This window comes from Halorussus caseinilyticus (assembly GCF_029338395.1).
Taxonomy (GTDB): Archaea; Halobacteriota; Halobacteria; order Halobacteriales; family Haladaptataceae; genus Halorussus; species Halorussus caseinilyticus.
In genome coordinates this window covers 2454934-2508806 of the sequence record NZ_CP119809.1, presented here as the reverse complement: position 1 = coordinate 2508806, position 53873 = coordinate 2454934, and the positions used below count along the sequence as shown (strand labels likewise).

Annotated in this window: 61 protein-coding genes and 1 pseudogene (1 of these 62 running past the window's edge); 29 read left to right on the top strand and 33 right to left on the bottom strand. The window is 65.1% G+C overall.

Translation table 11 applies throughout. The features are described from left to right. Positions 1 to 29: 29 nt before the first annotated feature. From P2T60_RS12695 to P2T60_RS12685, 3 genes are all read right to left on the bottom strand, one after another. A complete protein-coding gene (locus P2T60_RS12695; protein ID WP_276279621.1) occupies positions 30 to 230 on the bottom strand; it encodes a DUF7835 family putative zinc beta-ribbon protein in 201 nt (66 codons plus the stop codon). A 206-nt stretch (positions 231 to 436) separates the two neighbouring features. Continuing rightward, positions 437 to 2038 carry a TrkH family potassium uptake protein gene (locus P2T60_RS12690; RefSeq protein WP_276279620.1) on the bottom strand — a complete coding sequence of 534 codons (1602 nt, stop codon included), beginning with the start codon at positions 2036 to 2038 and terminating at the stop codon, positions 437 to 439. Further along, complete coding sequence (locus tag P2T60_RS12685) at positions 2035 to 2715, bottom strand: potassium channel family protein (protein WP_276279619.1); 681 nt, start codon at positions 2713 to 2715, stop codon at positions 2035 to 2037. The genes P2T60_RS12690 and P2T60_RS12685 overlap by 4 nt, the downstream gene beginning before the upstream one ends. Before the next feature lie 186 nt (positions 2716 to 2901). Between P2T60_RS12685 and P2T60_RS12680 the strand changes: the two genes are divergently transcribed. The 3 genes from P2T60_RS12680 to P2T60_RS12670 all read left to right on the top strand — a co-directional run bounded on the left by P2T60_RS12680 (position 2902) and on the right by P2T60_RS12670 (position 4619). Continuing rightward, positions 2902 to 3438: an HIT family protein gene (locus P2T60_RS12680; RefSeq protein WP_276279618.1), complete on the top strand. Its 537-nt coding sequence runs from the start codon at positions 2902 to 2904 to the stop codon at positions 3436 to 3438. 41 nt (positions 3439 to 3479) lie between these two features. After that, positions 3480 to 4406, top strand: coding sequence for a cation diffusion facilitator family transporter (locus P2T60_RS12675; protein ID WP_276279617.1), 927 nt, complete (start codon positions 3480 to 3482; stop codon positions 4404 to 4406). Between the two features lie 78 nt (positions 4407 to 4484). After that, positions 4485 to 4619 (top strand): DUF7503 family protein, encoded by a 135-nt coding sequence (locus tag P2T60_RS12670; RefSeq protein WP_276279616.1) that lies wholly within the window; start codon positions 4485 to 4487, stop codon positions 4617 to 4619. Positions 4620 to 4673: 54 nt separating this feature from the next. Here the strand turns inward: P2T60_RS12670 and P2T60_RS12665 are convergent, their stop codons facing one another. Then, positions 4674 to 5924, bottom strand: coding sequence for a tRNA (N(6)-L-threonylcarbamoyladenosine(37)-C(2))-methylthiotransferase (locus P2T60_RS12665; RefSeq protein WP_276279615.1), 1251 nt, complete (start codon positions 5922 to 5924; stop codon positions 4674 to 4676). A gap of 92 nt (positions 5925 to 6016) precedes the next feature. On the opposite strand from P2T60_RS12665, the gene P2T60_RS12660 reads away from it, so the two are divergent. Further along, complete coding sequence (locus P2T60_RS12660; protein ID WP_276279614.1) at positions 6017 to 7021, top strand: sodium:calcium antiporter; 1005 nt, start codon at positions 6017 to 6019, stop codon at positions 7019 to 7021. A 440-nt stretch (positions 7022 to 7461) separates the two neighbouring features. Continuing rightward, complete coding sequence (locus P2T60_RS12655; protein ID WP_276279613.1) at positions 7462 to 8232, top strand: mechanosensitive ion channel family protein; 771 nt, start codon at positions 7462 to 7464, stop codon at positions 8230 to 8232. 50 nt (positions 8233 to 8282) lie between these two features. Here P2T60_RS12655 and deoC read toward each other — a convergent pair whose 3' ends face one another. The 3 genes from deoC to tmk form a co-directional block, all read right to left on the bottom strand. Continuing rightward, positions 8283 to 8924, bottom strand: a complete 642-nt coding sequence (gene deoC / locus P2T60_RS12650; RefSeq protein WP_276279612.1) for a deoxyribose-phosphate aldolase — start codon at positions 8922 to 8924, stop codon at positions 8283 to 8285. A 688-nt stretch (positions 8925 to 9612) separates the two neighbouring features. After that, on the bottom strand, positions 9613 to 10173 hold the full coding sequence (locus P2T60_RS12645; RefSeq protein WP_276279611.1) for a hypothetical protein: 561 nt from the start codon (positions 10171 to 10173) through the stop codon (positions 9613 to 9615). Between the two features lie 31 nt (positions 10174 to 10204). Beyond that, positions 10205 to 10831, bottom strand: a complete 627-nt coding sequence (gene tmk / locus P2T60_RS12640) for a dTMP kinase (protein ID WP_276279610.1) — start codon at positions 10829 to 10831, stop codon at positions 10205 to 10207. 152 nt (positions 10832 to 10983) lie between these two features. Between tmk and P2T60_RS12635 the strand changes: the two genes are divergently transcribed. The 7 genes and pseudogenes from P2T60_RS12635 (at position 10984) to cofG (ending at position 18263) form a co-directional block, all read left to right on the top strand. Further along, complete coding sequence (locus tag P2T60_RS12635) at positions 10984 to 11871, top strand: complex I NDUFA9 subunit family protein (RefSeq protein ID WP_276279609.1); 888 nt, start codon at positions 10984 to 10986, stop codon at positions 11869 to 11871. 268 nt (positions 11872 to 12139) lie between these two features. Then, positions 12140 to 13318 (top strand): tubulin/FtsZ family protein, encoded by a 1179-nt coding sequence (locus P2T60_RS12630; protein WP_276279608.1) that lies wholly within the window; start codon positions 12140 to 12142, stop codon positions 13316 to 13318. After that, positions 13296 to 14087, top strand: a complete 792-nt coding sequence (locus tag P2T60_RS12625) for a hypothetical protein (RefSeq protein ID WP_276279607.1) — start codon at positions 13296 to 13298, stop codon at positions 14085 to 14087. Before P2T60_RS12630 ends, P2T60_RS12625 begins: the two co-directional genes overlap by 23 nt. 337 nt (positions 14088 to 14424) lie before the next feature. Then, a pseudogene (gene cofC, locus P2T60_RS12620) lies at positions 14425 to 15127 on the top strand (2-phospho-L-lactate guanylyltransferase). A 62-nt stretch (positions 15128 to 15189) separates the two neighbouring features. Beyond that, entirely contained in the window at positions 15190 to 16473 is a 1284-nt protein-coding gene (locus tag P2T60_RS12615; protein ID WP_276279606.1) for an ATP-binding protein, read from the top strand. Between the two features lie 5 nt (positions 16474 to 16478). After that, positions 16479 to 17087, top strand: coding sequence for a hypothetical protein (locus tag P2T60_RS12610; RefSeq protein ID WP_276279605.1), 609 nt, complete (start codon positions 16479 to 16481; stop codon positions 17085 to 17087). A gap of 54 nt (positions 17088 to 17141) precedes the next feature. Beyond that, the gene (gene cofG, locus P2T60_RS12605; protein ID WP_276279604.1) at positions 17142 to 18263 is read left to right on the top strand and encodes a 7,8-didemethyl-8-hydroxy-5-deazariboflavin synthase subunit CofG; all 1122 of its coding nucleotides are present in this window, start codon (positions 17142 to 17144) and stop codon (positions 18261 to 18263) included. 30 nt (positions 18264 to 18293) lie between these two features. On the opposite strand, the gene P2T60_RS12600 is transcribed toward cofG, so the two are convergent. From P2T60_RS12600 to cofH, 5 genes are all read right to left on the bottom strand, one after another. After that, positions 18294 to 19415 carry a hybrid sensor histidine kinase/response regulator gene (locus P2T60_RS12600; protein WP_276279603.1) on the bottom strand — a complete coding sequence of 374 codons (1122 nt, stop codon included), beginning with the start codon at positions 19413 to 19415 and terminating at the stop codon, positions 18294 to 18296. Then, positions 19408 to 19860: a response regulator gene (locus tag P2T60_RS12595; RefSeq protein ID WP_276279602.1), complete on the bottom strand. Its 453-nt coding sequence runs from the start codon at positions 19858 to 19860 to the stop codon at positions 19408 to 19410. Before P2T60_RS12595 ends, P2T60_RS12600 begins: the two co-directional genes overlap by 8 nt. After that, complete coding sequence (locus tag P2T60_RS12590) at positions 19853 to 21304, bottom strand: sensor histidine kinase (protein ID WP_276279601.1); 1452 nt, start codon at positions 21302 to 21304, stop codon at positions 19853 to 19855. Before P2T60_RS12590 ends, P2T60_RS12595 begins: the two co-directional genes overlap by 8 nt. A gap of 101 nt (positions 21305 to 21405) precedes the next feature. Continuing rightward, positions 21406 to 21960, bottom strand: a complete 555-nt coding sequence (locus P2T60_RS12585) for a metal-dependent hydrolase (protein WP_276279600.1) — start codon at positions 21958 to 21960, stop codon at positions 21406 to 21408. A 27-nt stretch (positions 21961 to 21987) separates the two neighbouring features. Beyond that, positions 21988 to 23376, bottom strand: a complete 1389-nt coding sequence (gene cofH, locus P2T60_RS12580) for a 7,8-didemethyl-8-hydroxy-5-deazariboflavin synthase subunit CofH (RefSeq protein WP_276279599.1) — start codon at positions 23374 to 23376, stop codon at positions 21988 to 21990. A 62-nt stretch (positions 23377 to 23438) separates the two neighbouring features. On the opposite strand from cofH, the gene P2T60_RS12575 reads away from it, so the two are divergent. Then, positions 23439 to 23807, top strand: a complete 369-nt coding sequence (locus P2T60_RS12575; RefSeq protein ID WP_276279598.1) for a hypothetical protein — start codon at positions 23439 to 23441, stop codon at positions 23805 to 23807. 398 nt (positions 23808 to 24205) lie between these two features. Beyond that, the gene (locus tag P2T60_RS12570) at positions 24206 to 25231 is read left to right on the top strand and encodes a phosphoribosylaminoimidazolesuccinocarboxamide synthase (RefSeq protein ID WP_276279597.1); all 1026 of its coding nucleotides are present in this window, start codon (positions 24206 to 24208) and stop codon (positions 25229 to 25231) included. A gap of 194 nt (positions 25232 to 25425) precedes the next feature. Here P2T60_RS12570 and P2T60_RS12565 read toward each other — a convergent pair whose 3' ends face one another. Next, the gene (locus tag P2T60_RS12565) at positions 25426 to 26391 is read right to left on the bottom strand and encodes a formyltetrahydrofolate deformylase (protein WP_276279596.1); all 966 of its coding nucleotides are present in this window, start codon (positions 26389 to 26391) and stop codon (positions 25426 to 25428) included. A gap of 154 nt (positions 26392 to 26545) precedes the next feature. Here P2T60_RS12565 and purS point away from each other — a divergent pair, with 154 nt between their 5' ends. Both purS and purQ read left to right on the top strand, forming a co-directional pair. Continuing rightward, on the top strand, positions 26546 to 26797 hold the full coding sequence (gene purS / locus P2T60_RS12560; RefSeq protein WP_276282204.1) for a phosphoribosylformylglycinamidine synthase subunit PurS: 252 nt from the start codon (positions 26546 to 26548) through the stop codon (positions 26795 to 26797). Further along, positions 26794 to 27471 (top strand): phosphoribosylformylglycinamidine synthase I, encoded by a 678-nt coding sequence (purQ, locus tag P2T60_RS12555; RefSeq protein WP_276279594.1) that lies wholly within the window; start codon positions 26794 to 26796, stop codon positions 27469 to 27471. Before purS ends, purQ begins: the two co-directional genes overlap by 4 nt. A gap of 1 nt (position 27472) precedes the next feature. Here the strand turns inward: purQ and P2T60_RS12550 are convergent, their stop codons facing one another. The 4 genes from P2T60_RS12550 to P2T60_RS12535 all read right to left on the bottom strand — a co-directional run bounded on the left by P2T60_RS12550 (position 27473) and on the right by P2T60_RS12535 (position 30087). Next, a complete protein-coding gene (locus P2T60_RS12550; protein WP_276279593.1) occupies positions 27473 to 27598 on the bottom strand; it encodes a hypothetical protein in 126 nt (41 codons plus the stop codon). Further along, the gene (locus tag P2T60_RS12545) at positions 27595 to 27720 is read right to left on the bottom strand and encodes a hypothetical protein (RefSeq protein WP_276279592.1); all 126 of its coding nucleotides are present in this window, start codon (positions 27718 to 27720) and stop codon (positions 27595 to 27597) included. The genes P2T60_RS12550 and P2T60_RS12545 overlap by 4 nt, the downstream gene beginning before the upstream one ends. A gap of 293 nt (positions 27721 to 28013) precedes the next feature. Continuing rightward, a complete protein-coding gene (locus P2T60_RS12540; RefSeq protein ID WP_276279591.1) occupies positions 28014 to 29099 on the bottom strand; it encodes an archaeosine biosynthesis radical SAM protein RaSEA in 1086 nt (361 codons plus the stop codon). Between the two features lie 508 nt (positions 29100 to 29607). Next, positions 29608 to 30087 (bottom strand): VanZ family protein, encoded by a 480-nt coding sequence (locus tag P2T60_RS12535; protein WP_276279590.1) that lies wholly within the window; start codon positions 30085 to 30087, stop codon positions 29608 to 29610. A 160-nt stretch (positions 30088 to 30247) separates the two neighbouring features. Between P2T60_RS12535 and P2T60_RS12530 the strand changes: the two genes are divergently transcribed. Further along, the gene (locus P2T60_RS12530) at positions 30248 to 32179 is read left to right on the top strand and encodes an aldehyde ferredoxin oxidoreductase family protein (protein WP_276279589.1); all 1932 of its coding nucleotides are present in this window, start codon (positions 30248 to 30250) and stop codon (positions 32177 to 32179) included. A 104-nt stretch (positions 32180 to 32283) separates the two neighbouring features. Here the strand turns inward: P2T60_RS12530 and P2T60_RS12525 are convergent, their stop codons facing one another. Together P2T60_RS12525 and P2T60_RS12520 are read right to left on the bottom strand one after the other, a co-directional pair. Then, positions 32284 to 32529 (bottom strand): hypothetical protein, encoded by a 246-nt coding sequence (locus P2T60_RS12525; RefSeq protein ID WP_276279588.1) that lies wholly within the window; start codon positions 32527 to 32529, stop codon positions 32284 to 32286. A gap of 34 nt (positions 32530 to 32563) precedes the next feature. Next, positions 32564 to 32734, bottom strand: coding sequence for a hypothetical protein (locus P2T60_RS12520; RefSeq protein ID WP_276279587.1), 171 nt, complete (start codon positions 32732 to 32734; stop codon positions 32564 to 32566). Between the two features lie 563 nt (positions 32735 to 33297). Between P2T60_RS12520 and P2T60_RS12515 the strand changes: the two genes are divergently transcribed. Then, positions 33298 to 33954, top strand: coding sequence for a hypothetical protein (locus P2T60_RS12515; protein ID WP_276279586.1), 657 nt, complete (start codon positions 33298 to 33300; stop codon positions 33952 to 33954). A gap of 14 nt (positions 33955 to 33968) precedes the next feature. Here the strand turns inward: P2T60_RS12515 and P2T60_RS12510 are convergent, their stop codons facing one another. Then, a complete protein-coding gene (locus P2T60_RS12510; protein WP_276279585.1) occupies positions 33969 to 34265 on the bottom strand; it encodes a hypothetical protein in 297 nt (98 codons plus the stop codon). 183 nt (positions 34266 to 34448) lie between these two features. Here P2T60_RS12510 and P2T60_RS12505 point away from each other — a divergent pair, with 183 nt between their 5' ends. After that, positions 34449 to 34937 (top strand): GNAT family N-acetyltransferase, encoded by a 489-nt coding sequence (locus P2T60_RS12505; protein ID WP_276279584.1) that lies wholly within the window; start codon positions 34449 to 34451, stop codon positions 34935 to 34937. 185 nt (positions 34938 to 35122) lie between these two features. After that, complete coding sequence (locus P2T60_RS12500; RefSeq protein WP_276279583.1) at positions 35123 to 36403, top strand: trans-sulfuration enzyme family protein; 1281 nt, start codon at positions 35123 to 35125, stop codon at positions 36401 to 36403. Between the two features lie 29 nt (positions 36404 to 36432). Here P2T60_RS12500 and P2T60_RS12495 read toward each other — a convergent pair whose 3' ends face one another. Genes P2T60_RS12495 through P2T60_RS12480 form a run of 4 tightly spaced genes read right to left on the bottom strand, consistent with a single transcriptional unit; the run spans position 36433 to position 37791 of the window. Further along, positions 36433 to 36792: a DUF8048 family protein gene (locus P2T60_RS12495; RefSeq protein ID WP_276279582.1), complete on the bottom strand. Its 360-nt coding sequence runs from the start codon at positions 36790 to 36792 to the stop codon at positions 36433 to 36435. 25 nt (positions 36793 to 36817) lie between these two features. Then, a complete protein-coding gene (locus P2T60_RS12490; protein ID WP_276279581.1) occupies positions 36818 to 37102 on the bottom strand; it encodes a MoaD-like domain-containing protein in 285 nt (94 codons plus the stop codon). After that, positions 37103 to 37408, bottom strand: coding sequence for a ubiquitin-like small modifier protein 1 (locus P2T60_RS12485; RefSeq protein ID WP_382210443.1), 306 nt, complete (start codon positions 37406 to 37408; stop codon positions 37103 to 37105). Then, on the bottom strand, positions 37408 to 37791 hold the full coding sequence (locus P2T60_RS12480) for a DUF7971 family protein (RefSeq protein ID WP_276279579.1): 384 nt from the start codon (positions 37789 to 37791) through the stop codon (positions 37408 to 37410). Before P2T60_RS12480 ends, P2T60_RS12485 begins: the two co-directional genes overlap by 1 nt. Before the next feature lie 161 nt (positions 37792 to 37952). Here P2T60_RS12480 and P2T60_RS12475 point away from each other — a divergent pair, with 161 nt between their 5' ends. From P2T60_RS12475 to P2T60_RS12460, 4 genes are read left to right on the top strand one after another with little or no spacing between them, the layout of a single operon-like run. Beyond that, entirely contained in the window at positions 37953 to 39068 is a 1116-nt protein-coding gene (locus tag P2T60_RS12475) for a hypothetical protein (protein WP_276279578.1), read from the top strand. Next, positions 39065 to 39193, top strand: coding sequence for a hypothetical protein (locus tag P2T60_RS12470; RefSeq protein ID WP_276279577.1), 129 nt, complete (start codon positions 39065 to 39067; stop codon positions 39191 to 39193). The genes P2T60_RS12475 and P2T60_RS12470 overlap by 4 nt, the downstream gene beginning before the upstream one ends. A 28-nt stretch (positions 39194 to 39221) precedes the next feature. Beyond that, on the top strand, positions 39222 to 40532 hold the full coding sequence (locus P2T60_RS12465) for a DUF92 domain-containing protein (protein ID WP_276279576.1): 1311 nt from the start codon (positions 39222 to 39224) through the stop codon (positions 40530 to 40532). Next, on the top strand, positions 40529 to 40948 hold the full coding sequence (locus P2T60_RS12460; protein ID WP_276279575.1) for a GNAT family N-acetyltransferase: 420 nt from the start codon (positions 40529 to 40531) through the stop codon (positions 40946 to 40948). Before P2T60_RS12465 ends, P2T60_RS12460 begins: the two co-directional genes overlap by 4 nt. Before the next feature lie 71 nt (positions 40949 to 41019). Here P2T60_RS12460 and dnaG read toward each other — a convergent pair whose 3' ends face one another. Together dnaG and P2T60_RS12450 are read right to left on the bottom strand one after the other, a co-directional pair. Beyond that, the gene (gene dnaG / locus P2T60_RS12455) at positions 41020 to 42537 is read right to left on the bottom strand and encodes a DNA primase DnaG (protein WP_276279574.1); all 1518 of its coding nucleotides are present in this window, start codon (positions 42535 to 42537) and stop codon (positions 41020 to 41022) included. A gap of 233 nt (positions 42538 to 42770) precedes the next feature. Next, positions 42771 to 43019: a hypothetical protein gene (locus P2T60_RS12450; protein WP_276279573.1), complete on the bottom strand. Its 249-nt coding sequence runs from the start codon at positions 43017 to 43019 to the stop codon at positions 42771 to 42773. Between the two features lie 157 nt (positions 43020 to 43176). Between P2T60_RS12450 and P2T60_RS12445 the strand changes: the two genes are divergently transcribed. After that, positions 43177 to 43746, top strand: coding sequence for a hypothetical protein (locus P2T60_RS12445; RefSeq protein WP_276279572.1), 570 nt, complete (start codon positions 43177 to 43179; stop codon positions 43744 to 43746). Positions 43747 to 43797: 51 nt separating this feature from the next. On the opposite strand, the gene P2T60_RS12440 is transcribed toward P2T60_RS12445, so the two are convergent. Beyond that, positions 43798 to 44436 (bottom strand): DUF7979 domain-containing protein, encoded by a 639-nt coding sequence (locus P2T60_RS12440; RefSeq protein ID WP_276279571.1) that lies wholly within the window; start codon positions 44434 to 44436, stop codon positions 43798 to 43800. Positions 44437 to 44475: 39 nt separating this feature from the next. On the opposite strand from P2T60_RS12440, the gene P2T60_RS12435 reads away from it, so the two are divergent. After that, entirely contained in the window at positions 44476 to 44877 is a 402-nt protein-coding gene (locus P2T60_RS12435) for a hypothetical protein (protein WP_276279570.1), read from the top strand. On the opposite strand, the gene P2T60_RS12430 is transcribed toward P2T60_RS12435, so the two are convergent. Next, the gene (locus P2T60_RS12430; RefSeq protein ID WP_276279569.1) at positions 44874 to 45596 is read right to left on the bottom strand and encodes a sugar phosphate isomerase/epimerase family protein; all 723 of its coding nucleotides are present in this window, start codon (positions 45594 to 45596) and stop codon (positions 44874 to 44876) included. The genes P2T60_RS12435 and P2T60_RS12430 overlap by 4 nt on opposite strands. A gap of 409 nt (positions 45597 to 46005) precedes the next feature. Between P2T60_RS12430 and P2T60_RS12425 the strand changes: the two genes are divergently transcribed. Continuing rightward, positions 46006 to 47430: a hypothetical protein gene (locus tag P2T60_RS12425; protein WP_276279568.1), complete on the top strand. Its 1425-nt coding sequence runs from the start codon at positions 46006 to 46008 to the stop codon at positions 47428 to 47430. A 2-nt stretch (positions 47431 to 47432) separates the two neighbouring features. Here P2T60_RS12425 and P2T60_RS12420 read toward each other — a convergent pair whose 3' ends face one another. Next, on the bottom strand, positions 47433 to 48701 hold the full coding sequence (locus P2T60_RS12420; RefSeq protein ID WP_276279567.1) for an AI-2E family transporter: 1269 nt from the start codon (positions 48699 to 48701) through the stop codon (positions 47433 to 47435). 149 nt (positions 48702 to 48850) lie between these two features. Then, positions 48851 to 50284, bottom strand: a complete 1434-nt coding sequence (locus P2T60_RS12415) for an MFS transporter (protein WP_276279566.1) — start codon at positions 50282 to 50284, stop codon at positions 48851 to 48853. 198 nt (positions 50285 to 50482) lie between these two features. On the opposite strand from P2T60_RS12415, the gene P2T60_RS12410 reads away from it, so the two are divergent. Then, complete coding sequence (locus P2T60_RS12410) at positions 50483 to 50857, top strand: 30S ribosomal protein S8e (RefSeq protein ID WP_276279565.1); 375 nt, start codon at positions 50483 to 50485, stop codon at positions 50855 to 50857. A gap of 3 nt (positions 50858 to 50860) precedes the next feature. Here the strand turns inward: P2T60_RS12410 and P2T60_RS12405 are convergent, their stop codons facing one another. The 3 genes from P2T60_RS12405 to P2T60_RS12395 form a co-directional block, all read right to left on the bottom strand. After that, positions 50861 to 51460 (bottom strand): hypothetical protein, encoded by a 600-nt coding sequence (locus P2T60_RS12405; protein WP_276279564.1) that lies wholly within the window; start codon positions 51458 to 51460, stop codon positions 50861 to 50863. 187 nt (positions 51461 to 51647) lie between these two features. Further along, positions 51648 to 52361: a DNA repair and recombination protein RadB gene (radB, locus tag P2T60_RS12400; protein ID WP_276279563.1), complete on the bottom strand. Its 714-nt coding sequence runs from the start codon at positions 52359 to 52361 to the stop codon at positions 51648 to 51650. Between the two features lie 109 nt (positions 52362 to 52470). After that, positions 52471 to 52920, bottom strand: coding sequence for a DUF2240 family protein (locus P2T60_RS12395; protein ID WP_276279562.1), 450 nt, complete (start codon positions 52918 to 52920; stop codon positions 52471 to 52473). A gap of 352 nt (positions 52921 to 53272) precedes the next feature. Here P2T60_RS12395 and P2T60_RS12390 point away from each other — a divergent pair, with 352 nt between their 5' ends. Then, positions 53273 to 53873, top strand: partial view of an HFX_2341 family transcriptional regulator gene (locus P2T60_RS12390; protein WP_276279561.1) — the 5' portion only. It continues 335 nt past the right edge of the window; 601 of the gene's 936 nt are visible here — the first part of the coding sequence; it begins with the start codon at positions 53273 to 53275; its stop codon lies off the right edge, out of view.

The following is a 53873-nucleotide window of genomic DNA, read 5'->3' as shown; positions in this document are numbered from 1 at the left end:
CCACCCCGCTACGCGGGGAGGTGGCGGCGTTACGCGTTGTTCATCCGCTGGCTAGATTCCTCGCCACAGATTTGACATTCCGTGACGCGGTACGGTTCCCGTGAGAACTCCGCGTTCTCTCGCTTTTGGCTTTCGGTCCGAATCTGGACGGAGACATCGTGTGGCGTCTCGCGCTGGCATTCGTCGCACGATTCGGTTATCGCTTGGAAGCTTTGGTTTTGTGTTGCCATCGTGACCTTCCTCTCACTCTCTCCTTGCGCTGATAGGAGCATAAAAACCCCAATCCGTTGGGGGGCGTTCGAACCGTTCATTCCGACGCCGTATTGCGATTCACCCGCTACGTGGGACGAGAATGGATGAAACAGTTTATAGACTCGTTAGCGGGAGTAATGAAACAAAAACTGGGTGCAACGGCCGGAGCTTTTATATACTTGTTTCAGGGGTCGAGACCGTAGAGGGCCGACCGGAGGAAGACCAGAATCGGGATGATTTCGAGTCGGCCTATCCACATGTTCAGCAGAAACATCGACTCGGCGACCACCGGCATCTCGGGTCCGGTGATGCCCGACGACAGACCGACGTTGCCCTGCGCGCTCGCCACCTCGAAGAGGGCGTCGGCGTAGGTGAACGACGGTCCCGCGACGTTCACGAGGACGAGACTGCTCACGAAGAGGATGATTAGCCAGAGCATGCTGACGATGGCCGCCTCGCTGAACTCCCGTTCCATTCCCTCGCGGTCGAGGAGTCGGTCGCCGATTTCGACGTTCACGACGGCCGACGAGGGGAGGAAAACCCGCGAGAACTGCCACGTGATGCCCTTCCCGATGGTGTAGCCCCGGATTATCTTGATGCCCCCGACGGTCGAACCCGCCGCCCCGCCGAGCGTCATGGCGAAACTGACGATGAGTTTCCCGCCCGCGCTCCACCGACCGATGGGCGCGGACTGGAATCCCGTGCAGGTGAGCGCGCTGACGAACTGGAACGTCGAGTCCCGGAAGGCGTCACCCCGCCCGAGGAAGGCGTCACCGAACTGCGGCGTCACCAAATTCTGGGCCGTGAGGGCGACGGCACCGAGACCGAAGAGGACGAACAGCCACTTCGTCTGCACGTCCTCGAAGAGCGCACGGGGGTCTCTCTCGGTCAGCATCAGGTAGTGGATGGGGAACGCGATTGCTCCGAGCGTCATGATTGGGAGCAGGACCGTCTCGACCAGCGTCGAGTCGTAGGAGGTGATGGAGTTGTCGGTGACGCTGAACCCGCCGGTCGAGAGACCCGTCATCGCGTGGTTGAGCGCGTGCCAGAACGCCGTCCCCGGCGAGAGCGGTTCGCTCAGGTAGATGGCGACGAACAGCGCCGCCACCGCGAAGGCGGTGTAGCCGACGAATATCTTCCAGACGGTCTGGACCGTGTGGACGATGCTCGGGTGGATGCGCTCCTCTCGGGTCTCGGCCTGATAGAGGGTGTAACTCCCGCTTCCGGGCCGAGCGAGGATGGCCGTCGTGAGGACGATGACGCCGACGCCGCCGACCCACTGGATGAGCGAGCGCCACCACTGAATCGCGTGGGGAAGCGAGGGTTCGTGGACCGCCATCGTGAGACCGCTCCCGGTCCACCCCGACATGCTCTCGAAGAAGGCGTGGAGCGGGTTCCGGAAGTACCGGAGACTCGACTGGCCGTACTCCGCTCCCGCCGGGACGAACGTCGCCATCACGTCCGGCGGGACGAGGTAGGCCGCGAAGACGAACGGGAGTGACCCGAACGCCGCCGTCGCAAACCACCCGCCTGCGGCGATGACCATCCCGTGTTTCATCTGGGGGTTCGGTGCCTCGGCGAACAGTTTCCGCGTGACCGCGCCGACCAGCGCGGTCACGCCGCCCGCGAGCAGGAACGCCAGCGCGACGTACAACTCGCGGAACACCCCCGCGACCGCGACGCTGAGCGCCATCAGTCCGGCCTGCATCAACACCAGCGCACCCACGTCTCGGAGGATAGTGGCGAGGTCCGCCGGGACGCCGCGGACGGTACGCCGTCGCGTCATGCCTCGTGGTCCTCGCGGTGGCCGAAGATGTCCGTTACGTCGGGTGTCGCGCCCGACTCCGAGAACACCGTCACGAGGTCGCCCACCCGGAGTTCGGTGTCGCCCCGCGGCGTGATGATGTCCTCGCCGCGTTCGATGGCGACCACGAGGACGCCGCCCCGAAACAGTCCCTCCTCGGCCGCCTGCGAGAGGGTCTTCCCGGCCACCGAAGCGCCCTCGGTGACGGTTATCTCGAACACTTCGGCCCGGTCGCCCACTCGCATGTAGTCTTTGATGGAGGGGCGTTTGACCGCCCGGTAGAGGTAGTCGGCGATGAGTCGCTGGGGGTTCTCCATGACGTTGACCCCGATTTGGCGGAAGAGGTTCATGTGTTCGGGGTTGTGGACGACCGAGACGATGGAGGGAATCTCCAGTTCCTTCCCGAGCAGACTCACCATGACGTTCGTCGCGTCGTGTTGGGTCGTGGCGATGAGGGCGTCTGCTCTGTCACCACCGGCCTCTTCCAAGGTGTCGAGAATCGTCGCGTCGTCGTTCAACACCAGCGCGTCGAACTTCGAGGCGGCGGCTTCGGCCCTCGCGGGGTCTTTCTCCACGACCACCACGTCGTTCTCGTTCTGGGTCGCGATTTCGATGAGTTGCGAGCCAATATCGCCCGCACCGACGATGACGAGATACATTCGTGTAACTCCTGAAAGGGCGAACGCTTGAAAAGATGTCTGTCTCTTCGCGTCGTCTCGCGCGGAGAAATCGGTCTCCGAGACCTCTCGGCCGGACGTTCCCGGCGTACCGAGGTCGGCGGGCGATTCGCCCACCGACCGAGACGAACCGGGGAACGCAAAACCCTCTCTCCCCAACCAGAGGGCATGGAGCAAATCTTCGCACCGTGGCGCATCGAGTGGGTCGAACGAGACGGCGACGAAGACGAAATAGAGGGGTGCGTCTTCTGCGAACTCCCCGACCGGGACGACGACCGGGAGAACCTCGTGGTGGCCCGGAGCGACCACGCGTTCGTGCTGTTCAACAACTACCCCTACAACCCCGGCCACGCGATGGTCATCCCCCGCGAACACACCGGCGACTACCGGGACCTCTCGGAGGGGACCCTCCTCGACCACGCCCGCCTCAAACAGCGGACCTTCGACGCCCTCGAAACCGCGCTCTCGCCCGACGGCTTCAACGCCGGTCTCAACCTCGGACAGGGCGCTGGCGGGTCGATAGACGACCACCTCCACACCCACGTCGTCCCGCGGTGGGAGGGCGACACCAACTTCATGCCGGTCGTCTCCGACACGAAGGTCGTCGTGGAGGCGATAGACGAGACCTACGACCGGGTGCGCGAGGCCTTCGCCGAACAGGAGGGCACTGACGGGTCGGGCGACGGGGCGGTTCGCATCGAGTAGAGAACGACACTACCTTGCTTCGGGAGTACGAAAGGCGACCGATGAGCCAACGGACCGTCCGTCGCGTGGGTGCCGTCATCTTGGCGGCCAACGTGCTGTTGGTCGTCGCCAAGGGCGGCGTCTGGTGGGCGACCGGCAGTCTCGCGGTCGGGTCAGAAGCGGTCAACAGCCTCGCCGACTCCGCCTACAGCGTGGTCATCCTCGCGGGTCTCTACCTGACGACCCGTCCGCCGGACTTCAGCCACCCCCACGGCCACGAACGCATCGAACCGTTCGTCTCGCTGTTCATCGCCGTGGGCGTGTTCGCGGCGGGCGGGGCGGTCCTCTGGCGAGCGACCACTTCCGTCCTCTCGGGCGAGTTCGGGGCCGGGGGAACTTCTCTCGCCGCGGTGGGCGTGCTTGTCGGAACCGCCGCCGTCAAGTTCGGCCTGTATCGGTACTGTCTGCGCGCCGCCGAGCAGACGAGTTCCCCGGCGCTGACGGCGACGGCGCTGGACAACCGCAACGACATCTTGACCGCGGGGGCGGCGCTGGTCGGCGTCCTCGGGTCCGGTCTCGGACTGCCGGTGTTAGACCCTCTCGCGGCGGGCGTCGTCTCGGTCGGTATCCTCTACACCGGGTACGAAATCGTCCAAGATAACGTGGACTACCTCGTCGGGAGCGCACCGCCCGAGGTCCTCCGTGCCGAAATCGTCCGGCGGGCGCTGACCCACCCCGACGTTGAGGGTGCCCACGACGTAATCGCCCACTACGTCGGGCCGGAAATCGACGTGAGCCTCCACATCGAAGTCGAGGGCGACCGCACTCTCTTCGAGGCCCACGACATCGAGACCGACATCGTGCAGTCCATCCGCGAGTTGGACGAGGTAGACGACGTGTTCGTCCACGTGGACCCGAAGGAACTCGGCGAGTGGAAAGACGACGAGACGATAGACGAACTGGTGGACGAGGAACCGGCCCGGAAGTGACCGTCCGACCCCGCCCCACGGTTACTTATCTAAATTTTAGAAAGATATAACAAACTAGACCGGTGAATTTCTGACGTAATGTCCGAAAAATCAGCCCTTCGGCAGTGGATTTCGAATCGCCCGCGAGCCGTCACCGCCCTGTGGTCGCTGATTCTGCTCTGGACGACGGTCGCCCCGGCGCTCGCTTCGGGCGGCGCGACCAGCGGTCCCTAACTTCGACGCTTCCCCTTTTTCGCGCACTCGCAGTCGGCCTGCCCGACTACGTTCTCAGACTGGTTCCCCGAAGGCGTACACCGTGCTGTGGCCGGTAATCTCTACGTCCACGAAGTCGCCGACTTCGACGCCACGGTCGGGCGCGTTCTGGACAATCACCTGTCGGTAGGCCTCGTCGTAGCACTTCACGGAGTCGCCGGTGCCCTCCTCGACGACGAGGACTTCGTGAGTCTCGCCCACCATCGAGTCGTAGGCGTCGGCCACCACGTCCATCTTCAGGTCGGTCATCGCCTTCGAGCGGTCCTTCTTGACCTGTCCGCCGAGTCCCTTCATGTCGGCGGCGTCGGTGCCGGGTCGTTTCGAGAACCGGGTGACGTTGATTTTCTCCGGGCGAGTCTCGCCCAACAGCGCCATGCTCCGGGCGTGGTCCTCCTCGGTCTCGGTCGGGAAACCGACGATGAAGTCGGTCGAGAGCGTCCAGTAGTCCAGATACTCGTCGAACGTCTCCACGATTTCGACGTACTCGGAGACCTGATGCTGGCGGCGCATGTCGCCCAACACGTCGTCGGACCCCGACTGGACCGGCGCGTGGATGAAGTTGTACAACTTCTCGTTCTCGGCGAACACCTCGGCCAACTCCTCGCGGATGCCGTGGACGCCCTTCGGGTTCGCCATCCCGACCCGAACCCGGAAGTCGCCCTCGATGTCGCAGATGCGGTCGAGCAGTTCGTGGAGTTTGCGCTCGCCGTCGTCCCACCCGTAGACGCCGGTGTCTTGGCCGGTAATCCGTATCTCCTTCGCGCCCGCGTGGACCAGCGCGCGGGCCTTCTCGACGTTTTCTTCGACGGGCGGCGAGTCTATCTTGCCGGTCGCCTGCTTGGTGATGCAGTACGAACAGTCGGACATGCACCCGCGGGCGATGGGGAGGATGCCGATAACGCCGTCCAACACCGGGTCGGCGTCGGGCGTCGTCGTCGGACACTCGCCGTTCGTGACCGCTTCGGGCACCTCCTCCCAGTGGAGTACGTCGGCGTCCACCTCGGCCTGTTGGAACTGCTCGCCCTGTGCGAGGGCCATACAGCCAGTCACGATGAGGTCTGCGGTCTCGGCTTCGAGTTCCTCGGCCCGCCGGAGCATGTTGCGTTCGGTCTTCTCGACCACCGTGCAGGTGTTGAGGATAGCCACGTCCGCCTCGTCGGGTCCCTCGACGCGGTGGTGGCCCGCGTCCCGTAGCCGCCGCTCTATCTGGCGGCTCTCGCCCCGGTTCGACGTGCAACCGTAGGTTTCGATGTGATACCGGGCCATTCGCTGGCAGTTCGTTTCGGCTACGCGGGCAAAAGCGCGACGAATCTTCCCGACCCCCAACCGACTTGTCCCCCCGCGTTCAGGTCTTTGCTGTGTCGCTCGCGCTGTCGCTCGTCGTCGCGGCCGTCTCGACTGCAATCATCTGGAAGGGGAGCATCTGGCTCGAAGACGCCGCCGAGAAATTGGCGGCCTACTACGGCCTGCCCGCCATCGTGCAGGGGGCGGTGGTCGCCGCCGTCGGGTCCAGTTTCCCGGAGTTGTCGAGTACCGTTATCGCCACCGTCGTTCACGGCGACTTCGAACTCGGAGCGGCGGCCATCGTCGGGTCGGCGGTGTTCAACATCCTCGTCATCCCGGCCGTCTCGACGCTGGCCGGTACCGAGAACCTCGAAGCCGACCGAGCGGTCGTGTTCAAGGAGACCCAGTTTTACATGGTCGCGGTAGCGGCCACGCTGGTCGTCTTCTCGTTCGCGGTCATCTACTTCCCCGCGTCCGCCGGGTCGCTGACCGGGACGCTGACCCGGCCGCTCGCCCTGCTTCTGGTCGCGCTCTACGGACTCTACATCTTCATCCAGTATCTCGACACGCGCGACTTGCGCGAGGCGCGAACCACCGACGCAAACCCGGCGCGACTCTGGGGGACGCTGGCGGTGAGCCTCGTCGTCATCGTCGTGGGCGTCGAGGGACTCGTGGGGGCCGTCCTCGACTTCGAGGAGATACTGGGCATCCCGAGTTTCTTCTGGGGGCTGACCGTCGTCGCAATCGTCACCAGCCTCCCCGATACGTTCGTCAGCGTGCGCTCCTCGCAGAAGGGCGAGGGCGTGACGAGTCTCGCCAACGTCCTCGGGAGCAACGTCTTCGACCTGCTCGTGGCGCTCCCCGCGGGCGTGTTGGTCGCGGGCGCGACCACGGTGAACTTCGGGGTGGCCGTCCCGATGATGGCCGCTCTCGTCGCGGCGACGGTGCTGTTTTTCGCGCTGGCTCGGACCGACCTCGAACTCACGAGCGGGGAAGCCTACGCGCTGTTGGCCTCGTACGGGATTTTCGTCGGGTGGCTCCTGCTGGAGACTGCGGGCGTGACCGGTCTGGTGGGGTAGTCCCGACCGATTCTCTTCGGACTCGGCGGCGAGTAGAAAACGCCCGTTTCATCTCCTTCGCTCGGGACACGTTCGCCGCCGAGTCGTCGGGTCGCCGACGCTGGCCGACGTAACCCCGACAGCTTCCGGAAATCCGAGGAATGAGTCCGAGTCGATGGCGCTCGGTCGGCCGCTGGCCCGTTGACCGGTTCGGCGGACGGCGCGCTCGCTCTGTCGGGTTTTTTCCGCTGAGCTATCAGTTACGTGTCCGTTTCGTCCCGTTTCATCCCCTGTTTCTCCCCGCTCGCGCGACCGTTCTAGATTCCTACACGGCCGCGTATTTTGCATGTTCGGGCTCTGAAAACCGAGCCGACGCGGTGAGACGCCCCGGCCGGTATGCGGCCAAGAACAAACTACGACCACCACCTGCTATCTTCTGCCGGTCTACCCGGCGAGAAACCATGAACGCACCATACGTACTACTGCAAGCGGACGGCGGAGAACTGTTCGGAAACCTTCCGGAGTGGCTCGGTAACGCCCTCTCGGAAATCGTGGCCGCGCTTCCGCGACTCGTCGGCGCTATTATCATCCTGCTCATCGGGTGGGTTGTCGGCAAGGCCCTCGGGCGAGTCGTCTCCGGCGTGGCCGACAAAGCGGGACTCGACCGGAGCGCGCGCGACACCCCGCTCGGTCGGATGATGGGCGACTCACGGGACGCCCTGTCGAACTTCCTCGGGTCGGTGACCGCGTGGTTCGTCTACGCGCTGGCAATCCTCGCGGCCGCGAACACGCTCGCTATCCCTATCCTCTCGGAGTGGATAGCGACGGCGGTGTCGTATTTCCCGGCGTTCATCGCCGGACTGGTGGTCATCATCGGCGGGTTCATCGTCGCCGACTTCATCGGTGACGCCATCACCCGGACCCGCGCGGCGGCCCAATCGGCGTACACCCAGTACTTCGCCACGGGCGTCCGGATGTTCCTCTACTTCACCGCGGTCGTCATCGGTCTCGACACGATGGGTATCGACGTGGAACTGCTGTACATCTTCGCGCAGGCGCTGGCGTGGGGTCTCGCGGCGGGTCTCGCGCTTGCCATCGGCGTCGGATTCGGGTGGGGGAGCAAAGACTACATCGCCAACAACATGAACCGCTGGGCGGGCACCGCCCGGAGTAGCGCGTCGAGCATGTCGTCGCAGGAACAGAGCCAAGGGTCGCCGGGCGACGACGACTGAGAACGTCGCTCTCGCGCCGACCGTCCCCGCTTCCGGGTCGTACCGACGACTCAGTAGTTCCGTCGGAAGTCCTCGACGATTTCGACGCCCGAACTCGCGCCGATGCGCTCGGCCCCGGCGTCGAGCATCGCCTTCGCCTGCTCGTAGTTACCGACGCCGCCGCTGGCTTTGACCGGCAGGTACTCGCTCATCAGTTCCACGTCCTCGACCTTCGCGCCGCCGTCGGCGAACCCGGTGGAGGTCTTGACGAACGCGGCGTCGGCCTCCTCCGCGGCCTCGCACGCCCGGCGCTTCTCGTCGTCGGTGAGCAGGGCCGTCTCGATGATGACCTTCACCGGGACGGGGACGGCGGCGACGACTTCTTCGATGTCCGCGCGGACGGTCTCGTCGTCTCCGGCCTTCAGACGGCCGATATTTATCACCATGTCCAACTCGTCCGCGCCGTCCTCGTAGGCGACGACGGCCTCCTCGCGCTTGGCCGCCGTCGCGTGCTGGCCGTGGGGGAACCCGACGACGGTGGCGAGGGTGACTTCGGGGGCGTGTTCGGCGGCCTCGGCGACGTAGCACGGCGGGATGCAGGCGTTCATGCCGTACTCGTCGGCCTCGTCGAGGACGCGCTTCACGTCGTCGAGGGTCGTCTCCGGTCCGAGGACGGTGTGGTCGATTGCGGCGGCGAGTTCGCTGTCGTTCATGTTCGGACGTGACACGTCGCGCCGGTAAAAAGGCGATTATCCGCGGTATCGCCGTGGCCTTTCGAGCGGTGTGCGTTCGGGAGGTTTCTGTACGATTCTTTCAGCATTATCTATATATGTTTAGGAATTGTGTGTCTTGCTCTACCCGTTCCACCGCCACGGCACGCGCTCGGTGGAACTCTCCACGAGGACGCTCGGCCGACCAACCGCCACGGGTGGATAAAGGGGCCGCGCGCTCGGCGAACCCCGGCGACGGAAGGACCGCAGGGAGGAGCGCAGTGACGACCGAGGACCGCACCGAGCCGCGGGAGCCGAGCGCGCGGGGGCTTTCTAAACGGTCTTCTCTGTAGCGTTCTCGGCGGCTCGCTGGACGTGGAGAGGAGGTGAGTGAGTCGGTAGACGTGGAGAGGAAGTGAGTAAATCGGTGGACGTGGAGAGGAGGTGAGTGAGTCGGTGGACGTACAGAAGAAGCTAGCTTCAGGCTTGAACCAATCATACCGCACAGCACTGCACCGCTACCGCGGGCCACGTCCTCCCCAACCGACTCCCTCACTCCCTCCGGTCGTTCGGTCGTCCCTCGCGCGGTCTGGCGCGACACGAGGTCGCGCCAGCGCGCGCCGGGCGGTCCTTTCCAGTATCGCGGGACTCTTCTGGTGAGTATCGTCCGATTACGCTTCCCCGCCCCACGCTACTCCGAGACCAGAATCCGGGCGAGAACCAGTAGCGTCAGCGTCGGGGCCACCGACAGCACCCCGACCCCGCCGAGAATCGCGAGCAACTCCCACGCGTAGAGCAGGCCGGGACCGCCGACGAGGACCACCGAGAGCAGGACCCCGGCGACGGCGCGGACCCACGCCAGCGTCTTCGGTCCGGCGAACGCGACTGTGAGCGCGTCCAGCGCGTCCGCGAGGGCGACGGCGACGATGACCCACGAGACCCGAATCCGGGTCGGCCGGGAGACCTTCTCGGGCGGGTCCGGAACCGGGAAGACGAGTCGAATCCGCTCGGGGAGTCGCACGTCGGGGAGCAGAATCGGCGGGAGCGAGAGGTCGAGACCGCCGCCGTCGCGGTCCTCGCGTAGGGCGCGAGCGTTCGCACGCTCGCGTTCGCTCGCTCGCGTCGCACTCTCGGGCGCGCTGTGCTCGCCTGCGCTCTCGCTCTCGCGCGCGTCGCTCGCGTGCGCGGCACGTTCGCGGGACCCCGACCGCCCGGCGTCGTCCTCGCCTCGACCGGCGTCCTCGTCGGTCATGCGTCGGTGTACGTGGCCGTCACCCAAAGACCTACTCGTCGGCCCCGTCGCGTTCGCCTCCGTCACGCTCGGTCCGGTCGTCCAGCAGTCGCTCGACCGCTTCCACCGCCGAGTCGATGACCGCCTCGGGCGACCGGGTGGCGTCGATGCGGACGAACCGCTCGGGTTCGGCGCTGAGGAGTCGCTCGTAGTTCGACTGGACCTGACTCAGGAACGCCGCCTGCTCGAACTTGTTGGTCGCGCCGCTCCGGGCCGCGCCCGTCTCCGGGTCTACGTCGAAGTAGAGCGTCGCGTCCGGCGGCCGAGTCCACGGTTGGTGGACTCCGCGGATGTACTCCAGCGGTCGCTTGACCCGCCCCTCGATGCTGACCGCCTGATACGCGTACCGCGAGTCCGAGTAGCGGTCCGAGACGACGACCTTTCCGTCTGCGAGCGCAGGCCGGACCGTCCCCGAGAGGTGGGCGGCGTGGTCGGCGGTGAAGAGGAACAACTCGGCGAGCGGGTCGGTGTCGTCGTCCTCCATAGAGCGATTCACCGCCTCGCCGTACCACGTCTCGGTGGGTTCGCGGGTGAAGACGAACTCGGGGAACTCCTCGCGCAGGACCTCCCAGACGGTCGTCTTGCCGCTCCCGTCGAGACCCTCCAAGGTGATGAGCATACTCGGAGGTGGTCTCGGCGCGGTATTAAGACCGGCGAGTCGTCGCGGACCGGTCCGCGACGACTCGCTCACCGGCCGTCGGGCGGCGAATCACTTCCGGAAACGCCCGACGCGGCAGTTAGTTTTACTTTTCGTCGGTACGTATTCCGAACATGAACATTCTCGTCGTCGGAGGAACCGGCTTCATCGGCACGAACCTCGTCGCCGAACTGGTAGAGCGAGGGCACGACGTGACGGCGTTGGCACGCGACCCCGACGAGGCCGACTTCCCCGCGGGCGTCGAACGCGCGCGAGGGGACGTGACCGCCTACGACTCCATCGAAGGCGCGTTCGAGGACCAAGACGTGGCAATCAACCTCGTCGCGCTTTCGCCGCTGTTCAAGCCCTCCGGCGGGAAGTCCCACACCAAAGTCCACCTCGGCGGGACGAAGAACGTGGTCGAGGCCGCCGAGGACCACGGCGTCCGGAAACTCGTCCAGATGAGCGCGCTCGGTGCCGACTCGAACGGCCCGACCGAGTATCTCCGCTCGAAGGGGCAGGCCGAGGAAGTCGTCCGAGACTCGGAGTTGGCCTACACCATCTTCCGGCCCTCGGTCGTCTTCGGCGAGGGCGGCGAGTTCGTCTCGTTCACGAAGACGCTCACGACGCCCTACGTCACGGCCCTGCCGGGCGGCGGACGCTCGCGCTTCCAACCGATTTGGGTCGGGGACCTCGCGCCGATGCTCGCCGAGGGCGTCGAGGAGGACCACGACGGCGAGACGTACGAAATCGGCGGCCCGGAGGTGTTGACGCTGGCCGACGTTGCCCGCCTCGCCTACCGCGCGGACGGCAAGTCGGTGACGGTCCTCCCCCTGCCGATGGCGCTCGCGCGAGTCGGACTGGCCGCGGCCGACCCGGTACCGTTCGTCCCGTTCGGCAACGACCAGTACCGGTCGCTCGAAGTGGACAACGTGGTCGCCCACAACGACATCGACGCGTTCGGCGTCGCAGAGACCGATTTGACCACTCTCTCGGGGTATCTCGAACTCCCGAGCCGGTAGTCTCGGCGGGCGGTCGGCAAAACCCTCGTCTGACGGCCGTCGGACGCGTGTCCGATGCCGTTCGACTACCAGCAGGTGGACATCTCTGCGCGGCTATAAACTTAAAAGGACATGTTCGGGAACTGGTGGTGGTTCGCGCGACCGGTAAACGTCCGATTATCGTGGTTCGATTCGGTGTAACGCGCCGTTTCCGGATTCCGTGGGACGGACCAAAAGGATTATCACCCCTTCGTGGTTGTATTTCTCCCAACGGAGTACGGTCCGGAAAATGAAGCTCGCAATGATTGGTTTCGGGCAGGCCGGTGGGAAAATCGTGGACAAGTTCCTGGAATACGACCAGCGAACTGGAAGCGACATCGTCCGGTCGGCAGTCGCGGTTAACTCCGCGAAGGCCGACCTGATGGGACTCGACGAGGTTCCCCAGGACAATCGAGTCCTCATCGGTCAATCCCGAGTAAAGGGACACGGAGTCGGCGCGGACAACGAACTCGGCGCGGAAATCGCCGAGGAGGACATCGACGAGATTCAGGGAGCTATCGACAACATCCCTGTCCACGAAGTCGATGCGTTCCTCATCGTCGCGGGGATGGGTGGTGGCACCGGTTCTGGCGGTGCCCCGGTTCTCGCAAAGCACCTCAAACGAATTTACACCGAACCGGTGTACGGTCTCGGTATCCTGCCCGGTAGCGACGAGGGGGGTATCTACACGCTGAACGCCGCGCGGTCGTTCCAGACGTTCGTCCGCGAGGTTGACAACCTCATGGTGTTCGACAACGACGCGTGGCGACAGTCTGGCGAATCCATCGAGAGCGGTTACGCCGAAATCAACGAGGAAATCGTCCGACGGTTCGGCATCCTCTTCGGCGCGGGCGAAGTCGGCGGCGACGACGAAGTGGCCGAGAGCGTCGTGGACTCCAGCGAGATTATCAACACGCTCGCTGGCGGGGGCGTCTCTACCATCGGCTACGCCGCCGAGGAAGTCGAGAACAGCAGTTCCTCGAACGGCCTGCTCTCGCGGTTCACCGGGAGCGACGAGAACCAACCCGACAGCGCCAACACGACCAACCGCATCACCAGCCTCGTCCGGAAGGCGGCACTCGGGCGACTCACCCTGCCCTGCGAAATCGAGGGCACCGAGCGCGCCCTCCTCGTGTTGAGCGGCCCGCCTCAGCACCTCAACCGGAAGGGAATAGAGCGCGGTCGGAAGTGGCTCGAAGAGCAGACCGGTTCGATGGAAGTCCGCGGTGGCGACTACCCGGTGGTCGATTCCCAGTACGTCGCCAGCGTCGTCCTCCTGTCGGGCGTCAACAACGTCCCGCGAATCAAGGAGCTACAGGAAGTCGCAATCGAGGCACAGGACAACATCGACGAGATTCAGCAGGAGAGCGAAGAGAACTTGGAAGAACTAGTGGAGGACGACGATGATGAACTCGAACCGTTGTTCTAAACTGCTGACGCTGTTGCTCGCGGCCACGCTGGTCGTCTCGGCGGTCGGTCCCGCCGCGGCGATGTCGGCGTCGGCGAGCGGCGCGCCCAGCGAGGCGAAGGTCGGGTCGGACGTGACGACCACGTTCACCATCGAGAAACCGTTCAGCGAGTACGACTCGTGGACGCTCAACGGGACGACCCACCTGACGGACGTGACGTGGACGGTCAAACTCTACGACCAAGGCGGCGACAAGATAGACCAGAAGTCCTACGACGGTCAGTCGTTCGACCACGCGCTGGACAAGAGCGACGCCTACGAGGTCGAGGTGAAAATCGAGGGGACGGTCCCCGAGGTGACGAACTTCACCTACGACCCGGCCCAGAGCCTCCTGCTCGCCGAACTGAGTCAGGTCCGGCAGGGCGGGAGTAGCGAGACCATCGCCGACCCGTGGACGTTCCGGCCCTACACCGAGGAGAGCGACGAGGCACGGTCGGCTATCGAGGACGCCGAAGACACCATCGCCGACGCGAAAGACAGCGGTGCGGGCGTCTCGGACGCCGAGAGTACGCTCTCGGACGCCGTGTCCGCGTTCGACGGCGAGAACTTCGGACTGGCGAGCGACCTCGCCGGGAAAGCGGCCGACAGCGCGGATTCGGCCCAGCAGTCGAACGAGCAGACCCAGATGCTCCTCTACGGCGGCGCTGGACTGCTCGCACTGCTCGTCGTCGTCGGCGGCGCGCTCTGGTATCGCTCGCAGAATCAGGACGACTACGACAAACTCCGCTAGACGCGGACTCGGTTCCGGACCGATTTCGGGAGATTTCGGGAGTCCGCCGCGCGGGGCGCGGCGAACCCGGCGGACGGTCACGTTGTGTCCGTCCGCCGACGAATACGGACGCCGAGAAACACGGCGCGTGGACATTTTTGTATTGCTCTCAAGAAGAGATACAATTTCTTTAGCAATATAATTCGTTGCGAAAGACGGTGTTTTCTCTTCCGGTTCCCGCGGTTGCTGTGCCGTCGCGTGGCGAGCGGCCGAGACTCGAAGTTGAACCAGCGACCGTACCGTGGTTACCACCGTCATTCCGTAGCCTCTTAAGGCAGGCCGAGCGACTTCCGAAGAGATGCGAGTCGTCGTTCCGTACGCCGCGACCGAACCGAAGACCCGGTTAGCCGACGTGCTGTCGCCCGACGAACGCGCGGCGTTCGCCGAGGCGATGCTGGCCGACGTGCTGGCCGCGGTGCGGGCGACCGGCCGGGACCCCGAGGTGCTGGCGACTGCGCCGGTTGAGACCGACGCGCCGGTGACGGTGGACGACCGACCGCTGACCGAGGCCGTGAACGCGGTCCTCGCGGGGACCGACGGCCCGGTCGCGGTGGTGATGGCCGACCTCGCGCTGGCGACCCCGCCGCGCTCGAACGATTGTTCGAGCGCGGCGAACGGGACGACGGACGAGGGAGCGACGAGTCGGCGGCCGTCGGCGAAGTCGCCATCGCGCCGGGACGCGGCGGCGGGACGAACGCGCTCGTCGTGCGCCACCCCGAGTTTCGGGTGGACTACCACGGCACGTCGTTTCTGGACCACCTGACCGCCGCCCGCGAGGTGGGTGCCGAGGTGCGAGTGGTGGATTCGCACCGACTGGCGACCGACGTGGACGAGCGCGCGGACCTCGCGGAGGTGCTGATTCACGGGGGAGCGAGGCGCGAAGCGCCTCGGACGCGCGAGCGGTGGAACCGCGAGCGACGGGAGCGTCGTTCGAGTGGTTGCGCGCGGCCGGATTCGAGTTGGCCAGCGACGAGAGTCGGGTGGGCGTGGTTCGGGAGTAGGGATTGGGAGAAGGCGACGGTTTTTATGTCATGACGGGCAACTTGGAGGTGAGCGACTACCGATGACGGAACTCGAACACGTCGAGATTGAGGGGTTCAAAGGGTTGGAGTACGTCGAGTTCGAGCCTACCGACATTAACTTGATTACTGGCAGGAACAATACTGGGAAGACTTCTCTTTTGGAAGCGGTGGATTTGCTTTTCGAACCGGTGAATCTTCAAGAGTTCGACGACAATCTCGATTCAGTAATCAATACGAAATTCGATTCTGCTGAAATTTCCGGTGAAAGTGATTCAGCGAGTTTTGAAGCCAATATTAGAAAGCCGTCGCTATCAGAAGCAGAGAATTTATTTTTTGAGATTGCTTCCAACACCGGAGGATTTCAGATGAGTCTTGCGCAGTTCACTACTGACGAGAAGTCAGAAGTCCCCTCTGAAGAAAAAGCAGATGCTCCGAGGCAAATATACGAGAATATACGGAACTCGTTGGTGGATGCAATAAGAGAGAAACTAGTTAGGGAGCCAACTGAAGGACTTCGGGACGAGATTTTGATACTTTCTACTGCGGATAGAGAGTATCCCTGCTTTTTGAGTGGAAAAAGAAGCACCACTCTTATAAGAGATATTTTAGAAGACGTGGTAGACGAGTTCCGCGGAAGCGAGAAAATTGACAATCTAGGTTTCTACCATAATCAGCGAGGTCCAAGGGGATACTTCGAATTTTCTTCCAGAAGAGTGGAACTCGGACTTCCACCCCGAAATACATTCGTAGAACGACCAACTCCCACCAATTTGACCACATTCATCAAATCGACCGCTACAACTGATGATATTAAACGAACCGACGACAATCAAGAATCAGTCAAAATAGACGACATCGGTGACTTCATTCAGGAGAGAGACATCGTGGACAACCTGAAATCCTTCAGTTTGGACACCCTGATTTTCGAGACCGAAGACGGTGAGAAAGAACCCATACCCTTCGACTTCATGGGCGACGGCTTCAAAGCAATAGTCGGCCTCCTGTGGGAACTCATGGACGACGACGTAGAGAACCAAATCGTCCTCATCGAGGAACCCGAGAACCACATGCACCCCGGATACGTCCTCAAACTCGTCCACTTCCTCATCGACCTCGCGCGCGACGAGAACGTCCAGTTCTTCATCACGACGCACGACCACGACTTTATCAAAGACTTCTTCGCCGACATGCCCGACGAGAAGCGCGACTACCTCGAAGACGAGTTCTCGCTCGTCAAGATGGACGACTTCGGGGCGGAAGTGCTGGACTACGAGACTGCCGAACACGACCTCAAGGACTTGCATCTCGACCTTCGAGGGATTTAGCTCCGATGTCGAAGATAGTCTTCAGCGAGGGGAAACGCGACGTGCGCTTCGTGAGAAAGTTTTTCGACAGGTATCACGATAATCCACGAATCGACCCGCTCGTAATCGAAAACGTCTCGAAAGACGAGATGCGCAATCGAGAGTCGAACAAGATTCGGCGTTTCCTCGATGGGTGGAACGACTACAACCTGCTGGTCAAATCTGAAAACGGGAAACCGAATCTGAAGGCCGGATTCTCGTCCGTCGTCCGCCACCTCGCAAACAAGCCAGTAGAGAAGTACGTCCTCGTGGACCTCGACACTACTGAAATCGACGGCTTCGTGGACGACATCCGAGAGCGCGTTCGACAGCGCCATCAGGGTACAGGACTCCGAATCGGCGACGCGGAGCAAGTCTGTCGATGCCGCGAGATGGTCGCCAAGGAAGTCGCGCTCGAAAACGACCGCGGTAGCGACCCCCGAACCGGATTCACGGTTCTCGCCTTCCGCGACAATCTGGAAGTGGCCGCGGGTATCGACAAGGACGAGGACGACCCCGAAGACGAGGCGGAGAAACTGGCGTCGTTACTCGACGGCGGGTCGTTCGACAGACTGCTCCAACGAACCCTCCTCTGACCGACCGACTGAACTTCCAAACTCTTTTCGTCGCCGTCACGCACTTTCCTGAAGATGGCAGGTACCGACATTCCGGGGGCCGACGAGTACGACGTAACCGTCACCATCGACGAGACCGAAGTCCGGCGACTCCTCGGGGTCGAACCCGCCGACGTGGACTCCGCCGACGAACTCACCTTCGCCAAGAACGTCTTCGTCCCGCTGACGACCGCCTGCCGGTACACCTGCACCTACTGCACCTACTTCGACGCGCCCGGCGAGGCGTCCCTGCTCTCGCCCGAGGAGGTCAGGGACATCCTCCGGACCGGCGCGGACGCCGGATGCACCGAAGCCCTGTTCACCTTCGGCGACGACCCCGACGACCGATACGCTCGGATTCACGACCAACTCGCCGATTGGGGTCACGACTCCATCCACACCTACCTCCGGGAGGTGTGCGACATCGCGCTCGACGAGGGCCTGCTCCCTCACAGCAACCCCGGCGACCAGACCCGCGAGCAGATGGAAGTGGTCGCGGACGTGAACGCCTCGATGGGCGTGATGCTCGAAACTACCGCCGACGTGGACGCTCACGCCGGACCGCGAGTCAAGAACCCCGGCCAGCGACTCGCCACCATCCGGACGGCGGGCGAGTTGGGGGTTCCGTTCACTACGGGCATCCTCGTCGGTATCGGCGAGGACTGGCGTGACCGGGCCGAGAGTCTGCTCGCCATCCGCGAGATGCACGAGCGATACGGCCACGTCCAAGAGGTCATCGTCCAGAACGTCGTCCCGAACGAGCGGTCGTCGTACGACCGACCCTCCGTCGAGACGATGCGCCGCGTCGTGGCGATGGCCCGTGCGTGTCTGCCCGAAGAAGTCTCGGTGCAGGTCCCGCCGAACCTCTCGCCGACCCGCGAGTTGCTCGACTGCGGCGTGGACGACTTGGGCGGCGTCTCGCCCGTCACCGACGACCACATCAACCCCGAGTACGAGTGGCCTGCACTCCGGGAACTGGAGGACATCGCGGACGAGGCGGGCGTCCCCCTGCGCGAGCGACTGCCGGTGTATCGGCGCTACCTTCCCGAAGAGGTGGGCGGCGACGGCGACGACCAGTGGGTCTCGGAGACGATTCTGGACGCCATCGGGAGCGACGGCGCGGCCGGAAATCGGTATCGGTCGGTTCTCTCGACCTGACTCGGTTCCCGTTTTCACGACGACTGTCCCTCAGAGCGCCACCAGTTCGACCACGAACACCGCGCCGCGGGGGTCGTTGTCCTCGACCCGGACCGACCCGCCGTACTGACTGACCAGCGTGTCCACGAGGTAGAGACCGATGCCGGTGCCCTCGCTGTCGATGCCCTGCTCGCCACGTCCGAACACGGCCTCTCGGCGCTCGCTCGGAATCCCCGGCCCGTCGTCCGCGATGCGAATCGTCGCCGCGCCGTCGCCGACTTCGACGCCGACTTCGACGTGCGGGTCGTCGGTGTCGTTGTGTTGGACCGCGTTGTTGAGCAGGTTGCTGAACACCGACGACAGCATGCTGTTGGCCCGGACCGTGACCTCGGGAATCCCGCCGTCTACGACGAACGTCGCGCAGTCGTGGGAGGTCCGGGCCTTCCGGAGTTCGGCTTCGAGCATCCGGCCTGCGTCCACCGGTTCGAGGTCCGGGTCCTGCTCGCCGGTAATCGTCTCCAGCAGGGTCGAGACGGTTTCGGTGAGTTCCACGACGTGCTGGCTGTTCTCCAACATTCGGTCCACGAACTCCACGTGGTCGTCGCCGACTCGTTCGCGCAGGAGTTCGGCCGTCCCGCGGACGACGTTCATGTCGTTGCGGATGTCGTGTTCGAGAATCTGGTTCAGGATGGCGAGTTGCTCGTTCCGGCGGGCGAGTTCGCGCTCGTTCTTCTTGCGTTCCATCGCGTAGCGCATCGTCCGGACGAGGAGTTCGCCGTCGATTTCTCCCTTCACGAGGTAGTCCTGTGCGCCGCGCTGGACCGCCTCGACGCCGAACTCCCGGTCGTTCAGACCGGTCAGCAAGACGATGGGCACCTCGCGGGTCTGGTCGAGAACCGAGTCGAGGGTCGCCTCGCCGCTACTGTCGGGGAGCATCAGGTCGAGCAGGATGATGTCCACGTCCCGCGATTCGAGCAGGTCCAACCCGTCGGCGAGGCAGTCCTCGTGGACCAGCGAGACGTTGGGCATGCTGTTGCTGTCGTCCAGCAGGTTGCCCTTCATCTGAATCATCTCCTCGATGAGTCTGGCGTCCCCGTCGTTGTCCTCGACCAGCAGGACCGTCGTCTCCTCGCGGGCTTGGTCGCCCGTCTCCTCGTTCGCTCGCTCACTCATCGTTCGGCGGAAGTTTGACGATGGACAGCCAAAACTCCTCTAAATTCTGTGCCACGTCGATGAACTGGTCGATGTCCACCGGTTTCGTGATGTAGGCGTTGGCGTGTAACTCGTAGCTCTTGGCGATGTCCTCCTCGGCCTCCGAACTCGTCAGCACGACTACCGGGATGCGCCGGAGTTCGCGGTCCTCGTCTATCTCCTTCAACACCTCTTTGCCGTCCTTCCGAGGCAGGTTGAGGTCGAGCAGAATCAGGTCGGGTTGAGGGGTGTCCTCGTACTCGCCTTCGCAGTAGAGGAACTTCATCGCCTCCACGCCGTCGCCGACGACGTGGAGGTTGTTCAGCACGTCGCCCTGTTCGAGGGCTTCCTCGGTCAGGCGAACGTCGCCGGGGTTGTCCTCGACCAGCAGAATCTCGATTGGTTCGCCCGCGAGTCGGTCACTCATCGTTGCCACCTCCCGTAGGGATGGTGAAGTAGAACGTCGAACCCTCGCCGACCTCCGACTCGACCCGGATACTCCCGTCGTGGCGGTCCAGAATCTTCTGACACATCGCCAGCCCGATGCCGGTGCCCGAGTACTCGTCTTTGCCGTGGAGTCTGCTGAAGATGCGGAACACCTCGTCGCGTTCGTCTTCGGGAATCCCGATGCCGTTGTCGCTGACCGAGAAGACCACCTCGTCGCCGTCTCGCTCGGCGGCGACGTGAATCCGCGGCGGTCCCTCGTCGCAGTACTTGATGGCGTTGCTCACGAGGTTCTGGAGGAGCATCACCATCTGGCTCTCGTCGCAGACGACTGTCGGGAGCGGGTCGTGGGTGAGTTCGGCGTCGCTCTCGGCGATAGCCACCCGGAGGTTGTCGCGGGCCTGTTCGAGAACGTTCTCGAAGTCGGTGGGTTCGAAGTCCCCGCCGCGGCTATCGACCCGCGAGTACTGGAGCAGGTCGTTTATCATCTCCTTCATGCGGTTCGCACCGTCCACCGCGTACTCGATGAACTCCTGTGCGTTCTCGTCCAAGTCGTCCTTGTACTGTCGTTCGAGTAGTTGCATGTAACTCGAAACCATCCGAAGCGGTTCCTGCAAGTCGTGGGAGGTCACGTAGGCGAACTGCTCCAACTGGGCGTTGGACTCTTCGAGTTTCTCGACGGTCTCTTTGAGTTCTATCTCAGCCTCCTTCCGTCCGGTGATGTCGCGGGCGATGACTTGAAACGTCTCGCGCTCGCCCGGCAGGTCCACCGGCACGAAGACGTTGTGGAAGTACTCGCCCTGATAACCGTCCTCGAAGCGTCTGGTCTCGCCGGTTTCGATGACTTCCCGGCCGACTTCGAGTCGGTGTTCGGCGATGTCGTCGGGCACCACGTCGAAAAGCGACTTGCCCGTCAGCATGTCGGTGGACACGCCGAACGAGTCGGCCATCGACTCGTTGGTCATCACGAACTCGCCCTCGGCGTTGACTTGTGCGATGAGGTCGGGCGAGTTGTCTACCAGCAGTTCGTACTTCCGTTCGGTTCGGTGCTGTTCGACGGCGTTGTCGATTTGGTTCGCCAGTTTCTCGAACTGCTGTTCGCCCTCCTGTTTCTGGAAGTAGTGGGTGACTCCGGCGGCGACTGCTTCGCTGGCTACCGCCTCGCTCCCGGTCCCCGTCAGCAGGATGAACGGCTGTTCGAAACCGCGTTCGCGGGCCGCTTCGAGGAACTCGATGCCGTCTAACTCCGGCATCTGGTAGTCGGTCACAACGCAGTCCACTTCCGACGTTTCGAGGTTATAGAGTCCCTCGCGGGCGTCGTTCCCGGTAAACGTCTCCATGTCGTAGTCGGTTGCGAGCGTGTCGGCGACGAGTTGTGCGTAGAAATTGCTGTCGTCTACGACCAACACCTTAATCGAGGTGTCCATGTGTGTGGTTCATTCCCACCCGCTATCATAAATGTGATGAAATACGTTGTCAGTTGGTTTTTATGATACGTCCAAGGAGAAAATCGGCGTCGGTCCGGTCGTCACCGCAGAAACCGGGTCTCGACTTCGGGCAGGCGCTTTCTGACCGCGACGTAGACGACCGACACCGCGAGACCAACGACCGTCAGCGTCCGAACCGCCCCGTCGAACAGAAACAGGCCCGGAAGCGAGAAGACGCCCGCCAGCACGAGGTCCTCGGGTGCGCCGTCGTAGCGAATCCACCGCCGCGGTCGAATCCACCGCCCCGCAGGATGGACGTAGACGCCTCGGTCGTCGGTGGGTTCCCACGGCCGGAGTTCCAGACCGCCGCCCGCCGCGTCGGTAACGCAGTGGAGCGCGGCCGACCACAGGAAGAACGCGCCTGCGACCGTCGCCGTGGTCGGAGCGAGGGCCGCCGCGCTCGCAACGAGCGCGGCGGCCGAGTAGTAGACCGGAAAGTGGAGCGTCCGGCGGTGCTGGCCCGAGAACAGGTCGAAGTCGGGGAACGTCCCGCCCGCGAACCCGGCCAGCGCCGCCGCGGGCGCGAGTTCGGGCGCGACGACCGCGAGCGGGGCCGCCAGCGCGACCCCCATCGCGGCGTGGGTGGTGTTCATCATGTGCGGTGTTCCCCGTTGCTCTCCCCTTCAGTCGTCGGCGACCGTCTCCGGAGCGTCCGAGGCGGCGTCTGCCACCAGCGGCGTGCCGTCCGCCGCGGGGCCGAGTTCCGGACCGAACGGCGGGTTCTCGGGGTCTATCTCGCGGGTCTGGCGGTAGTCCGTCGAGCGCTCGACGGGCGTCCGGCCGATGGCGGTTATCATCTCGACGTACTCCGAAAAGGACCTGAACTCGCCGAACTCGCCGCCCGCGCGCTTGGTGATTTCCTCGCTGAGGATGGTGCCCATGAAGTCGTTCGCGCCGCACGACAGCATCTTGAGACCCTGCTCGTCGCCGTACTTGACCCACGACGACTGGACGTTCTCCACGTTGTCGAGGAACAGGCGCGAGACCGCTATCATGAGTTCGTCCTCGTGAGTACTCGCCCCCGCGTCTATCATTCCGCGGTCGGCCAGCGGCGTGTTCGCGTGGACGAACGAGAGGGGGACGAACTCGGTGATGTTGTCGGTGCGGTCCTGTAGGTCCCGGACGCGCTTCAAGTGCATCACGCGGTGGGCCTCGTTCTCGACGTGGCCGTACATGATTGTCGCGGTCGTGTCGAGACCAACCGCGGCGGCGGCCTCCATCGCTTCGACCCACTCGTCGGAGCCGATTTTGCCGGGGCAGATGACCGACCGAACCTCGTCCACGAGGATTTCGGCCGCGGTGCCGGGCACGCTGTCGAGTCCGGCGTCGGCGAGGCGGCCGTAGACCTCCTCGTAGGACCAGTCGGTACCCCGGCGGGCGTGGTAGGCCTCCTCGGGCGTCATCGAGTGGAGGTGGAGACCGCCGACGTTCATCGCCTCGATTTGCTCGACGTAGGTGCCGGGGTCGGTCTCGTAGGCGTCGGGGGACTTGTAGTTCAGGTCGCCGCGGTCGCTCGATTCGAGGATTTCGAGGTGTTCGTCGTCCAGCGCCAGCGCCGGGTGGAGACCGCTGACCGACGTGACCTCGTAGATGCCCATCTCGCGGGCCGCTTCGACGGTCTCGCGGGACTCGGCGGGCGTCTTGGTGAAGCCAGCGTGACCCTCCTCGCTTTCCGCCTCGAAGTTCTGGGCGGTGTCCTTGAAGTTACAGAACAGACATCCGGTGTTGCACGCGGTGGTGACGTTGTTGTTGAGGTTGGCGGTGAAGGTCACGGCGTCCCCGACTACCTCGGCGCGTCGGCGGTCGGCGGCCTCCAGCACGCGCTCTTTCCGGGCGAGGTCGATTCCCTCGCGGTCGGTGCCTGTGGTCAGCAGTTCGATGCCGTCGGCGACGGTGAGTCGCTCGCCGTCGTCGGCTTTCGCCAATGCGTTCTCGAACGACTGGTCGGTCTCGGGCACGTACTTGAAGTCGAATCGCCCGCGCGGGACGTTCGTCCGGGCCGCGTCTTCCATCACCCGCCACGACGGGTGCGAGGGGTAAAAATCGACGGGTTACGGCAGGGTGTCGGGGTCTCGTGGGGCGTTCGTGTTTTGTCGTTGTCGTTGTCGTTGTCGTTGTCGTTGTCGTTGTCGTTGTCGTTGTCGTTGTCGTTGTCGTTGTCGTTGTCGTTGTCGTTGTCGTTGTCGTTGTCGTTGTCGTTGTCGTTGTCGTTGTCGTTGTCGTTGTCGTTGTCGTTGTCGTTGTCGTTGTCGTTGTCGTTGTCGTTGTCGTTGTCGTTGTCGTTGTCGTTGTCGTTGTCGTTGTCGTTGTCGTTGTCGTTGTCGTTGTCGTTGTCGTTGTCGTTGTCGTTGTCGTTGTCGTTGTCGTTGTCGTGGAGACGGAGACGGAGACGGAGACGGAGACGGAGACGGAGACGGAGACGGAGACGGAGACGGAGACGTGACGCCGACCGTAGGAACCGGTAAGAAGAACGCTCAGAGAGCCCCCGCCCGCTCGCGGTCGCTCCGGTGGATATTCTCGCGCCTCACTTCGTTCGGCGCTCGAATAGGGCCACCGGAGACGACCACGTAAACGCGAGCGGGCGGCCCCTTTATCCCTCCCGGCAGTTGGCGGACCGAGCGTTCGCGGTTGTGGTTGGTCGGCCGAGCGTTCGCTGGCGGCGGGTCTCCGGGCGTTCAATGCGCGAAGTTGCATACTTTCGGCGTTCCGTGGTCGAAAAGTACGCACGGGAATGGAAACGCCTTAGTCCGGCGGCGGCGACCCCTCGCACATGGCTGACACCGACGGGACCGGCGGTAGCGGGGCGAACGCGAGTCGTGCGGCGCGCGCGAGGTGGTTGCGTTGACGAGCGTCAAGGAGTTCCGCGTCGAACGCGAACCGAGCGCCAACACCCTCGGCCGCGGGACGTTCGTCTTCACCGACGACTACTCGGTGTTCGACTGGGGCAAGATGCCCGACGAGATTCCCGACAAGGGCGCGAGTCTCTGCTCGATGGGCGCGTGCAACTTCGAGTTGCTCGAAGACGAGGGCGTCCCGACCCACTACCGGGGCGTGGTGGACCCCGACGGCGGCGAGGTCGTCTCGCTCGCGGAGACCGACGACGCGCCGACCGAGATGGCAATCGAGTTGACCCAAGTGCCCGACCTGCCCCACGAGGGCCGCGACTACGACTACGACGCCTACCACGCCGCGGCGGGCGACAACTACCTGATTCCGCTCGAAGTCGTCTTCCGCAACAGCGTCCCCGTCGGGTCGAGTCTCCGGCGGCGCACGAGTCCCGCCGACCACGGACTCGACTTCACGGAGTGGCCCGAGGGCGTCGTCCAACTGGAGCGACCCATCGTGGAGTTCTCGACCAAGTACGAGGAGGGCGACCGCTACCTCTCGCGGGCGGAGGCCGACCGCATCGCGGGACTGGCCGACATCGAGAAACTGGAGGAGGTCGCCCGCGAGGTCAACCGCGTCGTGACCGAACGGGCCGCCGAAGCCGAGTTGGTTCACGAGGACGGCAAAATCGAGTGTCTCTACTTCGACGGCGAGATTCGGGTCGGCGACGTGGTGGGAACCTTCGACGAGAACCGCTTTACCTTCCACGGCCAGCAGGTCAGCAAGGAGTTCGTCCGCCAGTACCACAAGCACACCCAACCCGAGTGGATAGAGGCCGTCGAAGCGGCGAAGGCCGAGGCCAAGGCGGAGGGCGTCGCCGACTGGAAGTCGCTGTGCGAGCGGTCGCCCGAACCGCTCGACGCGGGCGTCGTCGAGGCCGCTCGGGACCTCTACACCGCGGGCGCGAACGCCTACGTCGCCCGCGAGTTGTTCGACGCGCCCTCGCTGGAGGACGCGGTGGCCGCGGTTCGGAACCTCTGAGACGCCGACTCGTCGGCGTCTCGCGGGCGAGCGCACACCTCGTTTCCAATGAAAGTTTCGTCCGCTGAACTACTCTCCGTTTCGACTGCTCGGTCGGTCCGTCTCGCAGGTTCTCCGACCGAAAGCAACCGATACAGTTCCTAAACAAACGATATTATTGCTAAGGAACGGCTAAAAGTTTCTTTCGACCCTCGTCAGTCGTCGGCGTCGAGCGGTGCGACGACGGACCCGTCGGTCGGTTCGTCGGGGGTCGCTCGGTCCAGCGCCGGACCCATGCCGAGTTGGTACGTCTCGCTCTCGTCGGCGTTCTCGCGGAGTTCGGTCCGGCCGCGGTGGATGGTCACGTCGCCGGTCAGGTGGAGACGCACCGCCTCCAGCAGGACCTCTGCTTCGAGGGGTTGGCCCCGCTCTTTGAGCGTCTCGACCGGCGCGCCGTCCGGGACGTTGAACGCTCGCTGGGCCACGATGGGACCTTGGTCGAGGTCGGTCGTGACGTAGTGGGCGGTCACGCCCGCGATGCGGACGCCCGCTTCCTTGGCCTGCCGGTAGGCCTTCGCGCCGGGGAACGCCGGGAGCAGACTCGGGTGGACGTTGATGATGCGGCCCTCGTAGCGGAAGACCACGTTCGGCCCGAGGATGCGCATGTACCGCGCCAGCACCACGAGGTCGGTGTCGTACTCCGCGAGCAAGTCGAGGAGTTCGTCCTCGTCGGGGTTGCCCTCGGCGTCGCCGATGTCGTGGAAGGGGATGCCGTACTCGGTCGCAATCGGTTGGAGGTCCGGATGGTTGCCGACGACGACGGAGAGTTCGGCGTCGAGTTCGCCCTCGGCCGCGGCCTCGCAGAGTCGTTCGAGGCAGTGGGACTCCTTGGTGACCAGCACCGCGATGCGGCGGGTCTCCCGGTCGTCCGGGAACCTGACCCGCACGTCCACGCCGAGGTCCTCGCCGAGTTTCTGTAACTCCGTCCGGAGGTCGGACTCGGTGGTCTCCATCCCGGCGGTATCGACGTGCATCGTCATCCGGAAGAGGTCGTCGCGGACCGCTTGGTCCAAGTCCTCGATGTTGATTCCGCGCTCGAACAGCAGGCTCGTGACCCGTGCGACGAGTCCGGTGTCGTCGTCGCCGATGACGGTAATCTCGGTCAGTTCGCGCTGGCTCATCGTCTCACCTGCTCGGAGGACATAGTTGACGATGTTGAGGGCGCTCGAAGGTAAAAGGCAACGCTTCGGTGCAAGATTCCCGGTTGTATGCACGTTCTTGGAACGAACAGAGATTCCGAAAGGGCTTTTGAGCATGGACGACCACCTTTACCCGATGACTGCCTACACCGCCACGGTCACGGTCCGCCTGAAGCAGGGCGTCTTGGACCCCGAGGCCGAGACGACCAAGCAGGCGCTGGAGCGACTCGGCTTCGAGTTGGAGAACCTCCGGTCGGCCGACCGGTTCGAACTCGACCTCGACGCCGAAACCGCGGATTCGGCCGCCGAACGCGCCGAGGAGATGGCCGAGCGTCTGCTGGCGAACCCGACCATCCACGACTACGAGGTCGAAGTCCGAGAGCGATGACGGTCGCAATCATCCAGTTCGGCGGAAGCAACTGCGACCGGGACGCCCGCCGCGCGCTCTCGCACCTCGACATCGACGCCGAACTCGTCTGGCACGAGGACGGACTCCCCGAGGACGCCACCGGCATCATGCTCCCCGGCGGGTTCTCCTACGGCGACTACCTCCGGGCGGGGGCCATCGCCGCCAACAGCCCCATCATGGCCGAAATCCGGGACGCCGCCGCGTCCGGAACGCCGGTCCTCGGCGTCTGCAACGGCGCGCAAATCGGGTCGGAGTCCCGACTCACCCCCGGCGCGTTCACCACTAACGCCTCCGCGCGCTTCCAGTGCGAACACGTCCGCGTCCGAGTCGAGAACGCCGACACGCCGTGGACCGCCCGCTACGACGAGGGCGAAGTCGTGGAGTTGCCCATCGCACACGGCGAAGGCCGGTTCGAAGTGACCGACGACCACCTCGCGGACCTGAACGACGAGAACCGCGTCCTCTTCCGGTACTGCGACGAGGACGGCAACGTCACTGACGAGGCGAACCCCAACGGTTCGAAAGAAAACGTCGCGGGCGTCCTCGGCGAGTCCGAGAACGTCGCGGTGCTGATGCCCCACCCGGAGCGCATCTCGCTCCCGGATGTCGGCGGTACCGACGGGCAGGGCATCCTGCGCGGGTTCGAGGCGTAGGTCAGGACCGGGACTTCCGGTCCCGACCGTAGGCGACGAACAGCAACCAGACGAGTACCACGACGACCAGCCAGCCGACTACCGCCAGCAGTGACCACGCAGAGAGCGGGCCTGCGGGAACCGTCATCGGTCTATCGAGACGGGCGTGTCGCTCGCTATCCACTGGTCGTCGGTCTCGTCGCTGTTGCGAATCTCTATCCACCCGTTCGAGCAGAAGATAGTTTCGTAGTCGCCCCATCCCTCGGACATGTGTCCGACACACCGGGTCGGCGACGACCGGCGAACTCCCCCAGTCGCCGACCGTCGCCCTCGGCGTGCCCCCCGGTAGAGTCCGACGCCGACCGAGAACTTTGTTATCCGGTGAGTATCAGAGGCGTAGGCGGGCCTTAGACCCGTGAACGCCGCGTTGAACCGAGTTTCGGACTGCTTACTGTTGAAACCGACCCACTTACCTCGAAACAGTCGCGGCGTTACCCCCGCAAACAGACTCGACAGTTCGGAACCGGAGGACAGAACGAGTCGAGACGGGAGCGACGACCGAGTTATCGGGCCAGCGGCAGACTGAAACTCTTCTCGCGCTCGACGACCGCTTCCCACGTCGCCTCGCACTCACAGGTTACTTCCCCGAAGACGGAGGGGTCTTGGCGCAGGTCGAAGTCCTTGATGGCCTTCTGTACTCGGTCGTCGCACTCGCCGCAGTTGTGCGGGCCGCGGTCCGACCCGTGTCCCACCGGGTCCGAGACCACGATGGCGTCGGCGTCGGCGGTCGATTCCAGTACCTCGGCGACCGACCAGAGCCACGGCGGGCGGTAGCCGTCCCGGAAGTAGAGTTGGTCTACCATGGTGTAGCGCTGGACGTTGGTGGGGTTCATCGAGACGGTGTGGGCGTACTCGGCGCACCGCCGGACAGACGACTTCATGTCCTCTACGGCTTCCGACTCGGAGAGGAACGGCGGCTTCATCAGCAGGTAAGCCTTGATGCCCGCGCCCGCTTGCTCGGCCTGTTCGCTCGCCGCCACGTAGTCCTCGAAGTCGAAGTACTTGTTCACGCAGTCGTGGCGCACCCGGTCGGTCGCGGTTTCGAGACCGATTGCCACGTCGGTTTCGAGTCCCTGCTCGGTGAAGTCCTCGATTTTCGGGCGGTCCACGAAGTCCGGCAGGCTCTCGACTACGATGCGCTCGCGGTCGGCGAACGTCTCGGCGATTGCTCGGCGGGTCTCCGCGCCGACCTCTCGCTCGTCCAAGAACGACCCGGAGGTGTAGATTTTGATGAGTCCGGACTTCCCGTCGGCCTCGCCCGCCTCGATTTGCTCGCGTTCGTGGTCGAGACACGCCTGAATCTGGTCCATCAGCGCGTCGTGGGCGACCGACCCGCCCTCGACGGACTCGGCGACGTACCCGCACATCGTGCATCCACCGGCGCGCGCCCACCGACACCCGCCGGTGTTGAGGATGATGGTGAGGCTCTGGTAGACGCCGCCGGGCGTGCGGTCCTCGTCTATCCAGACGCGGGTGGGTTCGTGGGGGTCGTAGGTCTTGTCCTTCTGGGCACGAATCTCGCGCATCACTTTGTTGTGCGCGTCCATCCCCCGGCCCTGCTCGTACACGTCGGGTGTCGGCTTGCTCATTGGGCGTGAGTAGCGTTCGGGCGCGTAAATCGGCTTCGGGTTCATCCGTCTCGCGTTCTCTCCTCGTCGGCGTACTCGGCGTCGAGTCCGCTCGTACTCGGCGTCGAGTTCACTTCGTCGGCGCGTGCTGGCGCGGTCTTGCTGAGCGAAGCGAAGCAAGGCTCGGAAGACGCGGGTTGTCTTCCGGTGCCGCGAAGCGTGTCGCGCCATCGGCGCGCGAGGGACGAGTGAGCGACCGACGGGAGTGAACGAGGAGGCTGGGGAGGTTCGAGGTTGCGGTGCTGTGCGGTGCGGTTCTCATTGGAGTCGGCAGTAGCTAGCTTCTCTGCATCTCCGTCGGGAACGCGCTAGTTACTGCCGACTCCTATCACGACCGCACCTCGTCCTCCCCAACCTCCTGCGCGTCTCGGCCTTCGCTACGCTCCGGCCTGCGATGCTCGTCCCTCGCGCGCGAGCAACGCGCGCGCCGGAGTAAGTACAAGTACAAATTCCGCTTCCAGTGACTCAGTTACAGTTCCGATTCCGACGACTGCTCCTGACCCCGAGACCCACCGAGACGACCGACCAGTAACCGCCACCCGACGACCGCCACCGCCGCGCCCACCGCGTCGGCTACCATGTCAGCCACCGAGAAGTACCGGCCCGCGAGCGGGGCCTGCACGAACTCCAAGCCGACGCCGTAGCAGACCGCGAGTAGGGCCGCGAGCGCGGCCGTACGCGCGTGGTCGGGCGCTCGCTCGTGGTCGCGCGCGACCGCAGGACTGCGCCCGCGGTCGGACGCGAGTGCGACCGCGAGCGTCCCCGCGAGACCAGCGTACGCGAGCGCGTGGAGCCACTTGTCCATCCCGATACCACCCGGACCGGTCCCCGAAGTGGGCGGCGCGCTCGACGGCGGGTCCAGCACCGAGGCGAACAGGATGCCACCGGCTACGACTGCGACCGCGACCCACCGCAACCACGTCGGCGGTCGAACTGCGTCCAGCTTCATCGCCAAAGGGTTGACACCTTCGGCGTTAAAAAGCGACGGTCGGCGCTCGCCGACCGTCGCTCGGGTCCGCGATTCCCCGCGACGACGTAACCTATACCGGTTACGGTACCACGGCAATTCCTAACACGTTTCCGACCCAATATAAGGGTACGACGTTACCATGACTGACCTCGGCGGATTCCAAGACCACGTCGCCAGAATCGACCTGAGCGACGACGCGGTAAACTACGAGAGCATCGACGACGACGACGCCCGCAAGTACATCGGCGCGCGCGGACTCGGCGTGAAGTACGTCTTCGACCAAGGCCCGGACGTGGAACCCCTCGGTCCGGACAACCTGCTGGCGTTCATGAATGGCCCGCTGACGGGGACCCAGACCGTGATGAGCGGTCGCATCGCGGTGGTCACGAAGTCCCCGCTCACGAACACCGTCACCGACTCCCATCACGGCGGATGGTCGGGTGCGCGACTCAAGTGGGCCGGATTCGACGGCCTGCTGTTCGAGGGCGAGGCCGAAAATCCCGTCTACGCCGTCGTGGAGGACGGCGAAGTCGAACTCCGAGACGCCTCCCACGTGTGGGGTCGGGGCGTCCACGACACGATAGACGAACTCGGCGACGAGGTGGACGGCGAAGTCGGGAAGAACCTCTCGGTGATGGCCATCGGTCCCGGCGGCGAGAACGGAGTTCGGTACGCCTGCATCATGAACGAGGACGACCGGGCGTCGGGTCGCGGCGGCACCGGCGCGGTGATGGGTTCGAAGAATCTCAAGGCCGTCGTGGTCAAGTCCTCGACCAAGATGCCCAAACCGGCCGACCAAGAGACCTTCCAAGAGGGCCACAAACAGGCGATGCAGGTGATTCAGGAGTCCGACGTGACCGCCCCGAACGAGGGCGGCCTGTCGATGTACGGCACCAACGTCCTGATGAACCTGACCGAGGAGATGGACGGCCTGCCGACTCGCAACGCCAAGTACACCTCCACCAGTAGCGAACAGGACGCCGACGCCGCCGAACCCAACATCGACGCCGAGAACGTCTCGGGCGAGAACGTCCGGGAGAATATTTTGGTGGACGAACCCACCTGTCACTCCTGTCCGGTCGCCTGTAAGAAGGAAGTCGAGGTGCAGGTCCACCACAAGGGCGAGGACCACAACATCCGGATGGAGTCCTACGAGTACGAGTCGGCGTGGGCGCTCGGCCCGAACTCGATGAACGACGACCGCGACAAGGTGGCGATGATGATAGACCGGTGTAACGACATGGGCGTGGACACCATCGACGTGGGCAACACGATGGCGATGGCGATGGAAGCCTCCGAGGAGGGCCACCTTGAGGAGGGGTTGGACTGGGGCGACGCCGACACGATGATAGAGATGATAGAGCGCGTCGCCCACCGCGAGGACGAACTCGCGGACCTGCTGGCGGAGGGCGCGATGCGCGCCGCCGAAGAACTCGGCGACCCCGACATGTCGCTGGACGTGAAGGGCCAGACGATGGCGGCCTACGACCCGCGTTCGATGAAGGGGATGGCAATCGGCTACGCCACCTCGAACCGCGGTGCCTGCCACCTCCGGGGGTACACCCCGTCGGCGGAGATTCTGGGCATCCCGGAGAAAGTTGACCCCCACGAACCCGAGGGGAAGGGAGAACTCTGCGCGACGTTCCAAGACCTCCACGCCATCAGCGACTCGTTCGACATCTGCAAGTTCAACGCCTTCGCGGAGGGCATCGAGGAGTACGTCATGCAGTACAACGGCATGACCGGCCGCGACGTGAGCGAGGACGAACTGATGGAGGCGGGCGAGCGCATCTACAACCTCGAACGCTACTACAACAACCTCGTCGGCTTCGACGGGAGCGACGACGACCTGCCGGTCCGGTTCGTGGAGGGCGAACCCAAGGCGATGCCCGGACAGGGCGGTTCGGAGGGCCAACTCGTGGAACTCGACCAACTCAAAGACGAGTACTACGAGGTCCGCGGGTGGGAGGACGGCGTGGTCCCCGACGAGAAGTTGGAGGAGTTGGGCATCGACGTTGGGCCGGGAACCGGCGTCAGCGGTGGCGGTGCGGCGGCCTCCGGCGACGACTGATAGCGTTCAATCTACAGTTTTTCTGCCCGTTTGACGATAGAGTCGAGGTCACGCTGGTACGTCGTGTCGCGTTCGCCGACGCCGATACACCAGAGCGTGTCACCTCATCTGACGTAGTACGCTCGGTAGTCGCTCTTCCCGATTCGCTGTCGATACACTGTTTCGTCGGTAGCGACCGTGAGCGGAGTGACGTAGTTCCGAAAGTCGGCACCCCACTTCTCGACTTTCGTCTCTACTTTCTGAATCCCTCTGTCGTCGTCACCGAGGATTCGCTTCTGTTCGGGTGGGTCGAACTGCGCGAGGTCGTCGGTAACGCAGTCGTGTATCTCCACCGTCCCGACGTTGTGCATGTCGAGAAGCTAACGGACCACCGCACAGATAAAATTAGCTATCTGAGTCGATTTTCCCACGCAGTTCGGCGACGGAGTTACCTTCGCTCTCCTCGAAGTCGATTTCTTCGAGGCGGTCGCTCACGGAGTCACCGTTCGCCAGTTCGGGGTCGCGGAAGTCGGTTTCTTCTCGCTCGTCCCCGTCGTTCCCTGAATCGGCGGCCATACGAACATCGGTAGGGAGTCTGAAGTAAAAGTATTCCGGTGGAACCGGCGTCAGTAGCGGTGGTGCGGCGGCCTCCGGTGACGACTGACGACCGAGGCGTGACTTCGTTTTCCGTTTTCGGCGGGGTGGTCTGACCGGACTGTGACCGTCGTGGTCCCGTCGTTTCCCCTGTCGAGACAGTAGTCGATGGGAACCTCGACGCCCTCGTCCACGAGACCGATTGGACCTCCACGTCGGACCGGAAGAGATAGCAAAACAATTTCTAAAGAAACAAAATTATTGCTAAAAGATAAGTATTTAATTTCCTCCGCTCGTTACGGTGGCGCGCCGACTCGACTTCACGTCCTCCCGTGCGCGTCGGCGACGGCGAGTCGTCTCCTTCTCGTCGTCCGTTTCGTGCTAGACTCGGCGGCGGCGTGGCCCGCCGAACTGCTAAGCGAGTACACATTTAACGACGCTCGGAAGTAATATATCTTACTACTCGAATGTTAATACAATATAGACTCAGAGACAGAAATATTTATATTATAGTCTGATAACGATAATTTGGGTAAGAAAACTAGATGAAAAACGAAGAGAAAGCTAACGAATCTAACCGACGGATGTTCCTGAAGAAAGCCGCCCTCGCCGGGTTCGTGACGACAGTCGGCACAGGCACTGCGTACGCGAACGAGAGCGGCGGAAAGTCCGCGGAAGAACTCGCACGCGAAGTCGAGAACGCCGACGACCCCGAGGAGGCGTTCCGGCGACTCTCCAAAGGCGAGCAGAAGAAGGTCGTCCGGTATCTCACCGTCACCGACCACCGAGTCGAAGTCACCGACGGTAACGGGAACGCCCTCACGACGGAAGACGCGTCCGCGATGGCGTCCGGTTGTAAGTCCGTGACTGCGAACTGGATTGGCGTAAACGGGTCCGGCGAGGAACTCTACCGATACAACCAGCAGGTCGATTGGTGCTACGACGGTTCGACCGTGAGCAACACGTATCGCCGACGCTGGGGAGACACCGACTCGGCGTTCTGGCAGTTCGTCGGCCACAAGGACAACACCGAACGCGGCGGCGACGGCAACTCGTTCTACGAATCGTGGACGCAGGGCCACTTCCGCCTCTGTGCCGGTGGAAACATCGGTTGCGTGCAGCACACGTATCCGTGGATTGAGACGTTCGTGCGCAGTGACGGGTCGTACACGACGGACTCCAACGAAGGCAGTCAACTGTAGCGCGACGGAACCCGCTATTCTGCTTTATCGAGGACGGGTCGCCTCATCGCCGAGAAGAGATACAGTGCGACGCCGAGCAAGACCAGCGGAGCGAAGTAGAGTGCCCGGTACTGCCAGTCGCTTCCGAGGTACAGCGCAGTCAGACCGAACGCCGCCGGAAACGCGAGAAGCAGAACCACCGCCGTCCCGACCCCGCGCCGGAACGGACTCGGCGTTCCCGTCGTTCGAGCGGCGCGATAGACGACGTACCCGACGAGCAGTGCGAGTAGCGGTAGAACGCCGAGAGCGGCCGATTCGAGCGACGATTCCATGATTTCTACAGCCTTTCCGTCTATATCAACTTTCCGTTGGCGTGGATAGGGGTGCGTGCGGACGACGACCGCTGGCCGTCTCTTCCGTTCCTCGGGCCGGATAGCCGTTCGTTTCCTCTTTCAGTGACGACGCGTGACGAATCCGACCGCTACTGCTAACACCGTCGTGCGCTAACGTCCACCATGGAAATTCGAGAAGCCACTACGGAGGACATCCCGACCGTCCGGTCGGTCGCCCGCGAGTCGTGGAGGAAAGCATACGCCGACGTGGTTCCGGAGTCGGTAATCGAGGACGCCGTGGCGGAGTGGTACGCCGACGAGACGATGACCGGAATCATCGGTGACGACGAACAGGTGTGTCTCGTGGCGTCCGACGAAGACGGCGAAATCGTCGGGTTCGCCCACGGTGCGACCGACGACGGCGAGGGCGACGTACTCCGCCTCTACGTCCACCCCGACCGGTGGCACGAGGGCATCGGAACCGCCCTGTTGGAGGCGATGGAGGAACGACTGACCGAGATGGGTGCCGAACGGATGCAGGCGATGGTGCTGGCCGACAACGAGATGGGCAACGCCTTCTACGAGGACCACGGGTTCGAGAAGACCGACGAGGCCGAGACCCAACTCGACGGGACGACGCGCACCGAGAACGTCTACGCCAAGGCGCAGTGAACAGCGGTCGCCGGACGACCGCGCGTGCTTCGATACAGTCTTGTCCGATTCTGAAATTTCCGCCGGAGGGATGGCAATAACTGCCGGTATTTTCGACGGTAATATTTCCGAGAGATAGATTCTTTCGGCGCATTAGCCAGTCGAAGGAATGAAATAGCTCCCCGTCGGAGGTTCGATGGTTGTGTATGTCTCCCGAAAAATCGACTGGGGCTGACGGCAAGCGGTTCGAGACGCTCTCGGTGACCTACGGCGAAGAGCCGGACCTCTCGAACGGCGTGGGCGACGTTACGTCGCCGATTCACCTCGCATCCACGTACGCGGTCGAAGGCATCGACATGGACACCGCGCTCGAAGACTTGGACCCCGACGCCGACGAGTTCCTCTACACTCGGTTGTCGAACCCGACCCGCCACGCCCTCGAAACGCGCGTGGCGGCGCTCGAAGGCGGCGACCACGCGATGGCGTTCGCCTCGGGCACGAGCGCCGTCGTCTCGGCGATTATGGCCGCGGTCGAACCGGGCGACCACGTCGTCGCCTTCGAGGACCTCTACGGCGGCACGAACACGATGCTCAAGGAGTTGTTCCGCGAGAAGTTGAATGTCGCCGTCGATTTCGTGGACGCGACCGACCCCGAAGAAGTCCGGGCCGCGGCCACCGACGACACCGCCATGCTCTGGATGGAGACGCCGACGAACCCGCTTCTCCGGCTCTGTGACATCGAGGAGATGGCCGCAATCGCCGACGAGTACGACGCCCTGCTCGGGGTGGACAACACCTTCATGGGACCGTACTTCCAGCGACCGCTCGAACTCGGCGCTGACGTGGTAATCCACAGCACCACGAAGTACATCAACGGCCACAGCGACTCGCTTGGCGGCGTGGCGGTTCTCTCGGACGAGGAGTACGCCGGGGAAATCGGCTTCCTCCAGCAGGTCGGGATGGGCAACGTGATGGCTCCCTTCGACGCCTACATGGTCCTGCGCGGTCTCAAGACCCTCCCGCTCCGGATGCGCCAGCACGAGAAAAACGCCGCGGAAGTTGCGGCCTACCTCGACTCCCACGAGCAGGTCTCGGCGGTCCACTACCCCGGACTGCAGAGTCACCCTCAGCACGAACTCGCGAACGACCAGATGGACGGCCACGGCGGGGTCCTCTCGTTCGAGTTGGACGGGGGTCTCGAAGCGGTCGAACACTTCGTCGCGGCGCTGGAGGAGTTCACCCTCGCGGTGAGTCTCGGCGGCGTCGAGAGCCTCATCGAGCATCCCGCGAGCATGACCCACTCGCCGCTTCCGGCCGAGGAGCGCGCGGAACTCGGGATTACCGACGGTCTGCTCCGGGTCTCGGTGGGCGTCGAACACCCCAAGGACCTCGTGGCGGACCTCGAACGCGGGTTCGAGGCGATGGCGGCGGCCGACGAGTCGGTCGCCGAGACCGAAGCACCCGAGGCGAGTCCCGGCGACGACTGACGCCCCGAGGGTCCGCCCCGCCGACCGTCTCACGCCCCGATAACGACCGCTTCCCGCACCTCTAGAGCGGTCTCGAACTCTTCTCGCCTCCCTTCGCGCTTGCCGACCCGGAGCAGTTGCTCGGCGTTCGCGCGGGCCACGGTCTCTCGCTCCCGTTTCGACCACCCGAGGTCGTCGCCGACCTCGGCCCAGAACCCCTCGGGTGCGAGGAAGACCGTCCGAACGTCGTCCTCGTGGACTCGCTCGTAGCGCCTGCGGAGTTCGTCGGCCCGGACCTGCGCCGCGCGGCGGCCCTCGGCAACGAGGTCCGGGACGCGCTGGCCGCCCACGCTGGCCTTCGCCGCGGTGAGAATCAACACCTGTCCCTCGATTGGGTTCTCGGCGGTCATGGTCGTAGATTTCGGAGAGTCGCGCTCATCCGCCCGCTCGCATCGCCTTCTGGGAGAAGTCCGCGACCAGCGAGTCGAGCGTCGCCTCCTCGCCCTCGAAGACGACCGTGACCTCCGTCAGCGTCACCGAGGGACCGATGTTCACCTTCTCGGAGGAGACGCTGGCCCGCCAGTCGTCGGCCACCACGTCGCCGCCGGTCTCCGGGTCGCCCTCGGCGTCTCCGTCGCCCTCGATGGTACCCCCGAGGTTCGAGAGGTACCGGCGCGCGAGACGCTCGGAGATGCCCCGATAGGACTTCTCGACGCGCATCTATCCACCTGTGTCCGCGGAAGCGTCCGGCCGGACGCTTCCGCCCGCGACCGGCGGGAAGACGCTCAGCGTGTCGCCGTCCGCGAGGCGGGTGTCCACGCCCTCGATGTGAACCACGTCCTTGCCGTTCTTCATGACCGACAGTTGGGTTCTGAGTTCGCCGTCCTCGAAGAGGTCGAGACCGTACTCCTCGCGGAGGTCCGCGAGTACGTCGCCGACCGTGGTCCCGTCGGGGTAGTCGCGTTCGAGGGTCTTCTGGCCGACCGCCTCCCGGAAGTTGGCGAAGAAGCGAAGTTCCAGCGTCATCATCGGCCGGGTCGGATGCCGTCGCTCACGATGCGGGCGTGGCGCTCGCGGTCGATGCGCTCGGCGAGGTCCTCGTGGTCGTAGAGTTGCCCCACGAGCGCGCCCATCAGGTCGCGCCACGCCATGGCGTAGATTGGCGACTGGCCCCACGCGCGCAACTCGGCCACGAAGTCGTCGTACTGTTCCCAGCGGTTCTCGAAGCGTTCGAGCGCGTCCACCACCGCGCCCGCGGCGTCGTCGTCGCCGTCGGCCTCGACGATTGCCTGATTGAGTCGTCGCTCCCACCCTTCGACCGCTCGCTCCATGTCTCGGGCGGCGTCCTCGCCGTCGGCCGGGAGCGATTCGGTGATGGGTTCGGGCACGGTGAGCGTCACTTGGTCCATGAGAGACGTTTGGTGTTCGCCGGTCAAAAACCATGCCGTCGCGGGGCGGGGCGTTCTCACCCTTCGCCATCGTGAACCACGCCGCGGTCGTGACACTATGTACCATTCCTCCGAGCGCGACCTGAATCATTAAGTACGGTTACCCTTCGAAGTAAATACGTATGGGTCTGTTCGGCGACGACCGCGAGGGCGGCTACGAGTACGACGAGGAGTACGTCTCACGTATCGTGGAGAACGCCGAGGACGGCACCGTAACCGCCGAAGTTCTCACGAAGACCGACTCCAAGCGGTTCTTCTCGGGGTCGGGCTACCTCCACGACCAGTCGCTACTCGCGCACCTCGACGCCGACGAGCAACCCCACTACGTCTTCCACAACGACGAGGCTGGCGTCATCACCACCAGCGACGGGACGCGACTCGAACCCGACGCCAACTACCGGACGATTGGGGCGTTCACCGACCGCAGACTCGTCTTGCTCGTCGGCCGGGAGTCGGGCGACGAACAGCGAGCGGTCGCCTACGACGACGTGGTGGGGTTCCACGCCAAGAACGACAACGGCCGGTTCGTCGTGGAGACCGACGACGAGGGCTACGTCTTCGACGTTCACGAACCCCTCGACGAGGAGCATCTGCTCGACCTCATCGAGTTCCTCATCTTCCACACCGACATCGAGGCGTGGGACTTCCCCGACGACTGGCGGCGGGGCATCCAGCGACGCCGGGTCAAGCGCCTCGGGAGTCGCGCGGAAGGCACGTTCAACATCGACGCGCTCGAAGCCCTCCTCGCGCCCCTCGGCGACGACGAGCAACCCCACTACCTGCTTCCGGCCTCCAGCGTCACCGTCGGCCGCCTCGAAAATGCCTACAAGCCAATCGAGCGAGTCGTCGTGACCGACCAGCGGATACTCGTCAACGGCGAGGACGAGACCTACGACCTGACCGACTTCGAGGCCGACGAGGACGTGACCCTCGAAACCAGCATCCCGTTCCACCTCGTAGACTGGATAGAGGGCCGAAGCAGGGACGGCGAGAGCGGGACCCTCGTGGTCCGCCGGACGTGGGGTCCGGTGTGTCGCGTCCGCGTCCCCGAACCCGACGTTGACGAGGTGATAGACGCCATCCGGTACGTCCAGCGCCAGATACTCACCAGCAGAATCGACTACGACGACGTAGACCCCTTAGAGTGGATAGAGCAACTCGGTAAACTCAACCGCGCGGGCTACATCGAAGACGAGGTGTTCGAGGCGAAAAAGCGCTCGCTCCTCGACGACTCGTGAGCGACCGACGCCGCGGCGCGGTCGGCGACCATCCCGATTCGGTCGGCGTAGCACTTTCGGACCCGGCGTCCGACGCTCGTCTGACGATTCGGGGCCGGAGCCGCCTCTCGCTTCGGGAAGATTAAGTGGGCGTCGGCGGAACGGGAGATTAACGTGACGACGAGAGTTCGGCGCGCGGTGGCGTACGCCGCGGTCTCGACGCTAGCGCTCGTCGCCCCGTCGCTCGGGGCGGCGTCAGCTATCGCGTTCGGCGCAGTCGCCGTGGGCGCGCTATCGGTCACGGACGGGCCGATGTTCGAGTTGTTCGCCCGGCCAGCGGACCGACAGGAGGGACGCCTCCACGGGTTGGCGGCCTTCGCGTTCGCGGCGACCGGAATCGCACTCCTCGCTTCTTTCGCGGGGCTTCCGAGCCACGTCTTCGTGGCGAGCGTCCTCGTCGTCGGCTACGGCAACCTCGCCCAGCAACTCGCGTGGAAGTTCGACGCCGAACCGATACTTCGGACCGGCGCGTTCGTGACCGGCGCGATTGTCGCCGCCGTCGGCGGGCAGGCCATCGCGCTCCGAATCGAGGGGACGCCGGTCGCGCCCATCTTACCGGAAATCGTCTTTCTGGCGTCCAGCGGCGCGCTTCTGGCCGGACTACTCCGGTCGGTCCTGTTCGCCCGCGACGACCCGCTGGTGATGCTGTCGGTCGCGTTCCTGCTGTGGTTGTTCGCCGACCTCACCGTGATGGTGACGGTAGACGGTATCGCGGTCGCAATCGCGGTGACGGCGCTGTTCGGCTACGTCTCGTGGGCGTTAGACGCCGCGTCGATTCCCGGCATGATGACGGGCGCGCTGTTGGCGATGCTGACCATCGTCCTCGGGGGGTACGGCTGGTTCGCGGTTCTCATCGCGTTCTTCGCCGTCGGGAGCCTCTCGACCAAGTTCCGCTACGACGAGAAGAAGGCCCGCGGGGTCGCCGAGGACAACGAGGGTGCGCGCGGGAGCGGAAACGTCCTCGGGAACGCCGCCGTCGCGCTGGTGGCCGTCCTCGCGTACGCCGCGCGCGCGAAGTTTCCCATTCCCGGCGACATCTTCCTGTTCGCGTTCGCTGGCTCTATCGCCACCGCGATGAGCGACACTCTCTCCTCGGAAATCGGCGGCGTCTTCGACAAACCGCGACTCATCACCACCCTCGAACGCGTTGAACCCGGTACCGACGGCGCGGTGACGTGGCAGGGCGAACTCGCGGGCGTCGTCGGCGCGGCGGTCGTCGCGGTCATCGCGGGCCTGCTGTTCGAGAGCGTCGGCGTCGTCGGCGTCGTCGTCGTCACCCTCGCGGGCACGGGCGGGATGACGATGGACAGTCTGCTGGGCGCGACCGTAGAGGGCGAACGACTCGGCAACCAGAGCGTCAACTTCCTCGCCACCCTGTCGGGCGCGCTGGTCGGCGCGGGTCTCGCGGTGGTCGTTCTGGTGTGATTCGACTCGCTCGGTCGGACGACCGGGACGCCCTCCGTGAGATTCAGAACACCCTCCGTGAGCCGAATCCCGCCCTCCTCGTGTACGCCATCAACGGCCCGCCGGTCGTGTTCGTCAGCACGGCCGACGACGCGCCGGTGGGCTACCTCGTTGCCTTCTACGACGACGAGGCGGGCTACGTCGCCGAAATCGCGGTCGCACCCGAGCGTCGGCGCGAGGGCCGGGCGCGGCGTCTCCTCGGGGCCGCCTTCGACCACCTCCGGGACGCCGGTTGCGCGCGGATGCGGCTGTCGGTTCACCCCGAAAACGACGCCGCCAGAAGCCTCTACGGGTCGATTGGCTTCGCGGAAGTCGGCCGGGAGGACGACTACTACGACGACGGGAGCGAGGCGATAACGATGGCTCGGGACCTCTGAGTCGGCGTTTCCTGCCGACTGTCGCAAAACAGCGGAGTTCTGAAGTCCGCGCCGCGGAGGCGGCGCGGACTTCAGAACTGCTCGGCGGTCCGAATCCGCACGTCCGCGGGTCGCTTGACGAACTCGCCGAACTCGCGGGCGACGACCTGTCCGACCCCGCGCTGGGCCGACACGTCAAGGAGTCGCTGGTCGAGCGTCCCGTCTACGACCACCGCGTAGGGAACTTCGTCGGCGCTCTCGACCGCTTCGAAGGCGTTCTCGGCCGCTACCTCCGCGAGGGTCTCGAACGACTCGCTCACCAAGCGGGCGGTACCGGTCTCGGCGTCCACGACGCTCTCGACCTGTCCCCGCAGGGTCGCGGGTTCGGCGTCGGCCTGCGAGTCGGTCGCGGCAGGTTCGTCGTCCTCGGCGTCCGTCGTCTCGGTCTCGACTTCGCCGTCGTCCGCCTCGCCCGCCAGCGCCTCGGGGTCGTCGATGACTTCGGGACCGTCCATCGGGTCGGTCCCCTCCGACTCCCGCACCGCGTCGGCGATGTCGGAGTCGATGGACTCGGCGTCGGCTACCGCCGACTCCGCGCTCGGTGATTGTGGTTCGGCGTCCGGGGTCGCGGGACCGCTCGTTCCGACGCCCTCTTCGGTCTCGGGCGCGGGGCGGGCGCTCCCGTCGGTCGCGGCGGGACCTGCCTCGCTCGCGGCGGTGGCCGACGCCGGGTCGGGGTCAGTCGCGTCGGCGTCCGCGGGGTCCGCGGAGTCGTCGGCCGCCTCGGAGTCGTCGGACTCCTCGCCGACCATCGACTCCTCGAAGGGGCGCTTGCTCCGGAGCGCGGACATGACTTCGTGGCGCGCGAGGTCCTCGACCGACTTGTTCGCGGGCGCGAACGCCACGTAGTCGATGTCGCCGACCTGCGCGAGTTCCTTCCGGATGAGGTCGCCCCCGCGGTCCCCGTCGAGGAAGGCGGTGACGGTCCTGCTCTGGGTGAGTTCGGCCACCGCGTCGGGGACGTTGGTCCCCTCGACGGCGACGGCGTTCTTGACGCCGTAGCGCAGGAGGTTCAGCACGTCCGAGCGACCCTCGACCACGATGATGGCGTCGCTGTCTTCGACGCGCGGTCCCGCGGGAAGGCCCTCGTACTCCACGATGTCCTCGACGCGGACGCTCTGGCGGACCTCTTCGAGAATCTCGCGGGAGGTCATCACGTCCTCGTCGAACGACTCCGAGAGGAGTTGCTTTGCGCGGTCCACGACCTTCCGGCGCTTGGCGGCGCGCACGTCCTCGATGCTCCCGGTGGAGACGGTGGCCCGGCAGGGACCCACCCGACTGATGGTCTCCAACGCGGCGGCGAGGATGGAGGTTTCTACTTTGTCGAGACTCGACGCGATGGTGATGGTCCCGAACGACTGTCCGTTTTCGCTGTCGATGTTTACGTCGATGCGTCCGAGTTTCGATGACTGCTGGAGGTCCCGGAGGTCCAAGTCGTCGCCGAGTAAGCCTTCGGTCTGCCCGAAGACCGCACCGACGACATCACTCCGTTCTACCACCCCATCGGCGGTGATGTCGGCGTGAATAACGTATTTGGCTGTGTCGTCCATGTGTAGTGAACTGCCCCGTGTCGGGGCGTGATGATGATGTGTCCATGAGCGGCGCGGCCATGGATGTTTTAAAATCACACGTCCCGACTGAAATACCTGTCGTCAGCAGAACTGTTTACGTGAAAAGTATTACTACAAGTTGATACCGGGCTAGTTCCGGCCGTCACGGTAAAGGCCGCCTCCGTCGTCAATCGTGGCGGTCAGCGAATGCGCGTCCTCTTCGTTCCCGAACTCTACCGCCCCGACGACGCGACGGCCAACGGCACCCTCAACGACGCGGTGCAGTTGGTCGCGGAGTGGGTGGAACGCGACCCGCATCTCCACGTCGACTGCTCGCGCCGCCGGAGGTGGCCGACTACGACCCCGAACTCTTCGGCGAGAAGTTCCCGGACGAGACGCTGGCAGACGCGCTCGAGACTGGGAGTCCGCTCGACTTCGGCGACTTCGAGGAGTGCTACGCCGACGACCCTGAGTGGCTTCACGTCGCGGGGTCGGGATGGGGCAAGAAGAATCTGGACGTGGTGCCGGACGCCGCCGAGACGCTGTACGACGAGTTCGGGATTCGGACGCTGATGACCCACATGGACCCGATTCCCGAGGGGATGGCCGACCGCGAGTTCGTGGACGCCTACCCGGTTCGTGGACGCCTACCCGGAGTGTTCCCGCGAGCGCGAGGCGGCGCTCGAAACCGGCGACATCGCAATCTGTGCCTCCGACCACGAGACGATGCCCCGGACGCCGTTCGAGCAGGCCGGAAGCGGGCAGGTCCTCGTGATTCGGGACGAACCGTGGGCCTACGACTGCGTGCCCGGCGACTACCGACTCGCGGGGGACCTCGCGCACCTCGAAACGCTCGCGGTCCGGGCGGTCCGGAACTGGGACGAAGCGGTCGCCGAGAACCGCCGGATGGTCGAACACGTTCGAGCGGTCCGCGGTCCCGAGCAGTGCGGCGGGAGGACCTACCGGGACCTCCGCGAGCGAGTCGAGCGGCGGGTTTCGGCGTTCGAGGACGCCGAAACCCGCCGAAACGTGGAGGCGGCCGCCTCGGAGTTCGACGGCGGGGACGAGGCTCCGCTGGACGAGTTACCGGAGCGCGTCGGTGCGGATGTTCCAATCGCGGACCTCGTGTACGCCCTCCGGTCGCTGGGCTACCGGGACGACGGGAATCCGGGGACGCCAACGTTCGTCCCCGGCGGCGACTTCGGGTGAGCGTCGTCCCTCGCCGAACGTGACCGTGCCGACTCCGACGAGTCGGCACGGTCACGCGAGACTCCGCCGACCCAGACCCCGCCACGTCCCGACCGACGCCGCGAGCGCCGCGAAAATCGCGGTCTTGGCCGGGCCGATGCCGAGTCCCGCTACGAACAGCGTCCCGGGGAACGGCCACCCGAGACTCACCGCGAGGGCCGTGCAGAGACCCGCGAGAATCGTCAGTGGGACTCGAACCTTCTCGCGGCGGTAGGACCACGCGCCGACGCCGCCGAGACCGAGGGCGAGCGCGACAGCGGGAACTGCCAGCACGAGCGAAATCCCGTCCAAGCCGTCCGAGCGCGCCCAGAGTTCGTAGACGGTTCCGTCGGCCCGGACGTACACCGAGTCGTACAGCGGGAAGGTGTCCAGCCACTCGGGTCGCTCGTGGACGACGTGGCCCCCGTCGCGTGCCTGCTCGAAGGCGATTTCGGCCTCCGTCGGGAGGTTTCGGGCGTCGAGAACGTCGGCGTCGTCGGGAGTCGCGCCGACCTGCGTAACCGTCAGCGAGTAGTAGGGCCGAAAGTCGTCGTAGACGACCCACGCGCTCGACGCCGCGAGAGCCACTGCCGCGAGGACCAACAGGAGGGCGGGCAGGCGCTTGCGGGGCGGAATCGAGGTGAGGCGTTCGCGGGAGGGCACGCCGGGCATGGCGCTCGATTCGGACGAGCGCGAGATAAGCGTTTTCGCGTGGGCGTCTGGAACCGAAACGCTCACTCCCGCGGGCCGACCATCGCCGTCATGCGCCGCGCTCTCCGCTACGCCGTCGCGCTTGTCGTCGCCGCCGCCGTGACCGCCGGGGTCGTCGTCCTCACGCCGCGCCCGGAGCGCCACCTGATTCTGTTCGCCGGGGTCGCGCAGGTGTACGCCGTCGGCACCGCCGTCGCGCTCCGGTACCCCGGGGCGCTGTGGGGGTCGGGCGGCAACTGGGCCAGCGGCGCGCTCGCGGGCGTCACGACGTTCGGGACGCTGAGCCTCTTGCAGGGAATCGACGGCGGCCAGAACCTCGCGGCGGCGGCGCTCGGGTGGGGGCTGGTCGGGTTCGGGTTCGTGGTCGGAGTCGCGTTCGAGCGCGAGCGAGAGGGAGATTAGTCGAGCAGGTCCGCCAGCGTCTCCGCGCCGTGTTCGAGCGACGCGGCGGGGTCGTCTGGGTCGTCGTGTTCGTAGACCAGCCACTCGGTTCCGGCCTCGCGCGCCGCCCGGACGCAGGCGTCGATTTCGAGGTCCCCGTCGCCGAGTTCGACCGGCGTGGTGCCCGACACGTCCTTCAGGTGGACAAGCGGGACGCGCCCGCGGAGCGACCCGAGCAGGTCCACGGGGTCGTACCCCGCGGCGGTGGCCCACCCTACGTCGAGTTCGAGGGCGAAGTCGGTCTCCTCGGCCAGCGTCTCGAAGGCCGACCCGCCGCCGAGGTCGGCGAACTCGTGGTCGTGGTTGTGATAGCCAAGCGAGACGCCGCGGTCGTCGAGTCGCGCGCCGAGTTCGGTCAGTCTGCGCGCGGTGTCGGCGACGGCCTGTTCGCTGGCGAACGCGGCGGCGTCGAGGTACGGGACGACGATGCGCTCGCAGTCGAGGGCCGCGTAGGTCTCGGCCACGCCGTCGAGGTCCGCTTCGAGGTCCTCGATGCCGACGTGGGCCGCGGCAACGTCGAGTCCGGCGTCGTCCAGCGCGTTCTGGACTTCCTCGATGTCGGCGTCTCCGAGTCCGGCGAACTCGACGCCCTCGAAGGCGGTGTCGCCGACGCGCCGGAGCAGGTCGGGCAGTGAGTCGTTCAGTTCGCGGAGCGTGTAGAGTTGAATCGCCGAGCGCATGGCGGTGTTTCGCCGCGGCGCGGTAAATCGGTTGTCGTGACCCCGCGTCGTGGGTGATTGTGGTGGTTCGGTCGGCGTCGGGTGGTTCGGGACCGCTCCGCACCGCCACTGCCACCGAGGGTATCGTGGCGAAGACGGTTTCGAAATCCCCCGCCCGCTCGCGGACGCTGACCGACATTCCTCCGGTTCGCTGGCGCTCACCTCCGAGAGGGGTCGGTCAGGCGACTACAGTGAACGCGAGCGGGCGGCCCCTTTGTTCGCCCCTGTCGGCTGGTCGGCCGGGCGTTCGCCGGTGGTTTGCGTGCCCGAGCGCGTCCCGGTGGTCTGCCCCACCGAGCGCGTCCGCGGTAGTTCGTGTCACGGACATAGATTCAAGGGTCCGTCTCCCGTTTTCGAGAGGAAGGGATTCATGCGCGTACTCATCACTCCCGAACTCTACCGACCCGACGACGCGACGGCCAACGGCACCCTCAACGACGCGGTGGTGTGGGTCGAAGAGTGGTTGGACGTAGACCCCGACCTCCACGTCTACTGGTTGCTCGCGCCGCCGGAGGTGGCCGACTACGACCCCGAGTACGTCCTCGCCGACCGCGAGCGCGTGACGCTCGCCGAGACCGAACCGTTCATGCACGGTCGCCGACACCAAGGCGCGTTCACCGAGTCCGGATACAGCGAGGACCAACTGGAGGCGCTCGCGGAGGCGACCTACGACCAGTTGGGCTACGTGGACGTGGTGATAGACCAACTCCGGCGCGGGCGCGCGGACCTCTACAAGTGGCTGTGCGCCCTCGACGGCCACCGGGTCGGCCACCCGTGGCCCGTCGATATTGTCGCCAACGTCCACGACCTCCAACTCCCGTTCAAGTACGCCAACACCGGGTGGCGAAACGAGTTCCAGCGCGAGACCGAAATCAGCGAGTCGGTCCTCTCCGACGGGATGTGGTTCAAGGCCGCCATCGACGTGGACGGACTGCGCGACCACGGCCACGAGTTCATGCAGGAGTCGGTCGTGGACCGGGCGATAGACGAGGCGGTCCAGACCGGCAGTCCCATCGACTTCTCGCGGTTCGACGCCGACTACGCCGACGAACCCCAGTGGCTCCACGTCGCGGGGTCCATCTGGGACAAAAAGCAGGTCGGCACCGTGATGGACATCGCCGAGATGCTCCACGACCGGTTCGGCGTTCGGACCGTGATGACCAGCATGAGCCAGATTCCCGACGAGTACGCCGACCTGCCGTGGGTCGAGACCTACCCGAAGGCCTCCCGCGAGGAGTTCGAGACCGCGCTCCGGATGGGCGACCTCTGCATCTCCGCCACCGAGTACGAGACGCTGGCCCGGACGTGGTTCGAACAGGCCGGGAGCGGACAGGTCCTGATAGCGCGAAACCAGCCGTGGATTTACGACGCCATCCCGCGGGACTACGAACTCGCCGGGACCATCGAGGAACTGCCGGACCTCGCGGCGTGGGCGGTCGAACACTGGGACGAGGCGGTCGCAGAGAGCAGGCGCATGCTGGAGTACGCCAAGGAGATTCGGGACCCCGAGCGGTCGGGTCGGCGCACCTACGACGACGTGGCCGACCGCGTGGCCGCGAAAGTCGAAGCCTACGAACCCGACGAGAACGACGCGGTGGTCGGCGAGACCCTCCACGAGGTCGGCGAGCGGTTCGCGCTCGACGAGTTGAACCGGGCGAGCGCCGAATTCACCGAGAGCGGCGACCCGCTTCTGTCGGGCGAGTGCGCGCTGAGCGAAATTCTGTTCGCGCTTCGCCGCCGCGGGTACGCGGACACCGGAAACGCCGGGACGCCGGTCTTCGAGAAGCGCGAGTAAGCCTACGCCGACTCGTCGCCGGTCGCCTGCTCGGACCCGCCGTCCGAGAGGCTACTGCCCGACCCGCCGTCGGGGGAGCGCTCGCGGCGCGCGAGCGCCGCGACGGGCGGGCGAGCGTGAGCGCGGCGGCCTGACGAACCGGAAGGCACGCCGGAGTCGGTGGTGTCGGACTCGACATCGAACTCGTCGCGTTCGACCAACTCGGGCACGATGACGCGAACGAAGTGGACGACTAACACGAGCAAGAGGGGGCCGAGGAAGAGTCCGTACCACCCGAACAGCACCGGTCCGAGGACGTACGCGAGCATCACCAAACCGGTGTGGAGGTCCCCGCCCGAGACGTACGGCCGCAAGACGAGTTCCGGAACCGTGTCCACCACGACGAACGCCACCAGCAGGAAGACCGCCGGGAACCACAGCAGGGTCGGGTCCGAGACGCCCGCGACGACCGCCAGCACGATTCCGAGCGGGACGTAGACGAGTTTCATCCCGACGACCGGGACGAGGCTTGCGAGACCGGTCAGCAAGCCGAGAAGCGTCGGCGACGGGACCGAGACCACGGCCGGAGCCACCGTATCGAGGAGGTTGTAGACGACGGCGGCCACGACGCCGATGACGAACGCCGTCAGGATGTTGCCGAAGTAGACGGTTTCGAGGTCGTCGTCCACGGCCCGCGCGAACGCGACGGTCGGACTGTCTCTGCCCGCGACTTCCGTGCGGAACCACGCCGCGAGTCGGTGGTCGTCCCGGAGCAGGTAGAACGCGACCACCAGCACGATGATGATTCCGAGCGCGGTGCTTGCGAGGACGCCGAGGACCGCGACGACCGATTCGAGAATCTCGCGGGCGGCGTCAGCGCCGCGGTCGGTGACGAACTGCTGGGGGTTGGCCTGCACGATTCCGAGCAACTTCTGCGGGTCGAGCAACAGCGAGGTGTCCACGTAGGGACCGAGAACGCCTTCGAACTCCGCGAAGCCGATTCCCGCCAGCGAACTCAACTCGCGGACGCTGACGACGATGGTGTACCCGAGCAGAACCAGTCCCGGAAGCGCGAGTCCGAGGAGCGCCGCGGCCGCGGTCAGCGTCGGTTGGCGCACCCGGCCGAGCAGTCGCCGGTACATCGGCCGAGTCGCGTAGTAGACGAACAACCCGAGCAGGAACGTGCCGAGGAACGACGAGACGACGTAGCCCACCGCGACGGCTAACCCGGCGGCGACCAGCCACCACGCGAGGCGTTCGCGGTCGAAGGAGAACTCCCGTACCCAGCCCATGTCCGGACGTTCGGTGCGCAGACGTAAGTTCCTCCGGTCGAATCACGAGCGAACCGGAGGCTCGGTCGGTCGCAGTGGTCCCGACCGGGGAGCTAACTGAAAATTTGCTAGACAAATATTTTCATTTCTAAAAGCAATAGGAATGGGTCTCAGAACAGCGGTTCGCCCATCGTCTCGCGTCCGAAGGCAAAGACGACGAGTCCGCCGAGGACGAACGCGACTGCGAGGGGCGCGAGCGCGGCGAGGTAGCCGACTTCCACCAGCGCGCCCGCCAGAATCGGTCCGACGACCGCACCGATTTTACCGACGCCGCCAGCGAACCCGTTGCCCGTCGCCCGGACCTCCGTCGGGAAGAGTTCGGGCGTGTAGGCGTAGATGGCACCCCACGCGCCGAGCGTGAAGAAACTCGCCGCGAGCAGACCGCCGAGGAACGGCCAGAACCCCGAGAACCCGGCACCGAACAGCGAGACGTTGGGCATCGACGCCGCGAAGACGAAGGTGAACAGCCCCGAGAGCGCGAGATAGCTCCCGAGCGTGGGCTTGCGCCCGATTTTCTCCACGAGGTAGGCCGCGCTGAAGTAGCCGGGGAACTGGACCAGCGCGATGAGCAGGAAGTAGAGGTAGATGCCCTCTATCGTCGTGCCAGCGAGGGTGACGCTCTCGACGACGCCCGCCGCGCCGACCGTCTGGGGGAGCCAGATGAATACGCCGTAGTAGCCGAAGTTGATGGCGAACCACGCGAGGGCTATCGTGACGGTGCGTTTGCGGAGGTCGGACTTGAAAAGGCGAGCGTAACTCGCCGACTCGCGGATTTCGACCGACTCGGCCGTGATGGGAGTGAACTCCTCGCCGTTCTCCTCGGCGATGGCCCGGATGCGGTCGTTGGCCCCGTCCACGTCGCCCTTCCGGGCGAGGTAGTAGGGCGTCTCGCGGAGTTGGCTCCGGATGACGAACACCAGCAGGGCCGGGAACGCCGCGCTCGCGAACAGGAGTCGCCACCCCGCGACTTCGCCGAGGAGGGGGACCCCGACGGTGCCGCCGGTGGGGAGCGCCGAGAGGAAAAGCCACGCGAGTCCGACGGCGAAGACGTTTCCGAGCGGCCAGAAGGCGTCCAGATAGACCAGATAGCGTCCCCGCCGGTCGGTCGGCAGGTGTTCGGAGAGATAGGAAGTGTCAACCGCGAGCGCGCCGCCCAGTCCCACGCCGGTCAGGAACCGGAGCGCGAACCCGGAGTAAAAGCCGGTAGCGAACGCGGTCAGACCGGCGAACAGCGAGTAGGTGAGGACGGTCCACTGGAAGGCGTCGATTCGCCCGCGCTCGTCGGCGTACCAGCCCCACGCCCAGTTTCCGGCTATCATTCCCATCAGGCTGGCGCTCCCGAGCAGTCCGGCCGAGAGACCCGACAGCCCCCACGCCGAGATGAGGACCGGGAGCGTGAAGCTGATGATGATGACCTCCATGCCGTCGAACGCCCACGCGCTCCCGCAGATTGCGAGTAGTCGTCGGTGGAATCGTCCCACCGGGATTCGGTCCATCACCTGCGAGACGCTCACGCGCTCTTCGGTCGTAGCTCCGTCTGGCATCGATTACCACTCCCTCTGGTAGATGGTCGGTATCGGACGCACTTAAGAATAAGGAAATAGCACAACAGTCGGCCGTTTCGAAGAATTTTCCTCTTCGATTCGACCGGTTGTCGTCCGTTTCTCCCCCGTCCTCCCCGCCGAAATCGAGTTCCCCGTGATACGTTGGATATAAGTACGCCCGTAGCCGATTTCTCGGGTATGAAAGACCAAGGAGGCTCCACGCGCAAGCGTACCGGCGGCCGACTCCGACCGTCCAGCAAGAAGAAGAAGCACGAACTGGGCCGTGAACCCACCGAGACCACCGTCGGCGAGTCCCGACTCCGGACCACCGACACCCGCGGCAACACCCAGAAGGTCCGCGCACTCTCGACGGATGTCGCCAGCGTCGCCATCGACGGCGAAACCGTCGAGGCCGAAATCGAGGATGTCGTGGAGAACGACGCCAACCCGAACTACGTCCGACGGAACATCGTGACCAAGGGCGCGCTCATCGAGACCAGCGAAGGAAAGGCCCGCGTCACCTCCCGACCCGGCCAGACCGGTAACGTGAACGCGGTTCTCGTAGACGAGTAATTCTTACTCGCAGGCGACCGACTCGGCGACTGCGCGCAACTCCGCTTCGCCGAACTCGTCGGTGAACTGCTGGACGCTGACGCGATAGACGTAGCCGTCGCACTCCCAGAGGAATTTCCCGCCGGAGTCCTCGGCGACGTAGCGCGCGTCGTGGTCGCCGACGGTCGTCGCGTTTCCGGCGGTCAGGTCGTCGGCCGACTCGTTCTCGGCCTTCCGAGCCGAGAGGACGTTTTCCAGACTCCCGTTCTCGGCGTCGTGGTAGGCCGCGGCGACGTACTCGCTGTCGGCGAGTTCCATCACGATACCGCTCTCGAAGGCGAACCGGCTCGGGACCTCGGGGTCGGGAACCGAGAACGAGGCGTTCGCCGCGAGCGCTTCGGGCGTCTCGTAGGTGCGGTGGCGCGGGGCGGCGTCGGTCGTCCGGGTCGTGGCGACTTCGGTCGTCGCGGCGTCCGTCGTCGGCGTTTCGACGGTGGCCGGAGCCGTCTCGGGCGTGGTCGTCTCGGAGACAGTGGTCGTTTCGGGCGCGCCCGCGGACCCGCCGAGGCATCCCGACAGGACGAGCGAACACGCGAGGGCGGCCACGACGAGGCGGCGCGTCATCTCGGAACCTCCCGCGGCGGCGTCGATTCGGAGGGGCGATACGGTCGAACGGGGACGGGACAGTTCATCTCTCGAACCCCGCCGGAGGTTCGACCCCGCCGCACATGTGAGACCCGGCCGTTCGAACTCGCCGGGAACCGGGGCGGGGGCCTATATGTTAGTGAGTAGTAGTCTTCTAGTTGGTAGTTCAGACGCCGGGCACGTCCTCGACGCCTTCGATTCCGGCGTCGGTAATCCGGAACTGGGCTTTCTCGCCCGCGGGTCTGGCGCGGTGCTTTTCGAGGGTCGCGCGCCGGTTGCCGCCGCGGAATCGCTCGATGCGGACCACGGTGCCGGTCCAGTGTTCGAGGGTGTGGCCCCCGAGCGGTCGGGCGCGGTCACCGTCCGGGTCGGTGTAGACCTGATTCGTGAGGACGACCGCGAGGTCGTGTTTCCGGGCCAGCGAGAGGAGGTGGGTGACCTGACTGGCGACTTCCCGGAGGGCCTCGCCGCCCTCCTCGTCCTCGGCGCGTTCGAGTCGGTAGAACCCGGTCGCGCTGTCGAGGACCACGAGGTCGGCGCGTTCGGCGAGTTCGGCGGTGTCCCGGACGGCCTCCTCCTGCTCGGCGAAGTCGTAGGCCTCCTTGACGATGATGCGGGAGGTCAGGGCTTCGATGTCGGCGTCGGTGCCGTCCGCTCGGGCCTCGGCGACCTGCTCGAACCGCGCCAGCGACAGTCCCTCGGTGTCGATGTAGACCGCGGTGTCGCCCTCGGCGGCGACTTCGACCGCCGCGCCGAGCGCGACGTTTGTCTTTCCGGCCGCGGGCGGCCCGTACACCTGCGTCACGGTTCCGGTCTCGAATCCGCCGCCCAGCAGGTCGTCGAGCGGTCCGCATCCGGTCGGGATTGCCTCTTCGTTCACGGAGTCGGGTTGGGCCTACCCGGTCAAAAGGCTCCGGATTCGGGTCACCGCTCGAACTCCGGTGTGCGGTCGCTCGTCCCGCCGGACCCCGCTTCGCAGTCGCTCGCGTCTAGTCCGCTTTCAACTCCTCTCGCGCGTCGGCGGCCTCCGCGCTCGCGTCCACGCCGCGCCGCCGGGCGTACACCACCGCCGCGGCTTCGATGGTCACGCCGAGGCGACTCTGGAGTTCGTTGATTTCGGCCACCGCGGTCTGTTTGTCGGTCCCGGCCGAGACCACCTTGTCGAGCAACTTCTCGAACGTCGATTGCTCCTGTAGGATGGACTCGTCGGGGACGAACTCCTCGGGAATCTCCACCTCGTCGGCGTCGAACTCCGCGACCACCTCGCCGTCGCTCCGGGCCAGCAGGCCCTGTCCGGCCGCCACGTCGATGAGACGCTCGGCTTGGTCGGGCGAGAACCAGTCGCGGTCCAGCGACAGCGCGACGACGAACTCGCTCTCGGGCATCGATTCGGTGCCCTTCTGCTGGAACGGGGCGGCGACTGCGCTTCGGAGACTCATTCGGGTTTAGTGGTGTCGGAGTAGTGGGTAAAGGTGGCGGTTCTTCGGTGAGGCGGATTTGTCGGTGCTTCTCGCACCGCGGAAGTTGGAACCGCGGTTCGTCTCCCGGCGGTCGCTGAGCGACATCTCTTCGGTTCGCTGGCGCTCACCTCAGAGAGGGGTCGCTCAGACGACCACGGGCCGACGGCCCGCGAGCAGGCGGCCCCTTTATCCCACCCGCGGTGGTTGGGCGGTCGAGCTTTTGCCGGTGGTCTGGTCGGCCGGGCGCGCTTTCGGTGGCCTCCTTTCCAGTAGCGCCGTCGAGTACCGCGAAAGCTTGGGGTTTAACCCCCCTACGGCGCTACAGTCGCACATGCAAACCCACATCGTTCCGGTCGGGTTCGACTACGACCGGCTCATCGCGCCCCTCGTGCGCGACCAGTTGGACGTGGACCGCGTTATCCTGCTGGAGGGTGCGGTCGGGAGCGAGGCCAACGTCGAGTACTCTCAGAACCTCTCTCAGAAGTTGGAACAGGACTTCCGGAACCTGCTCGGTGCGACCACCGAGCGAGTCGTCGTCGCCGACGTGTACGACTACGACGCCGCCTTCGAACAGGCCTACGACCTCATCAACGCGGAGTTGGACGAGGGCCGCGAGGTGTGGGTCAACATCTCGGCGATGCCCCGGACCGTCAGTTTCGCGTTTGCGACCGCGGCCCACTCCGTGATGGTCGAACGCGAGCAGGACCGCGAGAAGATTCACACCTACTACACCGCCCCGGAGAAGTACCTCGAAACCGAACTCGCCGAGGAACTCCGCCGACAGGTTGACCTGCTCGAAGACCTCTCCGGCAGGACCGGGACCGACGCGCCCGGCGAGGTCACGGACGAGCGCGTCGAACAGCGCCTCGACAGCGCCCGCGGCCTCCTCTCGGAGTTCGACGAGCGGGGCACCACTATCGGCGCGAAGCGCG

Coding starts and splice junctions, on each gene's coding strand:
- P2T60_RS12695 (WP_276279621.1), bottom strand. CDS start 230: ATGGCAACACAAAACCAAAGCTTCCAAGCGATAACCGAATCGTGCGAC.
- P2T60_RS12690 (WP_276279620.1), bottom strand. CDS start 2,038: ATGACGCGACGGCGTACCGTCCGCGGCGTCCCGGCGGACCTCGCCACT.
- P2T60_RS12685 (WP_276279619.1), bottom strand. CDS start 2,715: ATGTATCTCGTCATCGTCGGTGCGGGCGATATTGGCTCGCAACTCATC.
- P2T60_RS12680 (WP_276279618.1), top strand. CDS start 2,902: ATGGAGCAAATCTTCGCACCGTGGCGCATCGAGTGGGTCGAACGAGAC.
- P2T60_RS12675 (WP_276279617.1), top strand. CDS start 3,480: ATGAGCCAACGGACCGTCCGTCGCGTGGGTGCCGTCATCTTGGCGGCC.
- P2T60_RS12670 (WP_276279616.1), top strand. CDS start 4,485: ATGTCCGAAAAATCAGCCCTTCGGCAGTGGATTTCGAATCGCCCGCGA.
- P2T60_RS12665 (WP_276279615.1), bottom strand. CDS start 5,924: ATGGCCCGGTATCACATCGAAACCTACGGTTGCACGTCGAACCGGGGC.
- P2T60_RS12655 (WP_276279613.1), top strand. CDS start 7,462: ATGAACGCACCATACGTACTACTGCAAGCGGACGGCGGAGAACTGTTC.
- deoC (WP_276279612.1), bottom strand. CDS start 8,924: ATGAACGACAGCGAACTCGCCGCCGCAATCGACCACACCGTCCTCGGA.
- P2T60_RS12645 (WP_276279611.1), bottom strand. CDS start 10,173: ATGACCGACGAGGACGCCGGTCGAGGCGAGGACGACGCCGGGCGGTCG.
- tmk (WP_276279610.1), bottom strand. CDS start 10,831: ATGCTCATCACCTTGGAGGGTCTCGACGGGAGCGGCAAGACGACCGTC.
- P2T60_RS12635 (WP_276279609.1), top strand. CDS start 10,984: ATGAACATTCTCGTCGTCGGAGGAACCGGCTTCATCGGCACGAACCTC.
- P2T60_RS12630 (WP_276279608.1), top strand. CDS start 12,140: ATGAAGCTCGCAATGATTGGTTTCGGGCAGGCCGGTGGGAAAATCGTG.
- P2T60_RS12625 (WP_276279607.1), top strand. CDS start 13,296: ATGAACTCGAACCGTTGTTCTAAACTGCTGACGCTGTTGCTCGCGGCC.
- P2T60_RS12615 (WP_276279606.1), top strand. CDS start 15,190: ATGACGGAACTCGAACACGTCGAGATTGAGGGGTTCAAAGGGTTGGAG.
- P2T60_RS12610 (WP_276279605.1), top strand. CDS start 16,479: ATGTCGAAGATAGTCTTCAGCGAGGGGAAACGCGACGTGCGCTTCGTG.
- cofG (WP_276279604.1), top strand. CDS start 17,142: ATGGCAGGTACCGACATTCCGGGGGCCGACGAGTACGACGTAACCGTC.
- P2T60_RS12600 (WP_276279603.1), bottom strand. CDS start 19,415: ATGAGTGAGCGAGCGAACGAGGAGACGGGCGACCAAGCCCGCGAGGAG.
- P2T60_RS12595 (WP_276279602.1), bottom strand. CDS start 19,860: ATGAGTGACCGACTCGCGGGCGAACCAATCGAGATTCTGCTGGTCGAG.
- P2T60_RS12590 (WP_276279601.1), bottom strand. CDS start 21,304: ATGGACACCTCGATTAAGGTGTTGGTCGTAGACGACAGCAATTTCTAC.
- P2T60_RS12585 (WP_276279600.1), bottom strand. CDS start 21,960: ATGATGAACACCACCCACGCCGCGATGGGGGTCGCGCTGGCGGCCCCG.
- cofH (WP_276279599.1), bottom strand. CDS start 23,376: ATGGAAGACGCGGCCCGGACGAACGTCCCGCGCGGGCGATTCGACTTC.
- P2T60_RS12565 (WP_276279596.1), bottom strand. CDS start 26,391: ATGAGCCAGCGCGAACTGACCGAGATTACCGTCATCGGCGACGACGAC.
- purS (WP_276282204.1), top strand. CDS start 26,546: ATGACTGCCTACACCGCCACGGTCACGGTCCGCCTGAAGCAGGGCGTC.
- purQ (WP_276279594.1), top strand. CDS start 26,794: ATGACGGTCGCAATCATCCAGTTCGGCGGAAGCAACTGCGACCGGGAC.
- P2T60_RS12550 (WP_276279593.1), bottom strand. CDS start 27,598: ATGACGGTTCCCGCAGGCCCGCTCTCTGCGTGGTCACTGCTGGCGGTA.
- P2T60_RS12545 (WP_276279592.1), bottom strand. CDS start 27,720: ATGTCCGAGGGATGGGGCGACTACGAAACTATCTTCTGCTCGAACGGG.
- P2T60_RS12540 (WP_276279591.1), bottom strand. CDS start 29,099: ATGAGCAAGCCGACACCCGACGTGTACGAGCAGGGCCGGGGGATGGAC.
- P2T60_RS12535 (WP_276279590.1), bottom strand. CDS start 30,087: ATGAAGCTGGACGCAGTTCGACCGCCGACGTGGTTGCGGTGGGTCGCG.
- P2T60_RS12530 (WP_276279589.1), top strand. CDS start 30,248: ATGACTGACCTCGGCGGATTCCAAGACCACGTCGCCAGAATCGACCTG.
- P2T60_RS12525 (WP_276279588.1), bottom strand. CDS start 32,529: ATGCACAACGTCGGGACGGTGGAGATACACGACTGCGTTACCGACGAC.
- P2T60_RS12520 (WP_276279587.1), bottom strand. CDS start 32,734: ATGGCCGCCGATTCAGGGAACGACGGGGACGAGCGAGAAGAAACCGAC.
- P2T60_RS12515 (WP_276279586.1), top strand. CDS start 33,298: ATGAAAAACGAAGAGAAAGCTAACGAATCTAACCGACGGATGTTCCTG.
- P2T60_RS12510 (WP_276279585.1), bottom strand. CDS start 34,265: ATGGAATCGTCGCTCGAATCGGCCGCTCTCGGCGTTCTACCGCTACTC.
- P2T60_RS12505 (WP_276279584.1), top strand. CDS start 34,449: ATGGAAATTCGAGAAGCCACTACGGAGGACATCCCGACCGTCCGGTCG.
- P2T60_RS12500 (WP_276279583.1), top strand. CDS start 35,123: ATGTCTCCCGAAAAATCGACTGGGGCTGACGGCAAGCGGTTCGAGACG.
- P2T60_RS12495 (WP_276279582.1), bottom strand. CDS start 36,792: ATGACCGCCGAGAACCCAATCGAGGGACAGGTGTTGATTCTCACCGCG.
- P2T60_RS12490 (WP_276279581.1), bottom strand. CDS start 37,102: ATGCGCGTCGAGAAGTCCTATCGGGGCATCTCCGAGCGTCTCGCGCGC.
- P2T60_RS12485 (WP_382210443.1), bottom strand. CDS start 37,408: ATGACGCTGGAACTTCGCTTCTTCGCCAACTTCCGGGAGGCGGTCGGC.
- P2T60_RS12480 (WP_276279579.1), bottom strand. CDS start 37,791: ATGGACCAAGTGACGCTCACCGTGCCCGAACCCATCACCGAATCGCTC.
- P2T60_RS12475 (WP_276279578.1), top strand. CDS start 37,953: ATGGGTCTGTTCGGCGACGACCGCGAGGGCGGCTACGAGTACGACGAG.
- dnaG (WP_276279574.1), bottom strand. CDS start 42,537: ATGGACGACACAGCCAAATACGTTATTCACGCCGACATCACCGCCGAT.
- P2T60_RS12440 (WP_276279571.1), bottom strand. CDS start 44,436: ATGCCCGGCGTGCCCTCCCGCGAACGCCTCACCTCGATTCCGCCCCGC.
- P2T60_RS12430 (WP_276279569.1), bottom strand. CDS start 45,596: ATGCGCTCGGCGATTCAACTCTACACGCTCCGCGAACTGAACGACTCA.
- P2T60_RS12425 (WP_276279568.1), top strand. CDS start 46,006: ATGCGCGTACTCATCACTCCCGAACTCTACCGACCCGACGACGCGACG.
- P2T60_RS12420 (WP_276279567.1), bottom strand. CDS start 48,701: ATGGGCTGGGTACGGGAGTTCTCCTTCGACCGCGAACGCCTCGCGTGG.
- P2T60_RS12415 (WP_276279566.1), bottom strand. CDS start 50,284: ATGCCAGACGGAGCTACGACCGAAGAGCGCGTGAGCGTCTCGCAGGTG.
- P2T60_RS12410 (WP_276279565.1), top strand. CDS start 50,483: ATGAAAGACCAAGGAGGCTCCACGCGCAAGCGTACCGGCGGCCGACTC.
- P2T60_RS12405 (WP_276279564.1), bottom strand. CDS start 51,460: ATGACGCGCCGCCTCGTCGTGGCCGCCCTCGCGTGTTCGCTCGTCCTG.
- P2T60_RS12395 (WP_276279562.1), bottom strand. CDS start 52,920: ATGAGTCTCCGAAGCGCAGTCGCCGCCCCGTTCCAGCAGAAGGGCACC.